This is a genomic window from Enterococcus innesii (assembly GCF_022846515.1).
GTDB classification, from domain to species: domain Bacteria; phylum Bacillota; class Bacilli; order Lactobacillales; family Enterococcaceae; genus Enterococcus_D; species Enterococcus_D innesii.
The window spans coordinates 2,992,501-3,050,171 of the sequence record NZ_AP025635.1; the positions used below are offsets into that span (position 1 = coordinate 2,992,501).

Annotated in this window: 55 protein-coding genes, 5 tRNA genes and 1 riboswitch (2 of these 61 only partly in view); of the genes, 49 read left to right on the plus strand and 11 right to left on the minus strand. The window is 43.2% G+C overall.

Annotated features, from left to right (window positions below; translation table 11 throughout):
* The 6 genes from ENLAB_RS13970 to ENLAB_RS13995 all read left to right on the plus strand — a co-directional run.
* Window positions 1-7: transfer RNA gene (locus tag ENLAB_RS13970), tRNA-Trp, on the plus strand; it begins 67 nt to the left of the window's first position.
* Between the two features lie 27 nt (window positions 8-34).
* Window positions 35-107: transfer RNA gene (locus ENLAB_RS13975), tRNA-His, on the plus strand.
* A gap of 10 nt (window positions 108-117) precedes the next feature.
* Window positions 118-189: transfer RNA gene (locus tag ENLAB_RS13980), tRNA-Gln, on the plus strand.
* Window positions 190-230: 41 nt separating this feature from the next.
* Window positions 231-301: transfer RNA gene (locus ENLAB_RS13985), tRNA-Cys, on the plus strand.
* A 27-nt stretch (window positions 302-328) separates the two neighbouring features.
* Window positions 329-413, plus strand: a tRNA-Leu gene (locus ENLAB_RS13990).
* A gap of 187 nt (window positions 414-600) precedes the next feature.
* On the plus strand, window positions 601-1,071 hold the full coding sequence (locus tag ENLAB_RS13995) for an HIT family protein (RefSeq protein WP_244351684.1): 471 nt from the start codon (window positions 601-603) through the stop codon (window positions 1,069-1,071).
* A 65-nt stretch (window positions 1,072-1,136) separates the two neighbouring features.
* Here the strand turns inward: ENLAB_RS13995 and ENLAB_RS14000 are convergent, their stop codons facing one another.
* Window positions 1,137-3,134, minus strand: a complete 1,998-nt coding sequence (locus ENLAB_RS14000) for a beta-galactosidase (protein WP_244351685.1) — start codon at window positions 3,132-3,134, stop codon at window positions 1,137-1,139.
* A 432-nt stretch (window positions 3,135-3,566) separates the two neighbouring features.
* Between ENLAB_RS14000 and arcA the strand changes: the two genes are divergently transcribed.
* The 10 genes from arcA (at window position 3,567) to ENLAB_RS14050 (ending at window position 13,698) form a co-directional block, all read left to right on the plus strand.
* Window positions 3,567-4,784 (plus strand): arginine deiminase, encoded by a 1,218-nt coding sequence (gene arcA, locus ENLAB_RS14005; protein WP_142962816.1) that lies wholly within the window; start codon window positions 3,567-3,569, stop codon window positions 4,782-4,784.
* 385 nt (window positions 4,785-5,169) lie between these two features.
* Window positions 5,170-5,481 carry a hypothetical protein gene (locus ENLAB_RS14010; RefSeq protein WP_081118806.1) on the plus strand — a complete coding sequence of 104 codons (312 nt, stop codon included), beginning with the start codon at window positions 5,170-5,172 and terminating at the stop codon, window positions 5,479-5,481.
* A complete protein-coding gene (locus ENLAB_RS14015; RefSeq protein WP_244351687.1) occupies window positions 5,482-7,473 on the plus strand; it encodes a V-type ATP synthase subunit I in 1,992 nt (663 codons plus the stop codon).
* Window positions 7,457-7,930, plus strand: a complete 474-nt coding sequence (locus ENLAB_RS14020) for a V-type ATP synthase subunit K (RefSeq protein WP_005237160.1) — start codon at window positions 7,457-7,459, stop codon at window positions 7,928-7,930. The genes ENLAB_RS14015 and ENLAB_RS14020 overlap by 17 nt, the downstream gene beginning before the upstream one ends.
* A 15-nt stretch (window positions 7,931-7,945) precedes the next feature.
* Complete coding sequence (locus tag ENLAB_RS14025; RefSeq protein WP_086292904.1) at window positions 7,946-8,536, plus strand: V-type ATP synthase subunit E; 591 nt, start codon at window positions 7,946-7,948, stop codon at window positions 8,534-8,536.
* Between the two features lie 14 nt (window positions 8,537-8,550).
* Window positions 8,551-9,552, plus strand: coding sequence for a V-type ATP synthase subunit C (locus tag ENLAB_RS14030; protein WP_086292902.1), 1,002 nt, complete (start codon window positions 8,551-8,553; stop codon window positions 9,550-9,552).
* A complete protein-coding gene (locus tag ENLAB_RS14035; protein WP_005229240.1) occupies window positions 9,545-9,859 on the plus strand; it encodes a V-type ATP synthase subunit F in 315 nt (104 codons plus the stop codon). Before ENLAB_RS14030 ends, ENLAB_RS14035 begins: the two co-directional genes overlap by 8 nt.
* Window positions 9,860-9,890: 31 nt before the next feature.
* Window positions 9,891-11,666: a V-type ATP synthase subunit A gene (locus tag ENLAB_RS14040; RefSeq protein WP_077452667.1), complete on the plus strand. Its 1,776-nt coding sequence runs from the start codon at window positions 9,891-9,893 to the stop codon at window positions 11,664-11,666.
* Window positions 11,666-13,054 (plus strand): V-type ATP synthase subunit B, encoded by a 1,389-nt coding sequence (locus ENLAB_RS14045; RefSeq protein WP_005237151.1) that lies wholly within the window; start codon window positions 11,666-11,668, stop codon window positions 13,052-13,054. The genes ENLAB_RS14040 and ENLAB_RS14045 overlap by 1 nt, the downstream gene beginning before the upstream one ends.
* Entirely contained in the window at window positions 13,054-13,698 is a 645-nt protein-coding gene (locus tag ENLAB_RS14050) for a V-type ATP synthase subunit D (protein WP_005229243.1), read from the plus strand. Before ENLAB_RS14045 ends, ENLAB_RS14050 begins: the two co-directional genes overlap by 1 nt.
* Before the next feature lie 76 nt (window positions 13,699-13,774).
* Here ENLAB_RS14050 and ENLAB_RS14055 read toward each other — a convergent pair whose 3' ends face one another.
* The 4 genes from ENLAB_RS14055 to ENLAB_RS14070 form a co-directional block, all read right to left on the minus strand.
* Window positions 13,775-14,581, minus strand: a complete 807-nt coding sequence (locus tag ENLAB_RS14055; RefSeq protein ID WP_005237149.1) for an ABC transporter ATP-binding protein — start codon at window positions 14,579-14,581, stop codon at window positions 13,775-13,777.
* Complete coding sequence (locus ENLAB_RS14060) at window positions 14,581-15,501, minus strand: ABC transporter permease (RefSeq protein WP_077452666.1); 921 nt, start codon at window positions 15,499-15,501, stop codon at window positions 14,581-14,583. The genes ENLAB_RS14055 and ENLAB_RS14060 overlap by 1 nt, the downstream gene beginning before the upstream one ends.
* Before the next feature lie 29 nt (window positions 15,502-15,530).
* The gene (locus ENLAB_RS14065; RefSeq protein ID WP_244351690.1) at window positions 15,531-16,508 is read right to left on the minus strand and encodes an ABC transporter substrate-binding protein; all 978 of its coding nucleotides are present in this window, start codon (window positions 16,506-16,508) and stop codon (window positions 15,531-15,533) included.
* A gap of 499 nt (window positions 16,509-17,007) precedes the next feature.
* Complete coding sequence (locus tag ENLAB_RS14070; RefSeq protein WP_077452663.1) at window positions 17,008-18,168, minus strand: hydroxymethylglutaryl-CoA synthase; 1,161 nt, start codon at window positions 18,166-18,168, stop codon at window positions 17,008-17,010.
* A 192-nt stretch (window positions 18,169-18,360) separates the two neighbouring features.
* On the opposite strand from ENLAB_RS14070, the gene ENLAB_RS14075 reads away from it, so the two are divergent.
* Window positions 18,361-20,835, plus strand: a complete 2,475-nt coding sequence (locus ENLAB_RS14075; protein WP_244351692.1) for a hydroxymethylglutaryl-CoA reductase, degradative — start codon at window positions 18,361-18,363, stop codon at window positions 20,833-20,835.
* Window positions 20,836-20,873: 38 nt separating this feature from the next.
* Here ENLAB_RS14075 and ENLAB_RS14080 read toward each other — a convergent pair whose 3' ends face one another.
* From ENLAB_RS14080 to ENLAB_RS14090, 3 genes are all read right to left on the minus strand, one after another.
* Window positions 20,874-21,584, minus strand: coding sequence for a hypothetical protein (locus ENLAB_RS14080; protein ID WP_077452661.1), 711 nt, complete (start codon window positions 21,582-21,584; stop codon window positions 20,874-20,876).
* Between the two features lie 114 nt (window positions 21,585-21,698).
* Window positions 21,699-21,980 (minus strand): hypothetical protein, encoded by a 282-nt coding sequence (locus tag ENLAB_RS14085; protein ID WP_081118798.1) that lies wholly within the window; start codon window positions 21,978-21,980, stop codon window positions 21,699-21,701.
* Between the two features lie 25 nt (window positions 21,981-22,005).
* Window positions 22,006-22,851: an aldo/keto reductase gene (locus ENLAB_RS14090; RefSeq protein WP_005229282.1), complete on the minus strand. Its 846-nt coding sequence runs from the start codon at window positions 22,849-22,851 to the stop codon at window positions 22,006-22,008.
* 162 nt (window positions 22,852-23,013) lie between these two features.
* Between ENLAB_RS14090 and ENLAB_RS14095 the strand changes: the two genes are divergently transcribed.
* Complete coding sequence (locus ENLAB_RS14095) at window positions 23,014-24,018, plus strand: nucleoid-associated protein (protein WP_077452659.1); 1,005 nt, start codon at window positions 23,014-23,016, stop codon at window positions 24,016-24,018.
* 125 nt (window positions 24,019-24,143) lie between these two features.
* Here the strand turns inward: ENLAB_RS14095 and ENLAB_RS14100 are convergent, their stop codons facing one another.
* Window positions 24,144-24,503 (minus strand): YxeA family protein, encoded by a 360-nt coding sequence (locus ENLAB_RS14100; RefSeq protein WP_223080202.1) that lies wholly within the window; start codon window positions 24,501-24,503, stop codon window positions 24,144-24,146.
* A 246-nt stretch (window positions 24,504-24,749) separates the two neighbouring features.
* Between ENLAB_RS14100 and tuf the strand changes: the two genes are divergently transcribed.
* The 14 genes from tuf (at window position 24,750) to ENLAB_RS14170 (ending at window position 38,834) form a co-directional block, all read left to right on the plus strand.
* Window positions 24,750-25,937: an elongation factor Tu gene (tuf, locus tag ENLAB_RS14105; RefSeq protein WP_005237121.1), complete on the plus strand. Its 1,188-nt coding sequence runs from the start codon at window positions 24,750-24,752 to the stop codon at window positions 25,935-25,937.
* Between the two features lie 214 nt (window positions 25,938-26,151).
* Entirely contained in the window at window positions 26,152-26,859 is a 708-nt protein-coding gene (locus ENLAB_RS14110) for a lysozyme family protein (RefSeq protein WP_244351695.1), read from the plus strand.
* 78 nt (window positions 26,860-26,937) lie between these two features.
* Window positions 26,938-28,773: a DNA primase gene (gene dnaG / locus ENLAB_RS14115; protein WP_077452657.1), complete on the plus strand. Its 1,836-nt coding sequence runs from the start codon at window positions 26,938-26,940 to the stop codon at window positions 28,771-28,773.
* 23 nt (window positions 28,774-28,796) lie between these two features.
* Entirely contained in the window at window positions 28,797-29,903 is a 1,107-nt protein-coding gene (gene rpoD, locus ENLAB_RS14120; RefSeq protein WP_005229298.1) for an RNA polymerase sigma factor RpoD, read from the plus strand.
* Window positions 29,904-30,212: 309 nt separating this feature from the next.
* Window positions 30,213-32,105: a cell division site-positioning protein MapZ family protein gene (locus tag ENLAB_RS14125; RefSeq protein ID WP_244351696.1), complete on the plus strand. Its 1,893-nt coding sequence runs from the start codon at window positions 30,213-30,215 to the stop codon at window positions 32,103-32,105.
* Window positions 32,106-32,224: 119 nt separating this feature from the next.
* On the plus strand, window positions 32,225-32,932 hold the full coding sequence (locus ENLAB_RS14130; RefSeq protein ID WP_081118793.1) for an AzlC family ABC transporter permease: 708 nt from the start codon (window positions 32,225-32,227) through the stop codon (window positions 32,930-32,932).
* Window positions 32,925-33,242, plus strand: a complete 318-nt coding sequence (locus tag ENLAB_RS14135) for an AzlD domain-containing protein (RefSeq protein ID WP_081118792.1) — start codon at window positions 32,925-32,927, stop codon at window positions 33,240-33,242. The genes ENLAB_RS14130 and ENLAB_RS14135 overlap by 8 nt, the downstream gene beginning before the upstream one ends.
* A 34-nt stretch (window positions 33,243-33,276) precedes the next feature.
* Window positions 33,277-34,140 (plus strand): CvfB family protein, encoded by an 864-nt coding sequence (locus ENLAB_RS14140; protein ID WP_077452652.1) that lies wholly within the window; start codon window positions 33,277-33,279, stop codon window positions 34,138-34,140.
* Window positions 34,141-34,249: 109 nt separating this feature from the next.
* Window positions 34,250-34,702: a ferric iron uptake transcriptional regulator gene (fur, locus tag ENLAB_RS14145; RefSeq protein ID WP_005237105.1), complete on the plus strand. Its 453-nt coding sequence runs from the start codon at window positions 34,250-34,252 to the stop codon at window positions 34,700-34,702.
* Between the two features lie 233 nt (window positions 34,703-34,935).
* Window positions 34,936-35,826: a site-specific tyrosine recombinase XerD gene (xerD, locus tag ENLAB_RS14150; RefSeq protein ID WP_005237104.1), complete on the plus strand. Its 891-nt coding sequence runs from the start codon at window positions 34,936-34,938 to the stop codon at window positions 35,824-35,826.
* Between the two features lie 14 nt (window positions 35,827-35,840).
* Window positions 35,841-36,590 carry a segregation/condensation protein A gene (locus tag ENLAB_RS14155; RefSeq protein WP_005237103.1) on the plus strand — a complete coding sequence of 250 codons (750 nt, stop codon included), beginning with the start codon at window positions 35,841-35,843 and terminating at the stop codon, window positions 36,588-36,590.
* Entirely contained in the window at window positions 36,583-37,167 is a 585-nt protein-coding gene (gene scpB / locus ENLAB_RS14160; protein WP_005229316.1) for an SMC-Scp complex subunit ScpB, read from the plus strand. Before ENLAB_RS14155 ends, scpB begins: the two co-directional genes overlap by 8 nt.
* 2 nt (window positions 37,168-37,169) lie before the next feature.
* Complete coding sequence (locus tag ENLAB_RS14165; RefSeq protein WP_077452651.1) at window positions 37,170-37,886, plus strand: pseudouridine synthase; 717 nt, start codon at window positions 37,170-37,172, stop codon at window positions 37,884-37,886.
* A gap of 79 nt (window positions 37,887-37,965) precedes the next feature.
* Window positions 37,966-38,090, plus strand: a riboswitch (FMN riboswitch).
* A 150-nt stretch (window positions 38,091-38,240) separates the two neighbouring features.
* Entirely contained in the window at window positions 38,241-38,834 is a 594-nt protein-coding gene (locus ENLAB_RS14170; protein WP_016613081.1) for an ECF transporter S component, read from the plus strand.
* Between the two features lie 57 nt (window positions 38,835-38,891).
* Here ENLAB_RS14170 and ENLAB_RS14175 read toward each other — a convergent pair whose 3' ends face one another.
* On the minus strand, window positions 38,892-39,107 hold the full coding sequence (locus tag ENLAB_RS14175; protein WP_077452650.1) for a ferredoxin: 216 nt from the start codon (window positions 39,105-39,107) through the stop codon (window positions 38,892-38,894).
* 26 nt (window positions 39,108-39,133) lie between these two features.
* On the opposite strand from ENLAB_RS14175, the gene ENLAB_RS14180 reads away from it, so the two are divergent.
* The 15 genes from ENLAB_RS14180 to ENLAB_RS14250 all read left to right on the plus strand — a co-directional run bounded on the left by ENLAB_RS14180 (window position 39,134) and on the right by ENLAB_RS14250 (window position 56,183).
* Complete coding sequence (locus ENLAB_RS14180) at window positions 39,134-40,129, plus strand: helix-turn-helix domain-containing protein (protein WP_077452649.1); 996 nt, start codon at window positions 39,134-39,136, stop codon at window positions 40,127-40,129.
* Window positions 40,123-41,505, plus strand: coding sequence for a RecQ family ATP-dependent DNA helicase (locus ENLAB_RS14185; RefSeq protein WP_244351698.1), 1,383 nt, complete (start codon window positions 40,123-40,125; stop codon window positions 41,503-41,505). Before ENLAB_RS14180 ends, ENLAB_RS14185 begins: the two co-directional genes overlap by 7 nt.
* A gap of 72 nt (window positions 41,506-41,577) precedes the next feature.
* Complete coding sequence (locus ENLAB_RS14190; RefSeq protein WP_142962829.1) at window positions 41,578-42,204, plus strand: SAG1386/EF1546 family surface-associated protein; 627 nt, start codon at window positions 41,578-41,580, stop codon at window positions 42,202-42,204.
* Between the two features lie 105 nt (window positions 42,205-42,309).
* The gene (gene cmk / locus ENLAB_RS14195) at window positions 42,310-42,981 is read left to right on the plus strand and encodes a (d)CMP kinase (RefSeq protein WP_142962830.1); all 672 of its coding nucleotides are present in this window, start codon (window positions 42,310-42,312) and stop codon (window positions 42,979-42,981) included.
* A 212-nt stretch (window positions 42,982-43,193) separates the two neighbouring features.
* Complete coding sequence (rpsA, locus tag ENLAB_RS14200) at window positions 43,194-44,408, plus strand: 30S ribosomal protein S1 (protein ID WP_220426223.1); 1,215 nt, start codon at window positions 43,194-43,196, stop codon at window positions 44,406-44,408.
* Between the two features lie 163 nt (window positions 44,409-44,571).
* Window positions 44,572-45,882, plus strand: a complete 1,311-nt coding sequence (gene der, locus ENLAB_RS14205) for a ribosome biogenesis GTPase Der (protein WP_005237082.1) — start codon at window positions 44,572-44,574, stop codon at window positions 45,880-45,882.
* A gap of 234 nt (window positions 45,883-46,116) precedes the next feature.
* Window positions 46,117-46,392, plus strand: a complete 276-nt coding sequence (gene hbs, locus ENLAB_RS14210; protein WP_003126821.1) for a non-specific DNA-binding protein Hbs — start codon at window positions 46,117-46,119, stop codon at window positions 46,390-46,392.
* 568 nt (window positions 46,393-46,960) lie between these two features.
* Window positions 46,961-48,649: a dihydroxy-acid dehydratase gene (gene ilvD, locus ENLAB_RS14215; protein WP_096742425.1), complete on the plus strand. Its 1,689-nt coding sequence runs from the start codon at window positions 46,961-46,963 to the stop codon at window positions 48,647-48,649.
* 2 nt (window positions 48,650-48,651) lie between these two features.
* Window positions 48,652-50,352 carry a biosynthetic-type acetolactate synthase large subunit gene (ilvB, locus tag ENLAB_RS14220; RefSeq protein WP_142962832.1) on the plus strand — a complete coding sequence of 567 codons (1,701 nt, stop codon included), beginning with the start codon at window positions 48,652-48,654 and terminating at the stop codon, window positions 50,350-50,352.
* A 4-nt stretch (window positions 50,353-50,356) separates the two neighbouring features.
* Window positions 50,357-50,833, plus strand: a complete 477-nt coding sequence (ilvN, locus tag ENLAB_RS14225; RefSeq protein WP_077452643.1) for an acetolactate synthase small subunit — start codon at window positions 50,357-50,359, stop codon at window positions 50,831-50,833.
* Window positions 50,834-50,883: 50 nt separating this feature from the next.
* Window positions 50,884-51,873 (plus strand): ketol-acid reductoisomerase, encoded by a 990-nt coding sequence (gene ilvC, locus ENLAB_RS14230; protein WP_077452642.1) that lies wholly within the window; start codon window positions 50,884-50,886, stop codon window positions 51,871-51,873.
* Window positions 51,874-51,884: 11 nt separating this feature from the next.
* Entirely contained in the window at window positions 51,885-53,138 is a 1,254-nt protein-coding gene (ilvA, locus tag ENLAB_RS14235; RefSeq protein WP_228078977.1) for a threonine ammonia-lyase IlvA, read from the plus strand.
* 168 nt (window positions 53,139-53,306) lie between these two features.
* Entirely contained in the window at window positions 53,307-54,356 is a 1,050-nt protein-coding gene (locus ENLAB_RS14240; protein WP_244351700.1) for a hypothetical protein, read from the plus strand.
* On the plus strand, window positions 54,357-55,616 hold the full coding sequence (locus tag ENLAB_RS14245; RefSeq protein ID WP_194195300.1) for a tetratricopeptide repeat protein: 1,260 nt from the start codon (window positions 54,357-54,359) through the stop codon (window positions 55,614-55,616).
* Between the two features lie 9 nt (window positions 55,617-55,625).
* Entirely contained in the window at window positions 55,626-56,183 is a 558-nt protein-coding gene (locus ENLAB_RS14250; protein ID WP_244351702.1) for a YpiB family protein, read from the plus strand.
* A gap of 45 nt (window positions 56,184-56,228) precedes the next feature.
* On the opposite strand, the gene ENLAB_RS14255 is transcribed toward ENLAB_RS14250, so the two are convergent.
* Window positions 56,229-57,134 carry a YitT family protein gene (locus ENLAB_RS14255; protein ID WP_244351703.1) on the minus strand — a complete coding sequence of 302 codons (906 nt, stop codon included), beginning with the start codon at window positions 57,132-57,134 and terminating at the stop codon, window positions 56,229-56,231.
* Window positions 57,135-57,270: 136 nt separating this feature from the next.
* On the opposite strand from ENLAB_RS14255, the gene ENLAB_RS14260 reads away from it, so the two are divergent.
* Window positions 57,271-57,621 (plus strand): nucleotide pyrophosphohydrolase, encoded by a 351-nt coding sequence (locus ENLAB_RS14260; RefSeq protein WP_016621021.1) that lies wholly within the window; start codon window positions 57,271-57,273, stop codon window positions 57,619-57,621.
* A protein-coding gene (locus ENLAB_RS14265; protein WP_244351705.1) for a CCA tRNA nucleotidyltransferase crosses the window boundary here: on the plus strand, window positions 57,608-57,671 show its start. 1,151 nt of this gene lie beyond the right edge of the window; 64 of the gene's 1,215 nt are visible here — the first part of the coding sequence; its start codon is at window positions 57,608-57,610; its stop codon lies off the right edge, out of view. Before ENLAB_RS14260 ends, ENLAB_RS14265 begins: the two co-directional genes overlap by 14 nt.

The window sequence follows — 57,671 nt, forward strand, 5'->3', positions numbered from 1 at the left end:
CCTGCCATTATATATTTAACAGTTTCTTATCACGGCGGGTGTGGCGAAGTGGTTAACGCACCGGATTGTGGCTCCGGCATTCGTGGGTTCGATTCCCATCACTCGCCCTTTCATTTTTGGGGTATAGCCAAGCGGTAAGGCAACGGACTTTGACTCCGTCATGCGTTGGTTCGAATCCAGCTACCCCAGTACAATCTTCACTTGATTGTAGATTGCAACAATAGTATAATGGCGGTATAGCCAAGTGGTAAGGCAGAGGTCTGCAAAACCTTCATCACCGGTTCAAATCCGGTTACCGCCTTAGTACTAAATACTAACCTTTCAACATGCCGGCGTGGCGGAATTGGCAGACGCGCTGGACTCAAAATCCAGTGCCCGTTGAGGGCGTGCCGGTTCGACCCCGGCCGCCGGTATCATTGATGTATCAGTCTTTTATAAGATTGATACATTTTTTTGTTTATAAAAGTCTACAAATACGATTTTGGAGGACAACTCATATAGCAAAGATTTTTTTTGTTTTGTTACTATTGAAAGCCTTCCCTTAATCTTTTATAGTTTTTACATGAATAGCTGCAAGGAACAGGAAAGAGGGTGATCAAATTGAAATGGTATGAGAATAGAATCAAATCAGCGATAGATGGGACAAATCCAATGGTGATCAAAGAATTGCCTGGCAGTTTTGCTGTTTATGGCGATGTCCAATTTCTTCCTGGATATAGTGTATTATTACCTAAAAGAGAGGTGGCTTCTTTAAATGATCTAGATTTAAATGAGCGACAGGTTTTCTTAAATGATATGACTCTTTTAGGAGATGCTATGATACAGGCTTGTTCTCCATTAAGAATCAATTATGAACTATTAGGAAATACCGATAACTTTCTTCATGCCCATCTTTTTCCGCGTTATGAATGGGAAACCGACGAAGCGAAAAAAATGCCTGTTTGGCTGTATGACAAATCCCATTGGAGTAATCCAGAGTATCACTATTCAGAAAAAAGAGATGGAAAGCTAAGACAAAAGATAGCCTCTTGTTTAGAAAATGCCTATCGTTTGTTTAATGAATCTTCTTGAATCTAGTAACGACTATAAAAAGAACCTCCATGAAGCGATCGCTTCATGGAGGTTCTTTCCTTAGATCAATCAATATACTTAAGAACTGCGACTTCTTTTGGTTTCAGAACTGCCAATTGTTTGGTTTCTTTGGTAAGAAGGTCTACTCCAGCGGCTTTCAGCTTCACTTTGGTTGTCTGCTCGGTATGGTTTAAGAGAAAGACGAGTGTATAGCCAGCACCTTTGCGACAGGTAACGGAGACTTCAGTAGGAGCAGCCAAGAAGTGCTGGGCATGAGTCGCTAATTTATGATTTTCCAGAATGGTCGCTAAAAATGTAGTTAGCCCTTCAAGAGACAATTCTGTTCCCACGTAATACGCATACCCATCGTCGATCTGATTCATAGTAATGGCTGGCTTATCAGACAAATAACCGGATTGGAAGGTTGCCAAAGCTTTCGCACCATTTAGATGAATGACTTCCTCCCATAGAGAATTGTCGTACCGACGACCTTGGAAGTCAATTTGGTGATGGATAGCTGCTTTCATTGGGTAAAACTCTTCTACAATGATCCCTAAGGTGTCCCTAAACAGTCCTGGATAGCCCCCAAGATAGACTTGGTCATATTCATTGACGATCCCACTAAAGAAATTCGTCAAGAAGATGCCACCTTGTCGCACGTAATCATTGATTTTCTTACCGAAGGCTTCTGGTGCTGAATAGAGATTTGGGGCGATCACTAAAGGATAGCCGTCTAGGGATTCGGAAGGATGGACAAAGTCTACGCTCAGATTTAACGCCCTTAGCGCGGCATACAGGCTGCGTAACTGATGAATGTACTTTAAGGTGCTTGGTTTGGCATCCAATTCCAGCGCCCACCAATTTTCCCAGTCGAAGACAACCGCGACATCAGCCAAGAAGCGCGTCCCAACGATTTCCGACAGTTGTGAAAATTCGTTGCCTAATTGTGCACATTCATGAAAGATACGGCTTGACTGAGGATCTCCGTGAGGCACCATCGCACTGTGAAATTTTTCCGCACCGCCACGAGACTGTCGCCATTGGAAGAACATGATACCATCAGCGCCATGAGCGAGCGCTTCATAACTCCAAAGACGCAACTGGTTGGGTGTTTTTGCCCCATTAATTTGCCGCCAATTAACGGCGCTGGTGGCTTGCTCCATGATCAAGAAAGGTTTTTTCTTCAAGCTGCGGGTTAAATCGTTAGCAAGAAATTGCGGGTAAGGAATTTTTTCAAAGGGATTCGGATACGAATTCCAGCTGACCACATCCATTTCAGGGGCCCATTTAAATCCATCCACGTATTTGTGTAAGCCCATAAGATTGGTCATATAAGGGATGCCTTGCGAATATTTTGCAATCGCCGCCTTTTCGAGTTGATAAAGTTCCAGATTCATGTCGGAAAGAAACCGACGATAGTCTAATTGCTGCGCAGGATTTTTGAAGGTTGGCATTGCCTCAGGTAAAAAAATTTCCTCCCAGCTGCCATAGGATTGACTCCAAAACTTCGTTGACCAAGCATCATTCAATCCAGCGATCGTCTGATATTTTTCTGTTAACCATGTCTGAAATCTTTTCCGACAATGATCGCAATAACACTCGTGGATGTGACAGGTATATTCATTATTGATATGCCACATGACCAGCCCTGGATGATTAGCATAACGGTTTGCGACTGCTTCAGACAAATCGGCGGCATATTGACGATAGATAGGGGAAGTCGGACAGTAGTGCTGGCGCGCCCCATGAACCAGTCGATTGCCATGAATGGTCATAGGCAGCATCTCAGGATGTTTTTGAACAAGCCAAGCGGGAGGCGAAGCTGTACCATTGGCTAGGTCGATCATGACATTGTTTTTATATAAAAGATCCATCAACCAGTCCAGAAAGTCAAAATCATAGGTGGATTCATCTGGTTGTAGATTGACCCAGCCAAAAATATTGATACTCACATAGTTCACACCTGCTTCTTTCATTAAACGCATATCTTCAAGAATGACTTCTTTAGACCATTGTTCAGGATTGTAGTCGGCACCATAGTAAAGATGACGTTGCGTTTTCATCAAATCGCTCCTTTATAGACGTTTCGCTAGTAACAAGCTACTTGAATCATATCAAACAATCATGCTTTTGATAGCGTTATCATTAAACAAACATGAAATGATCCAAAAAAACAAAGATAGTTCAATCCTTTTTCAGAGCAGCGTCTATCGGCATACAGTTCTTTTGTCTTGCTGTTTTTTTAACAAAAATATACAATTGAAAAAGGCGGTAAATTAAAACATCTAAACTTTATCTCTCTAATTAGTTGTTTTTTTATTGATCGTTTCTTTATAAAAAAATGCATGTTTATAACCAACAGATCCAAAAAACTTTTAAACATTAGCAGAAGAACACTATGAGACAAAGAAATGAATAATTATGTGATGAGAAGTCATGAAAAAGGAATGACATAAGTTATTCTACAAAAAATGCGAAAAAGGAGAGACACGTCCATGAACCAGCCAATACAAATCTTTTCTGAGATTGCCCCTTTAAAACGGGTGCTGCTGCATCGTCCAGGCGCAGAATTGGAAAACTTGATGCCGGATTATCTTGATCGCTTGTTGTTCGATGATATTCCTTTTCTAGACCAAGCGCAAAAAGAGCATGATTTTTTTGCCGAGACGTTAAGAAACAGAGGAGTGGAAGTTCTTTATTTGGAGGATCTAGCTGCTGAAACATTGACAACAACTGGTGCCAAAGAGGCCTTTTTAGAAGACTATTTAAATGAAACTACGATCCTTGATGAAGAGATTCGCAACGAAGTACGCAATTTTTTCCTTTCGATCGAAGATAATCGCGCCTTTATCGATCATACGATGGCGGGCTTGAAAAAAAGTGAGGTAGAAATTTCAAAAGCCAGTAACTTAACGGCAATCGTTGAAACAGAATATCCTTTCTTGATTGATCCAATGCCTAACTTGTACTTCACACGAGATCCTTTTGCAACGATTGGTCATAGTGTTTCCTTGAATCGAATGTATTCTGCAACGAGAAGACGGGAAACCCTCTACGGAAAACAAATTTTCACGCACCACCCGATGTTTGCCCGCAATGAGACGAACTTTTTGTATCATCGGGACGAAACGACGCGGATGGAAGGCGGCGATCAGCTGATTTTATCTGATAAAATCGTGGCGATCGGGATTTCTCAACGAACCGAAGTTGCCTCAATCGAAAAAATTGCCGAAACGATTTTTGCCACAGAACCGAGTTTTGAACATATCTTGGCCTTTAATATCGGCGAGGAACGAAAATTTATGCACTTAGATACGGTCTTTACGATGGTGGATCATGATAAGTTCACGATCCATCCAGAAATCGAGGGAGAACTTTCGCTGTATTCCATCACTAAACACAAGGACAGTGTTCGGGTATTTGAGGAAAAAGATACATTGGAAAATATTCTTTGTCGTTATTTAGATCTGCCTGAAGTGCTCCTGATCCGCTGTGGTGGCGACGATTTGGCAGCAGCAGCTAGAGAGCAATGGAATGATGGCTCCAATACACTGGCGATCGCCCCAGGGGAGGTCGTGGTCTATGACCGCAACACCATTACCAACCGGCTGTTAAAAGAGGCTGGCGTTAAGTTGAATGAGATCTCCGGCAGCGAATTGGTTCGCGGACGTGGGGGTCCCCGCTGTATGAGTATGCCGTTTATTCGTGAGTAGGACAGTTCTTTGTTATTTAAAAATACGGCAACTTGCTTTGAAATTATGAAAGTTAAGAAATGGAAGAGAAAAAAATAAAAGGAAGATTTGAAACGGAATTCTGTTTCTAATCTTCCTTTTTTGTCCTCATTTAACCCACTTTAAATTGAAAAGGATTTCTTTTTGTGAAAATGTGTAATTTTTGTGACTTTTGTATGTAAAGACTATAAAAAAACGCTAGGAACCTTGTTCTATCGCTAGATTTATGTTACGGTTATATTAGAAAACGGAAATAGGTGAAGGTATTTGCCACTTATTGATTTTTGACACCCTACGATCAGCGAATGCCATATGCTTGATTTGTAGTGGTTTTTTTTGCGGAAAAAAAGTGAAAGCAGGTGAGAAAATGACAGTAGATGCCATTCGATTATTACAAGAAGCAGAGCAATTTGCGGAAAATAAAAATAAAGAAGCAGAAGCAGAAAAAAAACAATTGGCACAAGCACGCGAAGAACGGTTGAAGGCGTTTAAAAAAGAGTTGGCAGAAAAAGAGGCCCAACAAAAAGAAGCAATCAATCAAAAAATCGCAGCTGAGTTGGTACAATCAAAAGAACCGCTCATGGCTAAAACGAAAGCAGAAGTAGAAACACTAAGAACGATCCCTAATGAGTTAAAAGAAGAAGCATTAGCAATAATAATAAATAAGGTTGTGACATAAATGGCAATTGCAAAAATGCAAAAGTTCAGTCTGTTGACCTTTTACGATCAGAAAGAAGCTGTTTTAGAGCAGCTGCAAGACTTTCAAGGCGTAGAACTGCTTTCTTCGGAAAAATATTATGATTCTGAAGAAACGACGGGTGTTTTGGCACCGGTTCGCGAGGAACAGTCTGAAGAAGAAATGGAGAACCAGTTTGGTCAAGTCAACTGGAGCTTAAATTTTTTAGAAGAATATGTACCCAAAAAAGGAATGCTGGCACAACTGCGGCAACCAATCAAAAAATATACCCTTCAAGAATTGGCTGAAACAGCCCACACCTATCCTTGGCAAGAATTATGCCAAACCCTTCGTAAACAAGACAAACGTCTTCGCTTGATTGATCAAGAAAAACGCGATGTATTAGCACAAGAAGCAGAGCTGTCGATCTGGAAGTACTTCAAAGAACGGCCGGCTGTTTTAAAAGAATTAAAAAAATCAGGTGGCATGTTAGGATCGATTCCTACTTCTGAAATGGCTGACTTTACGACCAACAGTGAAAAGCTGCCGCTTGTCTATGTCGAAACCATTTATCAATCGCAAACGACAACTTACTTGTTGGTGCTTTTCCATAAAGATGTAAAAGAAAAAGTAACTACTCTTCTAAAGAAAGCAGCCTTTGAGCAATACATCTACCCTTATGAGGGCATTCCAGAAGAAGATCTGCAAACGATGAAAGAAAAATCCCAACGTCTAATTGATGAAGAAAAAGAGATCAAAGTCGCTCTTCGCGCAATGACAAACGAGCAAGAAATGTTGCGGATCGTTGCCGAGTATTTAGATGGAGCGATCACCCGCTTAAAAAGCAATAAAATGCTTTTACGTTCAACTCATGTGGTCTCGATTTCTGGCTGGGTTCCTGTTGATGGGGCGACCGAATTAGAAAAACGTATCAAAAAAGGAACCACAGGTAACTATTACCTCGAATACCAAGAAGTGACGGAAAAAGAGATCGCTGATGTGCCGATTTTATTAGAAAACGCACGTTGGATCAAACCTTTTGAAGGACTTGTTCGGATGTACAGCTTGCCGCAATATGATGAGTTAGATCCGACACCATTTATGGCGCCTTTTTATATGGTGGCATTCGGGATGATGGTTGCCGATTTTGGCTATGGGTTGCTCTTGTTTCTGGCGACATTCCTGGGGAAAAAACTGTTTCACCTCAGCAAAGGGCTGGAACAAAATTTGACCCTCTTTCAGTTGTGCTCGATCCCTACGATTATCTGGGGCTTGATCTATGGCAACTTCTTCGGATTTGAATTCTCATTCCAACTGTTGTCTGCCCAGGATGATGTCAATCAGATCTTAGTCTTATCCGTGATCTTTGGGTACATTCAGATCATGTTTGGATTGGCGCTGAAATTTTATATTTTATGGAAGAAAAAAGACCAGAAACTGGCTGCGATGTTCCAAGCCGGTTCGTGGATCGTCTTTTTGATCAGTGTGGTTTTTGTTGCCGCAGGAATGCTGCTTTTCCCTGATACACCGTTGCAAACGATTGGGATCGTGATGATCGCTGCCAGTCTTTTAGCAGTGGCGATCGGAGGCAGTTTAGAAGGAAAGACCTTAGCTGGAAAAATCGGTTCTGGATTGTACGGATTGATGGATGTGACCAATTATGTTGGTGACTTGATCAGTTACACCCGTCTGATGGCGTTAGGGGTTGCCGGCGGAAGTATCGCCTCAGCCTTCAATTTGATCATCAGCTACCTACCGCCGGCAGCCCGGTTTACCGTTGGTATCTTATTATTTGTGGGATTGCATGGCCTAAATATTTTCTTAAGTTACCTTAGTGCGTATGTTCATGGTATCCGTTTGCAGTATTTAGAGTATTTTGGAAAATTCTTTACGGGGGGCGGACGTGCTTTTGCCCCCTTCAAATCAAATGAAAAATATGTAGAGATCATCTCAGAAGAGAAGTTACAGGAGGACAATAATGGAAAATTGGATTAGTTTCTTTTACGAAAATGGTGGAATTGTTTTTGCAGCTTTAGGTGTGGCGACCGCAACGATTTGCGGCGGTATCGGATCAACGATCGGTGTTGGGATGACCAGTGAAGCAGCGTCAGGCTTGATCTCTGAGCAGCCAGAGAAATTTGGGCAAGCGTTGATCTTGGAATTGCTGTCTAGTACTCAGGGATTATACGGGTTCGTAATTTCCTTTATGATCTTTGGTCAGATCAGCGGTTCGCTCTCATTCGATCGCGGATTGTACTTGTTTATTGCTTCATTGCCAATCGCATTAACAGCAATCGTAGCCGGAAAATGGCAAGGACGTGCCGCAAGTGCAGCGATGCAGATTTTAGCCAAAAAACCAGAACATGTGACCAAAGGAATTATCTTAGTAGCGATGATGGAAACATATTGTATTTTAGGGTTCGTAATTTCCTTCTTGCTTGTCTTGAATTAAGAGGAGGGAAAGTGAATGTCTGATATTACACGTTTAACTGACAAAATAACCGCTGATGCGGAAAAGAAATACCAGTTGCAAATCAAAGAAGCAAAAAAAGAAAGTGAAAATCAAGAAAACTTAAAGCGAACGCAATTAGAAAAAGAGCTGAACGAACGACTAGCTTTCTACGAAAAAGAAAAACGTGCGGCGATGTATTTGGAAATCTCAGATGTGCATATCCAATCAAGAAACAAGGTCTTGGCAGCAAAGCAGTCTGTCTTAGATGAGCTGTTTTCTGAGGCTCTGACTCGATTAAATACAATGGATCAAGCAGCATTTTATGCGTTTATCGCTAAAGGCTTGGCGAATGCACGGTTAACTGGTGAGGTTGAGTTGCTTTTAGGTGAGAAGACCCGCCATTTAGTAGATGAGGAGCTCCTTACTAAGTTGCAAGCATCGGTTCCAGAGGTTCAGCTGAAACTGGTAAATAAAACGATCCCTCGTAAGGGCGGCTTTTTGTTGCGACAAGAAGCGATTGAGTTGAATTTTACTTTTGATGCGCTGCTAGAAGCCAACAAAGAAGAGTTAAGCAATACGTTACTGCAATTGATTTTTGAACAGTAAGCAGGTGCAAACAGATGAATGACATCAAATACAATACCTTAAATACGAGAATTCGGACGTATGAATCGCAATTATTCGATCGCAGCCGCTATGAGCGGATGCTCTCGGCTGCTAGCGCAGAGGAAATCTACAGTATGTTGCAAGAAACGGTTTATGGTGACTTCATCAACGAGGATGATCGTGTACACGACTTTGAAGATGTGTTGATGGCGGAGTTGAAACGGGTATACGACACGATGTATCAGCTGACACCGGAAAAAGCGATCGTTGATTTCTTTGCTTTGAAATATGACTATCAAAATCTGAAAGTCTTGGTAAAAGCGGCGTATATGCAGGAAGATTTTTCTGAATACCTTGTCCCAATCGGCACCCAGCCGCTTTCCGTCCTTAAGGATCTAGTCAAGACCAGAAAAAGCAATCTTGTTGCCAAAGAGATGGTTGATTGTGTGGAAGAAGTCTTCTCTTATATTGAGAACTACCATGAGGTCCAATCGATCGATATCATCTTTGATAACCATTATTGGGAGCAATTGTGGACGATCGGCAAAGAATACGACGACGATTTGCTGCAAAGCTTGATTCGTCGACAGATCGATATCTTCAACATTTCAACAACGTTGCGCAGTTACGCGATGAAACGCAAGCGCGGCTTTATCAGCGCAGTTTTAGCCGATCATGGGAACCTACCTGCAAAAGAACTGTTAGCTGAGATCACAACTTCCCTTGAGGCATTTGTGGCATATTTGCAAGGAACTCCTTATAAAGAACTGATCAATCACAGCTATGAAGAGTTGGTAGAGAAGAAGACCTTGAATACCTTTGATATACGCAAAGACAATTTTCTGATGGCGAAGCTCAAAGAACATAAAATTGTTCCTTTTGGCCCTTCAGCATTGGCAGGGTACTTGTACGCCAAGGAAATTGAAAGCAAGAACTTGCGAATTCTCTTGATTGGGAAAATCAATAAGGTGCCGGAAGAGATTTTAAGAAGTCGGGTGCGTGATAGTTATGCATAAAAAAATAGCAATGATGGGTGGTAAGAACTCGATCTTGCCTTTCAAAGGGCTGGGGATCGACATCTTTCCAGTCAGCGATTTGGATGAAGCCGCCCAACAACTAGAAGAAATGGCTGAAGCCTATGGGGTGATCTTTTTGACTGAGCGACTGATCGAACAATTAGAACCGATCGTTCGCCGCTATGAAGAAGTACCGACACCAGCAATCATTCCGATCCCAAGTAGTACAGGTAGTCTAGGAATCGGTATGGCACGCATTCAGCAAAATGTGGAAAAAGCGGTAGGAATGAATATTTTAGATTCATAACAGACAAGTCAGCCAGCTAGGAGGAATAAATGTGGCATTTGGCACAATTGAAAAAGTATCGGGACCACTGGTCACCGCCTCAGGATTGAGTGGCGCAAAAATCCATGAAATCTGCAAAGTCAGTGACAAGGGCCTTATCGGTGAGATCATTGAGATCAAAAAAGGGCTGGTTTCGATCCAAGTATACGAAGAAACAGCGGGAATCGGACCAGGCGAACCCGTGGAAACGACAGGCGCACCATTGTCTGTCGAACTAGCACCAGGTTTGTTGACTCAGATGTTTGATGGGATCCAACGACCATTAGATACGTTTATGTCGCAAACAGAAAGTGATTTTTTGGAACGAGGGGTCACCATCGATCCACTGAATCGCCAAAAGAAATGGACCTTTGTCCCTCAAGTACAAGTCGGTGATACCGTACAAGGCGGCGACATTTTGGGTTCAGTACAAGAAACGTCGGTGATCGAGCATAAAATCATGGTTCCACCAAACTATGAAGGAACCGTCAAAGAAATCATGGTAGGGAATTTTGCGATTACTGAAGTGATCTGTGTTTTAGAAACCATTGAGGGTGAAAAAAACTTGACGATGGTTCAGAAATGGCCAGTTCGTCAACCACGTCCCGTTACTGCTAAATTAAATCCAGGCGAACCGCTGGTCACTGGACAGCGAGTCATCGACACCTATTTTCCAGTAGCAAAAGGCGGCTCAGCTGCCGTTCCCGGACCATTTGGTGCCGGAAAAACAGTTGTTCAGCACCAGATTGCTAAATGGTCAGATGTGGATATCGTTGTCTATGTCGGCTGCGGCGAGCGAGGCAATGAAATGCGGGATGTTATGAATGAATTTCCTGAACTGATCGACCCAAATACCGGCAAGTCGATCATGGAACGAACGGTCTTGATCGCCAATACGTCGAATATGCCAGTTGCTGCTCGGGAAGCCTCAATCTATACAGGAATCACGATTGCAGAATATTACCGTGACATGGGCTATAGTGTGGCCATCATGGCAGACTCAACATCACGTTGGGCAGAAGCGCTGCGGGAAATGAGTGGACGATTGCAAGAGATTCCCGGAGATGAAGGTTATCCGGCTTATCTTGGAAGTCGAATTGCGGAATACTATGAGCGAGCAGGGCGTTTCCATTCATTAGGCACGCAGCCTCGGGAAGGAAGCATTACCGCAATTGGCGCGGTTTCACCAGCTGGTGGAGACATCTCAGAACCAGTCACCCAAAATACCTTACGAATCGTGAAAGTTTTCTGGGCATTGGATAGCATGCTGGCGCAAAAACGGCATTTTCCCTCCATCAACTGGATGAATTCCTATTCCCTTTATGAAGATCAAATCAATTCTTATTTAGATCAATTATTAGGCGATCGCTGGTCGGAGCTAGTCAATGAATCAATGGCGATTCTCCAAGAAGAAAGCCGTTTAGAAGAGATCGTTCAATTGGTAGGGATGGATTCTCTTTCTCAAAGAGACCGTTTGACGATGATGACAGCCCGTTCTTTGAGACAAGATTACTTGCAGCAAAACGCCTTTGATGACGTTGACACGTATACATCTCGTAATAAGCAGTTCAAAATGTTAGAGAATATTCTTTACTTTAATGAACAAGCGCAACGTGCACTGCAGCTAGGTGCTTACTTAGATGAGATCACCAAAGGAACGGTTGATCTGCGTGAGCGCATCGCTCGCAGCAAATACATTCCTGAAGAAGAATTGACCCGCTTGGATACGATCAAGCATGACATCAAAGAAATGTTACAACGAATCATTGAAACTGGAGGTGTTCATTGATGTTAAAAGAATATCGTACAGTTTCCGAAATCGCCGGCCCCTTAATGGTGGTTGAGAACGTCAGAGGCGTTAAATTTGATGAACTCGTCGAAGTCCGCATGGACACGGGTGAGATCCGTCAAGGACAAGTACTGGAAGTCAGTGATGACAATGCCGTTGTCCAAGTTTTTGAAGGTACTAGCAACTTGAGTGCCGAAGAAAGTAAAGCAAGATTTCTAGGAACTGGTTTGACTTTGGGGGTTTCTCTAGATATGATGGGTCGAGTTTTTGATGGTTTAGGAAAACCCAAAGATAATGGCCCTAGAATTTTGCCAGAAAAACGCATCGATGTAAATGGTGAAGCTATCAATCCAATGGCACGGGACTTCCCGGATGAATTTATCCAAACGGGAATCTCAACTATCGATCATTTAAATACCCTAGTTCGTGGACAAAAACTACCAATCTTTTCCGCCTCCGGTTTGCCTCATAAAGAGATCGCTGCTCAAATTGCGCGACAAGCAACCGTACCCAGCCAAGAAGGTAATTTCGCGATCGTCTTTGCAGCTATCGGAATTCCATTTGAAGAAGCAGAATTTTTCGTAGATGAATTTCGTAAAACCGGTGCGTTAGACCGTTCTGTTTTGTTTATGAACCTTGCCAATGACCCGGCAATCGAACGGATCGCTACCCCTAAGATGGCATTGACCGCAGCAGAATATCTGGCTTTTGAAAAAGGCATGCACGTTTTAGTGATCATGACCGATATGACGAACTATTGCGAAGCATTGCGAGAAATCTCCGCTGCTCGCCGAGAAGTTCCAGGACGTCGTGGCTACCCAGGGTATCTGTACACCAATTTAGCGACGCTGTATGAACGGGCAGGACGTTTGATGGGCAAAGAAGGCTCGGTCACACAGATTCCAATCTTAACGATGCCTGATGGCGATAAAACCCACCCAATTCCTGATTTGACCGGCTATATCACGGAAGGACAAATCATTTTGTCGCGGGACCTTTACAAACGCAATATCAACCCGCCAGTGGATATTTTGCCAAGTCTTTCCCGGTTGAAGGACAAAGGAACGGGAGAAGGTAAGACCCGTGCCGATCATGCGGCAACGATGAATCAAATTTATGCCGCCTATTCCGATGGGAAAGCTGCCAAAGAGTTATCGATCGTTTTAGGAGAGTCTGCCTTGTCTGATCTTGATAAAAAGTACGCGCGTTTTGCTGATCTTTTCGAAAAAGAGTATGTCAACCAGGGATTTGAAACCAACCGGACGATTGAAGAAACGTTAGATTTAGGCTGGAAGCTATTAGCTACCTTGCCAAAACAAGAGTTGAGCCGTATCAAAGAAGAATTTATCGACGCCTATTACCCAACGGACGAGGATGTGAGTTCTTAATGGCGATCTTAAATGTCAATCCAACTCGGATGGAACTAAGTCGTTTGAAAAAACGGCTGACGACGGCAACCCGTGGTCACAAATTATTGAAAGACAAGCAAGATGAGCTGGTGCGCCAATTCATTCAGCTAGTAAAGAAAAACCAGGAACTTCGTAAAAAAATGGAAACTGCGCTGCAAGCAGGGATGGAAGAGTATGTGCTGGCTTCTAGTAGTATTCCCGATGTCGTTTTGCAAGAAGCATTTATGATCCCTTTAAATAAAGTGACCCTAGATGTACAAAGTCGGACCATCATGAATATGGATGTGCCAGTGTTAAATCCTGTTTACGAAGAAGAAAGCTCTGATGATGACTTTTCCTATGGTTTTGTAAGTACCACCAGTGAGCTGGACCTCTCATTGTCTCATCTCGACCAAATGCTGCCAGTAATGCTGCAATTGGCAGAGATCGAGAAAACCTGTCAACTGATGGCCAATGAGATCGAGCGGACGAGACGAAGAGTCAATGCGTTAGAGTATATGACGATTCCCAAACTGACGGAAACCATTCAATACATCGAAAGCAATCTGGCAGAAGACGAACGAGCAACATTGACCCGCTTGATGAAGGTCACAGATATCATTGCGGAAAATGAAGCAAAGTGAGGCTTTTGCAAATCACTTGGAAAAATCAAAAAAAGACACGTAGAAGGGGATTCCTTTCTACGTGTCTTTTTGTTTGTTAAGAGCGTAGGAGCAGTTGGTCATCTTTTAATTCAGCACCGCTATTTTGATGGAACATTTCCATCAATTCAGGGACGGTTAAATGTTGCTTTTGCTCACCGGCAATGTCCACAACGATCTTGCCTTGATGAAGCATGATCAGGCGATTGCCATAGCGAATGGCATCTTCCATATCATGAGTAACCATGAAGGCCGTCAACTGTTGTGAACGAATCAATTGATCGGTCAATGCCATGACAGTCAACGAGGTTTTTGGATCTAGGGCAGCGGTATGTTCATCTAATAAAATCAATTTAGGTTGTTGCAATGTCGCCATCAAGAGGGTGATCGCTTGACGCTGTCCGCCTGATAGCAAACCGATCTCAGCAGAAAGGCGATTTTCTAAGCCTAAGTTTAAGCTGGCTAACTTCTCTTGGAAAAACGCGCGGTTTTTCGCTTTGACGCCTGTCGCAAATCCGCGGACTTGGCCGCGCTTGTAAGCCAATGCTAAATTTTCTTCAACGGTCAAACGAACCGCGGTCCCCATACGTGGATCTTGAAAGACCCGACTAATATCTTTTGACCGTTTCGTAACGGATAAACGGGTGATGTCTTTCCCATCTAAGGTGATTTTTCCTTGTTCTGTTGGGATCGTTCCTGCGATACTGTTTAAGAGGGTCGATTTTCCAGCACCATTCCCACCGATGATCGTAATAAAATCACCGGCATTCATCGTCAGGTCAATGCCTCGCAAGACATGGTTTTCATTGATCGTTCCTTTTTCAAAGGTTTGGTGTAGATTCTCGATTGTTAAGACTGAAGTCATTAGGATTGGCCTCCTTTGGTTTTTGGCAGCATCTTTTTAAGTCCTAGTTTTGAACGAAGCTGCGGTAAGGAGAGGCAGATGACTAAGACGATTGCAGATGCCAATTTGATATCGTTGGCCTCGACATTGAATTCGAATACGACAGCCAAGATAAAGCGATAAACGATCGCTCCGATCACGATGGTGATCAACCGTAACAGCAAAGATTTATTGGCAAATAAAACTTCTGCAATAATGATCGATGCCAAGCCGATGACGATCGTACCGATTCCGGAGTTTAGGTCAGCAAAACCGTTGTTTTGGGCTAAAAGAGCACCTGAGAGGGCAATGCAGCCGTTAGAGATCATGTAACCGATGATCTTCATGTTATCGGTGTTGATACCGTTGGCTTCACTCATAGCTAAATTGTCGCCCGTCGCTCGCAACGCTAAGCCGATCTCTGTACGGAAAAAGAGGAACAAGCACAAAATGACGACAGCTGCGAAGAGAAAGCCCGCAAGAATCACGGCATTGTTTTTAGTTAGACCCATTGCTTGAAATTGGGTGAAGACCGTGTCTTGTCCTAATAGGGCAATGTTGGGAGCACCCATTACACGATTCGTGATGGAATAAAGCCCAGTCATCGTGATGATCCCGGCCAACAAGGCTGGGATCTTTAGTTTTGTATGCAGTAGTCCGGATACCAAGCCAGCTAACATGCCGCCGCCAAAGCCCATCAAGCTGGCTAATATGGGGGAGACGCCATTCGTAATACTGATTGCTGCGATCCCTGCACCCAAGGGAAAACTTCCTTCTGCAGTTAAATCAGCAATATCCAGAATACGGAAGGTCAAAAATACCCCGATCGCCAGCAATGCCCAAAGGATCCCTTGAGAGGTGGCAGATTGTAGTAATAGCAAGAACGTGTCGACTAAATTCATATGTTTTCCTCAAATCTAAATTAGTATGGTTATTCTGGAGCAGTGATGCTGGCAGGGTCAATTCCTAAAGCAGCAGCCATTTCTTCATTGACGACTAACTCTAAATTTTCTGCTGTTTCAACAGGCGTGGTTGCTGGTTGTGCCTCACCATCCAAAATTTTCGCTGCTAGTTTCCCTGTTTGAATACCAAGTGATTTATAGTCAATACCATAAGTTGCTAGGGCGCCATCGTCTACTTGTTCCACGGAACCTGCGACGATCGGTGTTTTGGTCTCTTTGGCCACTTCACCAACGATTGCTGAAGCAGAGGCAAAAGTATTGTCTGTTGGGACATAAATGCCATCGACGTCTTTTGCCAGGCTAGTGGTCACTTGCTGCACGTCATTGGTCGTATTGGCTGTCAATACTTTAACATCAACCCCAGCAGCTCTTAAGGCTTCTTCTGCCAAGTCTGCTTGGATTTTTGAATTAGCTTCTCCTGCGTTATACATGATGCCAATCGTTTTGGCGTCAGGGACGATACTTAACAGCAAATTGATCTGCTGCTCGATAGGCACCATGTCTGAAGTACCTGTGATGTTGCGACCGGGTTCTTCATTTGACTCTGCTAATTTTGCTCCAACTAAGTCAGTAACTGCAGTAACCACGATTGGGATATCCGTAGTTTCATTTGCCAGTGAAACAGCAGCAGGGGTAGCGATGCCTAATAGAAGATCAGGATCGGCATTCACTAAGCGTTCACTCATACTTTTTAAATTATCTTGGCTGTTTTGCGCATTTTGGTATTCGATCGTCAGGTTTTCACCTTCTGTGTAGCCCGCTTCTGCTAAGCCTTCTTTGAACCCTTCATAGGCGGCATTCAAGGAGCCGTGTTCCACGAGTTGTAAAACACCGACTGTTTTTGTTCCATCGTTTTCCTCCGAAGCATTGTTTGATTCGCCACAAGCTGCTAATGCCAGCAAGGAAGCCGTAAGTAACCCAGTTGTGATCCATTTTTTCATTTTCATTGTAACTCCTCCTATAAACGTTTCTTTTTTAATTGGGGTTTACCTGAACAAAAAAATCCATTCAGACAATCGTCTAAATGGATTCGATCCTATACTAAGCGTGAACGTATATTGGCAACCATTTAGAAGATTTTCTACATGGCTGCAAGTTCAAGTTAAAATGCTTTAGCCATCATAGATACAAACAAAACTTGTTTTGGGGTTTGCATCCATAATGTGATATGAATACAAACTATCTAAAGTAGCTAAAGTAAAAGATATTCAGTTGTGGGGATACGGTCGTTTTTAACATAAATGTTCCTCCAAACTTGAATTGATTTTAGTATAGACAAAAAAAAACAGACTGTCAAATGTTTTTCCTGAATTATCTGAAAATATTTGAATAACAATCTGAAAAAAGATTGAAAATGCAGATTTGTTTCAATTTTATTGAACAAAAGAAAAAACTTTGTTCTATCAAGCTTTTTTTGCTTGAAAATAAACAAAGTTTTTCTTAGGATCACTCGTTTTCTTCTTTATAATAACGAATGGTATTTTTGATTTCACGAATACTGTAAAGCAGATCATCCTCAAAGGATTGATCTTGATCAATATCGATGGTCTCATTGAACATTGCTTCGTATTCAGCGATCGTTAGTTTTTGCCGGGCATCAAGTAACGTTTGGTGAGCAGCTTGTGCTAACTGTTTTTCATAGCCAGGTACCAATATGCCGCTGAAAAATTCAGCAACCGCTCCTGAGCCGTAACTAAACAGTCCTATCCGATCATTGGCTTGCAAGCTGGAGGAATTTTCCAATAAAGAGATCAAGCCTAGGTACAATGAACCCGTATACAAGTTGCCGGTACGACGGCTGTAAACGATCGATTCTTCATAGCGAGCCATCAGGCGTTCTTGTTGCGTTTCTTCTTCTTCAGCAAAAACAGCCAACAAGGCTTTTTTACCCATTTTTGTATAAGGAATATGGAAGCTCAATGCAGCGTAATCTTTTGCTGTGCGTTGATTTTTTTCGCAATGGGCTTGCCAAACTTGTTTGAAGGAATCGATATAAACGGCATTTGACAAGTGGCCATCTACCATTGGATATTGATGGCCAACGGGACGCCAAAAATCATAAATGTCTTGTGTTAACATCAAGTTATCGTTATCAAGCTGCAAAATCGCTGGATCTGCAGAGATCAACATGGCAACTGCACCTACGCCTTGAGTTGGCTCTCCACCGGAGGCTAAGCCATAACGGGCGATGTCTGAAGCCACCACCAACACTTTGCTTTTTGGATTGGCTTGTACGTGGGCTTTAGCAAACTGCAAGCCTGCTGTTGCGCCATAACACGCTTCTTTGATTTCAAAGGAGCGGGCAAATGGTTGGATACCTAATAGGCGATGCAAAACCACTGCCGAAGCTTTTGATTCATCGATGCCGGATTCTGTGCCGACGATCACCATATCAATTGCTTGTAAATCTTCTTTTGTGAGGATATCTTTTGCCGCATGCATGGCAAAGGTGACGATATCTTGTGTTTTTTTATTGACCGCCATTTGATCTTGACCGATCCCGATCGTAAATTTATTTGGGTCGACCTCTCGGGCGTGAGCTAGATCAACCATATCTATAAAATAGGGGGGGACATAAAAATTTATTTTATCAATACCAACGTTCATTCCGTCGCTCCTTTATGTTCTACGTACTTAGTAGGCTACACGTTCTAAGGTATCATATTTTTTGAAAAAAATGAAAAAGAATTGATTAGAATTTAAACTTTATTAAAGAAAGTAGAAAAGGGCGCAGCAAGCTGATGTGGGGTATTCTTTTTTGGAGGATTTAATGATATATTTCAAGAGGAGGTGACGTACGTGGAAGAAGTTGTCATTATCGACGCACTAAGAACGCCAATTGGCAAATACCATGGGTCATTAAAAGAATATTCAGCAGTAGAATTAGGAACAGTTGCTGCAAAAGCCTTGTTGGCAAGAAACCAACAAGCAAAAGAACATATCGCACAAGTGATTATCGGAAATGTCCTACAAGCAGGCAGTGGTCAAAATCCAAGCCGTCAAGTTTCCCTGCAAAGTGGACTTTCTTCAGATATCCCAGCCTCAACGATCAACGAAGTTTGCGGTTCGGGAATGAAAGCGATTCTAATGGGCATGGAGCAAATTCAGTTAAACAAGGCATCTGTCGTTTTGACTGGTGGGATTGAAAGTATGACGAATGCGCCGCTTTTCAGTTATTATAACAAGGCAGAAGATCAGTATTCAGCCCCAATATCAACAATGATGCATGATGGCTTAACGGATGCTTTTAGCAGCAAACCGATGGGCTTAACGGCTGAAACTGTTGCAGAAAGATACGGCATCACGCGACAAGAACAAGATGAATTTGCCTACCACTCCCAAATGAAAGCTGCCAAGGCACAAGCAGAAAAGAAATTTGAGCAAGAGATCGTACCTTTGACTGAAAAGTCAGGGACCGTTTTACAGGATGAAGGCATTCGCGCCGCTACGACGGTCGAAAAATTAGCTGAACTTAAAACGGTTTTCAAAAAGGACGGTACGGTGACTGCTGGGAATGCCTCAACCATCAATGATGGGGCTGCCATGGTCTTGATCGCCTCAAAAAGCTACTGTGAGGAGCATCAGATTCCTTATCTGGCAGTGATCAAAGAGATCGTTGAAGTTGGCTTTGCTCCAGAGATCATGGGAATCTCACCAATCAAAGCAATCGATACTTTGCTGAAAAAGCAAGCACTGTCGATTGAAGAGATCGGTATTTTTGAAATCAATGAAGCCTTTGCAGCTTCCTCAATTGTAGTAGAACGTGAACTTGGTTTGGATCCCAAGAAAGTCAACCGTTACGGCGGGGGCATCTCTCTTGGCCATGCGATTGGCGCGACTGGTGCTCGGATCGCAACGACGGTCGCTTATCAGCTAAAAGACACCCAAGAGCGCTACGGGATCGCCTCTTTATGTGTCGGTGGTGGGTTAGGGCTAGCGATGCTGTTAGAAAACCCTTTGGTCGCAGCAAGTCAAACTGATTTTCATGAGGAGTCAGCATCAGAAAAAACAGAAAAAAAAAAGTTCTACGCCCTTACGCCTAACGAACGGCTAGCCTTTCTCGAAGCACAAGGGGCGATCGCGGCAACCGAATCCTTGGTTTTTCAAGAAATGGCATTAGACAAGGAAACCGCCAATCACTTGATCGAAAACCAGATCAGTGAAGTGGAAATCCCCTTAGGCGTGGGGGTGAATCTGCAGGTGAATGGCAAGTTATACAATGTCCCGTTAGCCACAGAAGAACCCTCTGTGGTTGCAGCGATGAGCAACGGTGCCAAAATGGCTGGTCCCATTACAACAACTAGCCAAGAACGTTTGCTTCGAGGACAGATCGTCTTTATGGCTGTTCAAGACCCAGATGCCCTTTTGGCAAAAGTCAATACAGAGCAAGCAACGATTTTTGCAGTGGCGAACGAGGCATATCCCTCGATCGTAAAACGCGGCGGAGGACTGCGACGAGTGATTGGTCGGAACTTCTCCCCAGCAGAATCTGAATTAGCAACAGCCTATGTCTCAATCGATTTGTTGGTTGATGTCAAAGATGCCATGGGCGCCAACATCGTTAATTCGATTTTAGAAGGAGTAGCCGACCTCTTTCGGAAGTGGTTCCCAGAAGAAGAAATTCTCTTTAGTATTTTAAGCAATCTTGCTACGGAATCGTTAGTGACAGCCACTTGCTCCGTACCTTTTGATAAACTGAGCAAGACCGGAAATGGCAGACAAGTCGCAACAAAAATCGTTCATGCAGCTGATTTCGCTAAGATTGATCCGTATCGAGCGACTACCCATAACAAAGGGATCATGAATGGTGTCGAAGCACTGATTTTGGCTACCGGCAATGATACCCGCGCACTTTCCGCTGCTTGTCATGGGTATGCCGCACGTAACGGTCGGGTGCAAGGCTTAACTTCTTGGAAAATCGCTGAAGACCGACTGATCGGCAGTATTACACTGCCGTTGGCGATCGCCACGGTCGGGGGGGCGACGAAAGTATTGCCGAAAGCCCAAGCGGCGTTGGCACTGACTGGTGTTGAAACGGCGAGTGAGTTAGCTTCGCTGGCGGCAAGTGTCGGGTTGGTTCAGAATCTGGCAGCTTTGCGGGCATTGGTTTCAGAAGGGATTCAGCAAGGCCATATGAGCATGCAAGCCCGTTCATTAGCTATTTCAGTTGGGGCAAAAGGAAATGAGATCGAGCAGCTGGCAGCTAAGCTGCGAGCGGCGAGTCAAATGAATCAAGAGCAAGCCCGTAAATTTTTAACAGAAATACGCAACTAAAAAAGGTTCTCTAGGGAAATTCCTAGAGAACCTTTTGTTTATCGTTTAGAAATCGCCGTGTGGGCATACGCCTCGATCAATGGAATGACTTCTAATTTTACTTTGTATTTGCGTTCTAGCGCGGTTTCGATAGTAAAAGTATCACTTTCTGTTTCAGAAATTGTTGCTAGAACACGATCTTCTTTCGGGGAAGCTTCGATTACGATCGTTTCTTCTGAAGATTGTTTGGCAGAAAATTTAGGGAATGCTGCGATTTTTTCGGCAAATGCTGAAAAAGTCATGGCTTCGTCAGAATCATCAGCCATTGATTCCGCTGATTTTTCTACTTCTTTAGTTGGTGCAGCCGTTTCGGTTGGTGTTGATTCTTCCTTCACTTCTGCTGTTTCTGTGACAGGAGCGGAAGCAGGCGTCGCACTTACTTGTGTATTGGTCGGCAACCAGTAGGCGGCGATTTCATCGACTAAGTTATCGCTGAAACGATCAAGTAAGCCAGCTTCTAAGCGTTGGATTCGTTTCACGACGATTTTGAAGTTCTCATCTAAAGGAACAGCGATTTTTTGTTCTTTTGGTGTTTCCTTCAACAATTCAATCAATAATTCCTCGTGATTTTTAGGATTGATATAAACAGTTGTCGGAAGGTCGAACTTATCTGCTGTTTTGCGCTCGATCGCTGTAAACAACTGTTGTCGAGCTGTTTCATAAGACGGGCGGAATTGTTGTTTCAATTTTGCTAATTGTTTCTTTTTCATAATCTTCTCCTCTCGATCACTATCGATTATAAGGAAAATTTGCAGAAAAGAACAGTGATTCTCATGAAAAAATACAAAAAAAATTATATACTTCCTGAAAAAACGCCAGCGCTGCTAAAGAAGCGGCGCTGGCGTTTCTACTAGATCATTGATTTGATGGTACTTAGGCATCAGGATCAAAAGCTCCTTGTCTCCAGTGGCGACTAAGTAGTTTTCCCAAAGAAAAAAGCGTATCTCTCCAGTGAGTTTCTCAGCCAGCATCTGCTGATAGTCGCTGGTTGACCATTGACGCGCCGGAAAATGTTGGACTTTGTCTGGCCATACAAGAAAAACAAAATCAGCATGTAAGGCTTTTTGAACAGCAGGGGAGAGGTGAATCAAATCAGTTGTCTTCATAGGCTTCTCCTTATAGAGAGTAAAATTAAAACCCTGTCGTATCTGGATTGGTCGCTTTCCCAACGACGCCATCTAATTGATCGATCGTTTTCATGTCTTCTTCAGATAGCTCAAAATCAAAGACATGGATGTTTTCTTCGATCCGACTTGGTGTGACTGATTTTGGTAATGGCAAGAAACCATGTTGTAAAGACCAGCGTAATGCAACTTGAGCGATTGATTTTTGATGTTTTTCAGCTAATGCTTTCATTTCTGGTACATCAAATATCTTCCCGGTACCTAATGGGCTATATGCTTCAAGCAATACATCGTGTTCTTGGCAATAGGTCACGACTTCTTCTTGTAACTCGCCAGGTGCAAGGAAAATCTGATTGACCATTGGGAAGATGGTCGCTGTTTTTTTCAATTCTTCAAAATGATGTGGTAAGAAGTTGCTGACGCCGATCGCTTTGATTTTGCCTGCTTGATACAATTCTTCAAAAGCGCGCCATGTTTCTGCATTCGCTGTTTGCCAGTTGTCACGAAAGGCTACTGGGTTTGGCCAATGGATTAAGAAAAGATCGATATAGTCTGTTTGTAGTTTTTCTAAGGACTCTTCAAAAGAAGACATCACAAGATCATAGGAATGGTTTGCATTCCACAATTTTGTAGTCAAGAAAAGCTCTTCGCGGGGAATGCCGCTTTCTTTGATCGCTTGACCAACACTGGCTTCATTTTTATAGCCTTGTGCTGTATCAATATGGCGGTAACCTACTTCCAGTGCTTTTTTGACTGATGCTACGGCAACGTCGCCGTCTGGTGTTTGCCATGTGCCAAAGCCTAGCTCAGGGATGGTCACATTGTTTGATAACGTATAGCTGTTCATGTTCATTCCTCCGTTTTCTGTGATACCTTTAGTTTAGCAGACGAAGACGGATTTTCCAATGAATGCATCTTTCAAAAAGGAAGTGTCCAACAAGAAAAATGACGTTTGACTCTTGTCAGTTCGCCTATTTTTTTTGTACACTAGACAAATGGATAAGGAGCGTAACCAATGGATATTTATTTGAAACATGCGATTTTACACATTATTGACCGTCAAACAGGCGATCCGGTTTTTTCACAAGTTGAACTTGATTTAACAACGGAATACATTCGTGATTATTTGACGAAAAAAATACAGAAACTTGCAACACCGCAAACCAAAACAGGGCGTTTACTCGAAACATCAACGATCGCTCAACTGGTCAAACAAGCACCGGATGATTTTGTCGCAGCCAGTGAAGCGATCGTCCAACGGTGGTATGAAGCCTACAAGGAAAGTGAAGATGCACCAAGTGCGGATGCCTTTGTCGTCTTGTATGAATTTGATACAAGAATGCAGTTGGCATTTTTGAAGGTCAACTATCAAGACGGCTATACACATTTTATTGATAATGGGGAAGCTGGGATCGAAAACAATTTGATTTTGCATCGTGCCTTACTAGCAGGTAAAACCCAAAAGGCCGATGAAGGGATCACAATTGATGTGGAGAGCTTAGACTTTGAACTGATTGAAAAGAAATATAGCTTTTCAGGGGAAAAATATGCTTACTTTTCAACGAAAGTCATTGATGCCGAACCGATTCCTTCGTTAGAAGAAAACGTCAAAGTCATCAAAAAAGTGGCGGAAAAAATTGGGCAGAAGTTTGAAACACCTACCTATAACGTTGTTGCCGATTTAAAAGAAGCGGTCTACGACACGATCGAAGAATCTGGTCATATCGATGTCAGCGAAGTAGCGCAAAAAGTCTTTAAAGACAATATTACCGCTCAGCTTTCTTTTCAAGAAGAAGTGGCTGAAAAAGGATTCGTCAATCAGGCGCCAATGATGCGGGATGTCCGTGAGATTTCGGAGAAAAAATTTGGGAAACAAAAACTGAAATTATCTAACGGGATCGAATTGATCGTTCCTTTAGATGTCTACCGAGATCCAAATTTGATTGAATTTATCAATAACCCAGACGGAACGATTTCTGTAACGATCAAAAATGTAGAAGAAGTAATTAATCGGATGTAGGAAAAGGGGCTTCTGTGGGGATGATACGGAGCTAACAACATAGAACAACAAAAAAAGCAGAGATTCCTCTTTAAGAAATGAGGAGTCTCTGCTTTTTTCTGGATATCTTTGATCAATATCAGCAATTATTGAGCGGTCAGTTTCTCAAGGGCGGCTTTAGGAACGTCTTCTTCAGAAACTTCTTCCCAGCTCAGAACACCTTTATTAGGATTGACCAATAATTTTAAATAGGCACCTTCTCTTAAAGGAGCGGAACGGTGCTCATTCATTTTGACCCTTTTGACTTCTCCAGAGGAACTGTAAGCGTCTTGTGTGTAACGGTAGACATCTTCGGCAACCCCGTTATCACTAATTTCTGTATCGTGCTCGCCGGCATTCGTGATGACTGTATAGTAGTCATTTCCACCATAGTAATAATGATAAGTAGCAAAACAGCCCCCAAGGAAAATTGCTGTAAAAACCAGCGCTGCCATGATTTTCTTCACATCTCTCACCTCATCTTCTATTATTCATAAAAATTGCCCTACGTCCAATAGATCGCTAAAAAGCAAAGAAATTCTTAGGGATTGGGAGCTGAGACCTCTGACTTGACTTTGACTAATTTTGACCTATAATAAGAGTAGATTTAAACTTACAAAAAATAAGTTGAGGCTTATGAATTTGGAAGCGTAAATCGCAAAAATATGATTCGAGTCAAACAGCGACTCAACTTTCTCTAGGAGGGAAACAATATGGCAAAACAACATTATGATCGTAGCAAACCCCATGTCAACATCGGAACAATTGGACACGTTGACCATGGCAAAACAACCTTGACTGCTGCTATTACCACAGTTCTTGGGAAAAAAGGGCTTGCCAATCCGCAAGATTACGCAAGTATCGACGCGGCTCCTGAGGAACGCGAACGTGGTATCACTATCAATACTGCCCATGTAGAATATGAAACAGAAAAACGGCACTATGCCCATATCGATGCACCAGGACATGCGGACTATGTGAAAAATATGATTACAGGGGCTGCCCAAATGGACGGCGCAATCTTGGTCGTATCAGCGACAGATGGCCCAATGCCACAAACACGGGAACATATTTTGCTTTCTCGTCAAGTAGGTGTGAAACATTTGATCGTCTTTTTGAATAAAACGGACCTTGTCGATGATGATGAGTTGATCGATTTAGTTGAAATGGAAGTCAGAGAATTGCTGACTGAATATGATTTTCCAGGTGATGACATTCCTGTGATCAAGGGTTCTGCTTTAAAAGCCTTGGAAGGTGATCCAGAAGCAGAAGCAGCGATCTTAACGCTGATGGATACGGTAGATGAATATATCCCAACACCTGAACGAGATACTGACAAACCATTATTGTTGCCGATCGAAGATGTCTTTTCAATTACTGGACGGGGAACCGTTGCTTCTGGTCGGATCGATCGCGGAACAGTAAAAGTCGGTGATGAAGTAGAAATCGTCGGAATCAAACCTGAAACACAAAAAGCAGTCGTGACAGGAGTAGAAATGTTCCGTAAAACGATGGACTTTGGCGAAGCTGGTGATAATGTAGGGGTATTATTACGGGGAATCACCCGTGATGAAATTGAACGGGGACAAGTGTTAGCAAAACCAGGTTCCATCACACCACATACGAAATTCCAAGCAGAAGTCTATGTGTTGACAAAGGAAGAAGGCGGTCGCCATACCCCATTCTTTAATAACTATCGCCCACAATTTTACTTCCGTACAACGGACGTAACTGGGAATATCGTTTTACCAGAAGGAACGGAAATGGTTATGCCTGGTGACAACGTAACGATCGATGTGGAATTGATCCATCCAATCGCTGTGGAAAATGGAACGACCTTCTCCATTCGTGAAGGTGGACGAACAGTTGGTTCTGGTATCGTGACCACGATCGAAAAATAAAAATCAGTGAAACAGTGCTTCCTTTATCTGAAGGAGCACTGTTTCCTTTTCATGTCAAAGTATCAACAATCCCTCCATCAGCTTAGGATTGCTTGTTTTTTTCTAAATAATCTTGTGATTTTATTAAGGATTTTTTAGGAGAGAAAAAATTCTAGTCAGCCTGTTCATTTCATAGTACGATAGATTCTGACTTAGAAAAGATGGGATGTATTTGATGAGAAAAATTCGACGTTTCCTAGGATTTGTACTGAAGCTTGCACTCTTGCTGCTGCTGATCGGAGCAGGGGTTTGGGGCTATCGAAATTACACGGCATTGAAAGCTGTCTATGCGTATGAAGAGGAAATCGCACAGCAGACACAAGCCCACGACATCTCTGAATATCAGTCTTTAGCAATGAGTATCATGCTGACGGAGTCAAAAGGACAAGGCAATGACCCGATGCAAAGTTCTGAAAGTGTATATGGAAAACAAAATCAATTTGATACGCCAGAACAAAGCATCGAACAAGGGGTTTCTTATTTAGCTGAGTTGATCGAAAAAGCAGAGCAAATGAATTGTGATCTTTGGACCGCAGTCCAGGCTTATAATTTTGGGACAGATTATATTGATTATGTCGCTGAACGGGGTGGCGTGAACACCTTAGAATTAGCAGAAACATACTCCAGAGAGGTTTTATCCCCGTTGTTAGGCAATGATACAGAACAAACCTATCGTTATTGGGGCATTCAATCGGTCTTTTATAATGGCGGTCATTTGTATCACAATGGCGGCAATATGTTCTATGCGGATCTAATAAAAATGAACCGGTGGAAAATCGACGTTACGGCGCGGTTTTTTCTTGATCGTCAAGAAACAACGCAAGCAAAAAAGCTTGAAATACAAATAGAATATGGTAAAATCATTATGAGTGATTCTGTCTAATTATTCTTCGCACTGATACCTATTAGTGCGTTTTTTTACCTAGTAAACGATGAATACTTACCAAATGGAGGTGAGTGGATGGCACGAATTCCTCAAACGATCATTGACGATATTCGCGAACGCAGCAATATTGTTGATATCGTGGGACAGTATGTCCAGTTAAAGAAATCCGGAAAGAATTATTTTGGTTTGTGTCCCTTTCATAATGAAAAATCACCTTCTTTTTCCGTTGCAGAAGACAAACAAATTTTTCATTGTTTTGGTTGTGGTCGTGGGGGAAATGTTTACGGTTTTTTACAAGAGCTTGAAGGCATCAGTTTTCCTGAAGCAGTCGTCAAAGTAGCAGAAATGAACGATATTCCTCTTGATCCGCAATATCAACAGTCAGAAGGTATCAATGAGGCGACCTCACAAACGAGTCAACTGATTGCGCTGCATGAAAAAGCCGCCGAGGTCTATCATCACATGTTGGTGAATACGGCTGCTGGACAAGAAGCGCTTGATTATTTGTTGGATCGCGGATTGACGATGGCATTGATTGAAGAATTCAATATTGGTTTTGCGCCGAACGAACGCTCGTTTTTGGAGAAAGTCTTTTTGAATGAACAAGCCAAAGCTGAATTTTTTCCTGATACAGGGCTCTTTGTTCAACGAAACGATGGTTCATTGGCGGATCGCTTTTACCAACGAATCATGTTTCCGATTCGTAATCCTCAAGGAAAAACGATTGGTTTTTCTGGTCGTTGGCTGGCAAGCGAAAAAGTTGGTGATCAAGACCAGCCGAAATATTTAAATAGTCCTGAAACGATCCTTTTCAACAAGCGCGAGGTTCTCTTCAACTTTGACAAAGCACGCCGTGCGATGCGCAAAGATGGCCAAGTGTATTTATTTGAAGGATTTATGGACGTGATCGCCGCTTGGCAGGCAGGAATCGAAAATGGGATCGCCTCAATGGGAACCAGCTTAACCAATCAGCAGATTGCCCATATCGAACGAGTGGCACAAGAAGTGATTCTTTGTTACGATGGAGATAGTGCAGGGGTTGAAGCAACGAACCGTGGGATCGATCTTTTGCAAAACAATAGCCGTTTGAAACTATCGGTGGTTCGAGTACCGGAACGGATGGACCCAGATGAGTATTTGCGCAAATATGGGACAGAAGCTTTTTATAAATTAGCTGTCCACGGCAAAGAAACGGTTTTTGCATTCAAAATGGATTATCATCGGACGAATCGCAATTTAGCCAATGAGAAAGAACAATTGGACTATGTCCAAGTTGTATTAAATGAATTGCAGCGTGTGGATTCTTTGTTGGAGCAAGACCGTTATTTGACCCAGCTGTCTACAGAGTTCAATTTGAGTCGTGAAACCCTGCAGCAGCAACTCAAGCAAAACCGGCAAGAACAGCGGCCGATGCAAGATGCAGCGCCACCACCGCCAGCAGATAATCCTGTTGTCTTTACGCCGCCAACGCGGCAGCAGCCCAAAACACAGGTAGAAAAAGCACAAGAATTATTATTGTACCGTTTGTTTCATGACAGTACATTAAATCATCGCTTTCGAGCGAGTGGTATATCCTTTATCCACGATCGTTATCAACAGCTGTATCTGCTGTTTGATGCGTATATGGAAACAGAAGAACACTTTGTTTTAGCAAAGTTCTTAGATTTTTTAAAAGAAGATTCAATGAAAAAAATGGTGATCGATATTGCAGATCTTAAAGCTTCTGAGGAAGGGACTGAACAAGAATTTCAGGACATTCTGCAGGTCTTTCAAAAGTCGGGCATTGCTGAAGAAATCAATCAAAAACGAATCCAGCAGCAAGAAGCAAGACAAAAAGGAAACCAGCAATTAGAACTTGAACTAGCGATCGAAATCATTGATTTGACCAAACGGTTGAAACAAGCTAAATAGCGAACTGAAAGGGGCTTTCTTTCATGGCAGAAGAAACAAAAAAAACGTATGACAAAGCAGTTGCCGAATACATCCGAGAAAACAAAACAAAGGGGCAAGTTGTTTACGATGACATTACGAATCGTTTAGCAACGCCGTATACTTTGGATGCTGATGCAATGGACAAACTAATTCAAAAACTGGAGGATTCAGGCATCAGTGTCGTGGATGAAAATGGAGAGCCTTCAGTCCATAGTTTAAAGAGTAATGAAAAACGACAAGAAACCCAACCTCAAGAAGATCTGTCTGCACCGACTGGTGTGAAAATCAATGATCCCGTTCGGATGTACTTGAAAGAAATCGGTCGGGTGCCACTATTGACCGCAGAAGAAGAAGTGGCTCTTGCACTGAAAATCGAAGAAGGCGACCAAGAAGCAAAACAGCGTTTGGCAGAAGCCAACCTACGTTTGGTCGTTAGTATTGCCAAACGTTATGTAGGTCGAGGAATGCAATTCCTTGATTTGATCCAAGAAGGAAACATGGGTTTGATGAAAGCCGTTGAGAAATTCGACTACCGCAAAGGGTTCAAATTCTCGACGTATGCGACCTGGTGGATCCGTCAAGCAATCACCCGTGCCATCGCTGACCAAGCCCGCACCATTCGGATCCCAGTGCATATGGTAGAAACCATCAACAAATTGATTCGTATCCAACGGCAATTATTGCAAGACTTAGGACGCGAACCGACACCGGAAGAAATTGGTGCAGAAATGGATCTGCCGACGGAAAAAGTTCGTGAAATCTTGAAGATCGCTCAAGAACCTGTTTCATTAGAAACACCGATCGGTGAAGAAGATGATTCTCATCTAGGTGATTTTATTGAAGACCAAGATGCCACAAGTCCAGCAGAGCATGCGGCTTATGAGCTTTTGAAAGAACAATTAGAAGATGTACTGGATACCTTGACTGACCGTGAAGAAAACGTGCTACGCTTGCGTTTCGGAATCGATGATGGTCGTACTCGGACATTAGAAGAAGTCGGCAAAGTCTTTGGGGTAACGAGAGAACGGATTCGTCAGATCGAAGCAAAAGCGTTACGGAAACTACGCCATCCATCTCGTTCAAAACAATTGAAAGATTTCTTAGAATAATCAAGGTTTATCGACTTTCCAAAGGTCCTCTTTGGAAAGTCTTTTTTGTTCTCGTTCTGTCATCTCTTCACAGGATCAGTAAAGAACTTAATAAAAACGTAACCAAGCAAGTGTTGGCTAATTGCTTAGAATGTGATAAATTTAATTTTGTGCATCTGCATAATTGAGTAATTAAAAAGAAATGCGAAAAAGACCTATTATTTGTCGGTCTTTGAAATAGGGAGCAGTGGGCGCATCAAGCGTTTGATCTGGTAGGTTACTGCTCCATAAAAAGGAATTGCAAAAAACAAAAGGAGTCAGTTTGAATCAATGAAGAAGACATGTCCTGAATGTGGATTTCAAGCAATAGAAGAAACATCCGTTTGTCCCAATTGCGGGTTTCAATGGAAGGAAGCAAAGGAGAACCAACAGGAACCAGCATCTGACTCTTCCGTTACGCCAGAAGAGCTACAAAATAAAAACGATGATATTCGCTGGTCTGACTTTAAAAATGTTCCGATCGGAAAAATGGAGGAGCATTTAGGTGATCGGCCGTCCTCGAATGAAGAAACGATCGACCTTGCGCAGCAGGAGGCCCTTCCCGATGAGCAAAAAGTAGCACTTGAATCAGAGTCCAAAAAAGAACCAGAAACGGCGGAAAACTCTGGGTCTAAAGAAGACCAAACAACATCAGCCAGCGAAGAAGTAAATGAGACCGATGCATTAAATACGGATGATCAGCATGACTCTGAGATTTTGGCTGCTTATATCCGGCAGCACAAACTTGATGAAGAAGCCAAGGCAGCTGCAGCTTTGGAAGCAGAAGAAGCCGCTGTTGATCTATCCTCTGCTGAAGCAGAAAGTCAGGTGCAAGCCAGTGAGGAATCTCTGCCGGCAAGTGAAGAGGAAGCAGTGATGGAGCCAGTTCCAGTTATTGAAGAAGCTGGGAAGCAGCCAGAGCCAGTCATCGATCCAATTCCTGAACCAATCACCGTAGCGGAGGAAACACCGCAAAAGGCGACTGCTGAAGAAAAAACACCTGTTTCTACCGAAAACAAGAAGAGCCCTCGTAAAGCACTCTACATTACAGCGGCTTGTCTATTAGTGGCAGCAGGTGGTGGTTGGGCGTATTACTATCAACAACAGCAACAAGAAACTGCCCGACAAACGCAACTGGCGCAAGAGAACCGCACGTTAGATCAGATCGAAAATGAGCTGAATGATTTTTATACAGATGATGAGCGTGTGTTCATTAAAAGCGACAAAACAGCAGAACAGTTGGCGGCTGTGACGAATCAGTTGGCAGATTTTCAAGACCACGAACGATACGATGCCTTGTCACAAGAAGCAGAGACGATCGCTGACAAACTAGCGGCTTTAACAGAGATCAACAGCTATTTCAGCAGTCCTGCCGTTGTGGGGGATCAGTTGGAAGAAGTCCCCTTGAAAGAAGCTGCTGCTGTCACAATGGCGAAGCGTGAGAACGGGGATGCCTTTGATGAGTTGATCAATCAAGCCATCGACATGGGACAAAAAGAGTTCAGCGCGATCGAGGAAGTTCAAAATGCAGTGAAGAGCATGGTGGCTTTAAGTGGTGATGGGGAAGCTCCGGCAAGTGTCACCCGCGAGAATTACAATGCTTTAATGAAAAAAGTCCAAGCATTGTCAATCGATTCATTGGTGGAAAGTCTTACGACTGAACTGCGTAAAGTCGATACTGCCTTGACGGAGCGTGAAACAGCTACCCAACAAGCAGCGGCGCAACAACAAGCCGAACAAGCAGCACAAGCAGCGGCTTCTGAGAACAATTCTTCAGCTTCGAGCGGTGGTTCTTCAAGCGCTGCGGCACCAGCGCAAAGTACTTCTGAAGAAGAGTATGTCCTTTCGCCAAATACGCCAACAAATACTAACAATCAACCAATCATTCCAGCTCGTCAAAGTGATTTGGATGATGTGAACAATAGTGCTTGGGTGTGGGCGGATGGCGTCCAAGAAAAAATCATCGCCACAGCGATTGCCCGTGGTTATGTGGTGGAAGGCGGCTATACTTTTGAACGTGTGCGAATCGTCAATGGTGAAGGCTATTACAATTTTTATGCGACAAATGCCCAAGGTAGCTTGCTCAAAGGAACGGATGATTCAGCCTTCCCGCTATACTTATTTACGGTAAACGCCAAAACCGGCTATTTCAGAGGCAATGGGAACGATCACACCGTTCGCTAAATCCCCTGAGTCACTAGCAAACTTTCAAAGTAATTACATGCACATGTGAAAAACTCTTGTTTCCCCTCCCTGTTTTCGATATGATGAAAGATAATCGTTCAAACAAGGAGGGGTTTTTTGTGCAGAAAATGGAAAGATATGATCGGTTTGAAGATGGAGTCATTGCTTGTGTACCAACGATTCTTGGGTATCTGGGCATTGGTTTTGCGATGGGGGTTGTGGGAAAAGGCGTTGGGTTGTCTATTTTAGAAATTATTTTAATGTCTATTATTGTCTATGCTGGCAGTGCCCAATTTATCATTTGCGCGTTACTAGCGATTCAAGCACCCTTCATGACGATCGTCGCAACAGTTTTTTTAGTGAATTTACGACACTTTTTGATGAGCTTGTCAGTAGCTTCCTATTTTAAAAAGACACCTTTGCTTTCTGCTATTGGGATTGGGACGCTTTTGACCGATGAATCTTATGGTGTTTTGACGACAGCACTGCAACAAGACAAACCAATCACAGCGAAATGGACCCACGGGTTGAACGTGATGGCTTATTTGAGTTGGATCTTCGCAACCTTCTTAGGCGGATTATTAGGCTCGTTTATTCCAGATCCGGAAGCGTTAGGCTTAGATTTTGCCTTGGTAGCCATGTTTGTTGGTCTTTTTTTATTTCAAGTAGAGCGACCGCTTAAGAAGAAAACCCAGCAAACCCTCTTAGTACTAGGGGCAGTTGTGGGGACATTGATTTTATTTATGCGTTTTTCGACCGCTGAGATTGCGGTAATTGCGGCGACCTTGGCAGGTTGTTTGGTTGGGACGGTGACACATCATGACTAATTTTGTTATACTAATGCTAGCATGTGGGTTGGTTACATGGATTCCGCGGATCGTTCCTTTTTTATTTTCTAAAAAGCTGGTCTTTCCGAAGTCCTTCACCATCTTTTTGAGTTATTTACCTTTGTGTATTTTGGCGGCATTGTTGGTGCAAAATTTGTTGATCTTTCGTGAAGGGCAATTTCCCCTCTTGAAAGTCAAAGAAGCTGTTGCCTGTATCCCAGCATTGTTGGTGGGGTATTATACCAAAGATTTGATGAAGATCGTTATTACAGGCGTTATTGCTATGGCACTGCTGCGTTTCTTTGTATAGCAACTGGCAGTTTTTATGAAGAAGGAGAGAATAGATGAAAGACTTATTAGCATCCGTATTTAGCGGATTGATCATTGATGAAAATGAACAAAATTATTTTGTTCAAAAAGGCGGGGTTACCTTCCGACTAGCCAAGGAAGAAGGCGAGCATCATTTAGGTGAAGCAGTCGAAGGGTTTGGCTATCAAAATCAAAAGCAAGAAAATGTGCTCACTACGAACATTCCGAAAAGCCGCAAAGGGCATTATGCCTTTGGTACAGTCACAGGAAGCCGTCGCGACTTAGGCGTTTTCGTCGATATCGGTTTAAAAGACAAAGATATGGTGGTTTCATTAGATGAATTGCCAACGATGCGGGAACTTTGGCCTAAAAAAGGGGACCGCTTGATGGTCAGCTTGCGGGTCGATGACAAAGAGCGTATTTGGGCTTCATTAGCAGATGAGAAAATTTTTAAGGCATTGAGCAAAAATGGTACGGAGCAAATGAAGAATCAAGATGTTACAGGTACCGTGTACCGTTTGAAGTTAGCGGGTACTTACTTGCTGACGGATGATTTTTATATTGGCTTCGTCCATCCATCAGAACGGTATCAAGAGCCGCGCCTTGGGGAAGTGGTCAAAGGGCGAGTGATTGGGATTCGTCCAGATGGTGTCTTGAACCTTTCATTGAAACCAAGAGCCCACGAAGCGATCTCAAATGATGCCGCCATGGTTCTAACCTTTTTAGAACGAGCACCTGAGAACAAAATTCCTTTCACCGACAAATCAGCACCGGAAGAGATTTTACAAACATTTGGTATTAGTAAGGGCCAATTTAAACGGGCATTAGGAACCTTAATGAAACAGCGTTTGATTGAGCAAAAAGACGGCTTTACGATTCTTATCAAAAAACCTAATTGAGAATACTTGTTTCTTTTATCGTTCTAATTTATAATGATTACAATGTTTGTCTTGAGTGATTCTCACTCAGATTAGAATCGTTATAAATTAACGGCATACGGAGGCAACTATGAACACAACAGCAGCGTTAAAAAAGACCAAGAAACAATTGCACGAGTCGGGGTTTAAATTAACTCCTCAGCGAGAAGCGACGTTATTGGTCTTATTAGAAAATGAGAAAGACCATTTATCCGCCGAAGAGATTTTCTTTTTTGTGCGAAAAAAAAATTCTGAGATTGGCTTGGCAACCGTCTATCGAACGTTGGAGATCTTAACGGATTTGAAAATCGTCGATAAAGTCAGCTTTAATGACGGTGTCGCTCGCTATGATCTACGCAAAGAAGGTGCCAAACACTTTCATCATCACTTGTTGTGTTTGGAATGCGGCAATATTGAAGAGGTTGAAGAGGATTTGCTGGGCAGTGTCGAAGAGATCGTTGAACAAAAGTACCATTTTTTAGTAAAGGATCATCGGTTGACATTTCATGGTGTCTGTCAAAAATGCCAAAGCAAAGCCGAGTAATTGTACTTTGGCAATTTTAAATAAACGTTTGTTATCACCCGAATGATAGTCAGATGGTTTCCAATAGGAAGAGCGCTATTTTTTCCAATTTGAAAGAAACCGAAAAATCTGCTATGATTCGGGTGTTTCCTTGGGCAAACGATATGGGTAGGTGCCTCTTTTTTATTGGCAAGCTACTATCTTAACGAGCCAGAATTTGATATGATAAAAAAGCTGAAAGTAGAGGGAGCCCCATGAACGAACAAATCATTGATTATCTTCATTATTTGACCATTGAGCGCGGGCTATCCCAAAATACCCGTGCCAGCTACCAACGAGATCTGCAACAGTATCTTGCGTTTTTACAAAAAAAACAAGTCACTCAGTGGCAGCAGATCGACCGAGTGATCGTTTTGTCTTTTTTGCAAAGTCTGCAAGAAGCGGGAAAATCCTCGGCGACCGTGATTCGGATGGTCTCTAGTTTGCGAAGATTCCATCAATTTTTGCGTCAAGAACGGTTTACCGATCATGATCCAATGCAGCATATTGATTCCCCGAAAAAACAGCAGAAGCTGCCTGATACCTTGAGTTTACAAGAAGTGGAGCGGTTGATCGAAACACCGGATACGCGAGCGGTGTTGGGCATCCGTGACCGAGCGATTTTGGAAGTGATGTATGCAACGGGCTTACGTGTCAGCGAGTTGATCGGTTTGAAATTAAACGATTTGCATTTAAGTATGGGGTTGCTGCAAACAACCGGGAAAGGCGACAAAGAACGGATCGTTCCATTAGGGGATCTAGCGATTCAATGGATCGAAACCTATCTCAGCGATGCGCGTCCGTATTTGACGAGAAAAACGCCAGATGAAAGCCATCTGTTTGTGAACAACCACGGCACGCAACTGTCTCGTCAAGGAATCTGGAAAAATTTAAAGGCCTTGGTTCGACAAGCTGGGATCACCAAGAATGTGACTCCCCATACGTTGCGCCATAGTTTTGCGACCCATCTATTAGAAAACGGGGCAGATCTGCGAACGGTTCAAGAGTTGTTAGGACACGCAGATATCTCGACCACTCAGATTTACACGCATATAACGAAGAAACGGATGACGGAAGTGTACAAGCAGCACTTTCCGCGCGCCTAGAAATCGAGGATGGAATGGAAGAAATCAAAATAAAATTGGCTGTCTTTGAAGGACCGCTGGATTTGCTGCTTCATTTGATCAAAAAACTGGAGATCGATGTTTATGATATTCCAGTTGCTACCATCACCGAACAATACATGCAGTACATCCATGCCATGAAAATTTTAGAATTAGAAGTCGCTGGAGAATATTTAGTTATGGCGGCGACTTTGATGGCGATCAAAAGCCAGATGCTATTGCCTAAACAAGAATTGATTGCTGAAGTCGAAGAGTACGAAGAAGATCCGCGGGATATGCTGGTGGCACAACTGCTAGAATACCGGAAATTTAAGTACGCAGCCGAACAGCTTTCAGAAAAAGCGGAAGAGCGCAGTTTGTATTACACGAAAGATCCAATGGATGTCGATGAATACAAAGAGGAAGAAGATCAATTAAGAGCCAATCAATTCAACACGATCGATCTCTTTTTGGCTTTTCAAAAAATGGTCGAGAAAAAGAAAAATCGCCAAGTACTAGAAACCAAGATTTCTCCTGATGAAAGCACCATCGATGAAAAGATGGCGGCGATTCAGTTGGAGATGCAGCATGTCAGTGCCAAAAAAGGCCGCAGCTTCGATTCGTTTTTTACCTCTTACAATAAAACAGAAGTTGTGGTAACCTTTATGGCACTATTAGAATTAATGAAAAAAGGAACGATTCGAGTAGAGCAAACAGACAATTATGCGTCGATTCTGCTCTATCCAACAGGTAAAGAAGATGAGTAAATATAGTGAATTAGAAGCGATCTTATTCGTCGTCGGTGATGAGGGGATCGGACTTGAAGAACTAAGTTATTTAGTCAAAAGTAATACTGCCAGTGTCTATCAGCATTTGCAGGAATTAAATCAGCAATATGAAGAAAATGAACATACTGCGTTGCATATTCTAGAAGTCGGCAATCATTTTATCTTAACCACTAAGAAACAATTTGCCCCTTTATTGAAGAAATATGCCGAATCACCGATGGGCAGTTCATTGTCGCAAGCGGCTTTGGAAACTTTGTCAATCATTGCTTACAAGCAACCGATCACTCGGATGGAAGTAGAAGAGATTCGCGGCGTCCAATCCAGCGGCTCGGTTCAAAAACTGGTGGCAAAACGGCTGATTGAAGAAAAAGGCCGCGTGGACGGACCAGGACGAGCGATCTTATACGGTACGACGGAATACTTTATGGATTATTTTGGCTTAAAAAGTTTGGCTGAATTGCCTGACATCCAATCAATGGAAGATGAACTTGAAGAAGATGCACCGTTTGATCTTTTTTACGACCGCTACAAACAAGCAGAAACAGAAGGAGAATGAAGATGGAACGTTTGCAAAAAGTGATTGCCCATGCCGGCATCACCTCAAGAAGAAAAGCTGAAGGATTGATAACCGAAGGCCGAGTGCGAGTTAATGGACAAGTAATCAAAGAATTAGGGGTCCAAGTCAGTTCAAAAGACGTCGTTGAAGTCGATGGCATACCGATCGAACAAGAACAACACGTCTATTATTTGTTCTACAAACCTCGTGGCGTGATCTCAGCTGTTACGGATGATAAAAAGCGCAAAGTCGTTTTGGATTATTTTGCTGAAGTGCCTGAACGAGTGTATCCAGTCGGACGCTTGGACTATGATACCTCCGGTTTACTGCTCCTGACAAATGATGGGGAATTATCACAGACACTGATGCATCCAAAACACGAAGTCGACAAAGTGTATGTTGCCAAGGTCAAAGGCATTGCGGATAAAAAGCAGCTGCTCCCATTGACAAAAGGGATTCGGATCGAAGGCCGTAAGACGGCACCTGCTCGCTTTGAAATCTTATCGACAGACCAAACAGCGCAATCTAGTATTGTGCAATTGACGATCCACGAAGGTCGCAACCATCAAGTCAAAAACATGCTAAAAGCAGTTGGTTTGCCTGTGCAAAAACTAAAACGGGAAAACTATGGTCCGTTAGATCTGAAAGGACTTCGTCCAGGGGAATACCGAGAATTGTCGAAGAAAGAAGTCAGCCAGCTGAAAAATAGTGCAAAATAGTTGAAAAGTATCTGAAAACGTAACTATTGTTAATTTTTAGATTTTGTGTATAATAGAACATGTAATAAATAGAATAAAGGTTCGTCTTCAGGGGCAGGGTGCAATTCCCGACCGGTGGTTATAGTCCACGACCTATTTCTTCGGAAATAGCTGAATCGGTGAAATTCCGATACCGACAGTACAGTCTGGATAAAGAAGATAGAGCGTATTTGATTTGCTTATGGCTATTTCGAATGCCCTCTTTTTTCCCTGTGGAAAAAAGAGGGCATTTTTTGTCTGGCGCCGACAAGAAAGCCGAGGAAATTTAATAGGTTCGTTTGAAGAGGAATCCTGAACTTAGGAGGATTTATACTGATGAACAACAAAACAAGAAAAATGGTGACAATCGCCATGTGTGCTGCTATGGGAACAATTTTGCAATTTATCGCTTTTCCAATTTTTCCGGCATTCAGCTTTCTAAAGATCGATTTTAGTGATATTCCCGTGATGATCATGATGTTTTTATTTGGTCCTTGGAGTGGGGTAGTGACTGCCTTCATTCGTTCGGTCCTACATTTGTTCTTATCTGGTTTTTCACCTGCTGATATGGTGGGGGATACGGCAAGCTTTTTAGCATCATGTGCCTTTACTTTACCAATGTACTACTTTTTCCGCAAAGGTATCCACACCAAAAACAAAATGGTTGGTGTCATCAGCGGTATCTTGTCGGTAACGATTTTTATGAGTGTGGCGAACCTATTTGTGATCACACCGCTTTACCTACGCTTTTTCGGGGTCACAGCCGATCAATTTTTAGGAATGTCTTTGCCGCAATATGTGGCGATCGGGATCTTACCTTTCAATTTGGTTAAAGGCGCAATCGTCAGTGCCGTCTTTTTAGCACTACATGCCAAACTGCTGCCATGGTTGGCTCGTAAGCAGCCCCATCATTCTGCTATAGGAAAATAAAAAATGAGCCGACTTGCTGTTGCAGACGAAAGGTCTGTCAATGGCAGGTCGGCTTTTTTATTTTTCCATGATAATCGCACGGGTAGGGCATTTGCGATAAGCAGTTTTGACTTTTTCTTGTTGTTCTTCTATGATAAACTGTTGCCGAGCACTCGGTTCTTGGGCAAATAAAACGATCCCATCTTCATCATAATCGAAGATCTCGGGGGCATAGATCGCACATAGGCCACAAGCAATGCAGCGCTCAGGAACAATTTTACAGCGTTGTGACATTTTTTAGTCCTTTCTGGAGGGAAGATATGGATTCTTTTATTTTAGCGCTGTTTTCTGATACTGACAAGCTACGCCCATCGACACTTTATCAAATTCTCATTGGAAAGCGTACTAGCTCTGTTTTGAGTTATGCCTTTTTTTATGATCGCTTAGGTCTTTTTCAAGCGATGCCACAGTTGAATGAGAGGGAGTATCAACAGACGATCGCTGACTTGATCCAACAAGGGATGTTAAGTCGGGATTCAGATGGTCTGCTGCTCAAAAGGACCGTTGCAAATTATGAGCAGTCCAGAGAAATGTTGTTGCATCAGATGGATTATTTTCGGTATGGACGAACGACGGAGGAGGCTTGGCGTTTTGTCCGACTGCTGGTTCAAGCAGCTGCATATCAAGGGGTGACCAATCAGTATATTCCTGTTGAGAACACGCCCTTATATACAGAACCTGTGCGTCGACTGATCCATCAATACCCTGAAATCAAAAAGATCACTCATCGAGAACTTTCGGCAGTTTTTGACCAGCTTCCCGCAGAAGTTGCAGATTTTTTAGCGGGCACCTTATCTGGTCCTGATCTTCTTGGGCAGGCGTTTTTCCAACTTTTGCCAGAATCTGTACAAGGTAAGCCTTGGGACAATCTTTATGTAGGAGCTGCGATCCATCAATTTTTAGCCCTGGTCGAAAAAGAGCCGCAGATGGTACTGTTTCAAGGATTATCGCCTTTTCTAAATAGGAATCTGAATCAAAGTATGCTGGAAAGTCGTGCATTATTCTTGCAAGGAGCTTCTGTTGAGCAGATCATGGAAAAAAGAAGGATCAAACGAGGAACCGTTAATGATCATTTGATTGAATGGGCACTGCTTGATCCGACATTTCCGTATCAGCGCTTTGATACAGCGTTGCTGAATAAGCTGCCAGCAACTTCTTGGAAAAACAGCTATCAAGAATTACAGGAACTTCTGGCGACAGATTTTTTGACGATCCGTTTGTTACAGATTGCTCAGAAACGGGGGATTCGATGTTAGAAAACGCACTGAATCAGTACTTTGGCTTCAAAACATTTCGTCAAGGACAAAAAGAAGTCATCGAAAGTGTTTTAGCGCAGCAAGATACGTTAGCGATTCTGCCTACCGGGAATGGCAAAAGTCTCTGTTATCAGCTACCAGGGTACCTCATAGATGGCATCGTGATCATTATCTCACCGCTTGTTTCTTTAATGGAAGATCAAGTCTATGGCTTACAAAAGCAAGGGGAAAAACGCGCGATTGCATTTAATAGTCAACTGGACCTTGCCGATCGTCACTATGTGATGCAGCACTTGCAGAAGTACAAATTTTTGTTTTTAAGTCCAGAAATGATCGTGCAAGAAGCCATTTTGCAACAACTCGAACAAGCAAAGATCGCTATGCTCGTGGTGGATGAAGCTCATTGTGTTTCCCAATGGGGCATTGATTTTCGACCAGAGTACTTGCAGCTTGGTGAAGTAAAAAAACGCTTGAAGACACCCGTCACATTAGCTTTGACGGCTACTGCTACGGCACAAGTCGAAGCAGATATTCGACAGGTGTTGTTAGCAAAGAACGCCAATGTCTATCGTTATTCGATGAACCGCAGCAATATCGGCTTGTTCGTAGAGCAAACAACAGACAAAGATGCGGCATTAGCAGACTATCTCAGCCGCTTAGGCGGGGCTGGGATCATTTACTGTTCCACAAGAAGCAAAGTCGAAGAAGTCTATAATAAACTGCGTCAGCGCTATTCGGTAGGTTATTATCATGGTGGTTTAGCGAGTGATCAAAGAAAAACGTTGCAGCAGCAGTTTTCTCAGAATAAATTAAAATTGCTCGTCGCAACCAATGCGTTTGGGATGGGGATCAATAAAGAAGATATTCGTTTTGTGATCCATTATGACTTGCCTGATTCGCTGGAAAACTACAGTCAGGAAATCGGTCGAGCAGGCCGCGATGGCAAACAAAGCAGTGCGATCTTGCTTTATCAGGAACACGATGAGCAGATCCACTACTTCTTTCAGCGAGAAAACAAAGAAGAACGCCGTGCTTTAGAACGAATGGTTCAGGAAAAGAGGAAAGAACCCTTGACACCGCTGCAAGAAAAATGGCAGCAGAAGATGAAGGAGTTGGGGGCTGCGTTTTGGCTGGAAACGCTAAAACAAAACGAACAGCAAAAGCAAGAACAATTACAAAAAATGTTGGCTTATATTCATTTTACCGGTTGCCGCCGTCAGTTTTTATTGGCGCATTTTGGAGAAGAAGTGCAACAGAATCCTTATTGTTGCGACAATGACGGGATCGAATTGGCAGTAGAAGAAGAGCTTTTAGAAAAAAAAGTCATCCTTCATTGGCAAGAACGTTTAATAAAAATTTTTAAAGATATAAATTGAATCGTATTTTGCAGGACAGTTTTTATTTACCTATGGTATAATACATCGGAAGGAAACTAGGAGGGAATACGAGTGAGCAAGAAAGACAATGACTACAATTCAGAAAATCAAGAACCGTGGGAACAACCAATCTATGATACAGAATACGATGATTCTGCATCAAGATCCCAACAAAGAAAACAAAAGCGTGGGAATTCACTCTTTTTGACGATCGTTTTAGTTTTGCTTTTCTTGATCGTGGCAATTCCGGTTGGTGCCGGTATTTGGGTATTGAATCATAACAGTGATGCCCCGACCGCAGCAAGTTCGAGCAGTACAGTAGAAAGTACGACAGAATCTTCGACAACCGAGTCATCAACAACGGAATCATCCACTACTGAATCGACAAGTGAGACAAGTTCGTCAACAAGTGAATCAAGTTCTTCATCAAGCAGTAGCAGTTCTGCACCAGCTTCAACGACGCCATCAAGTAGTAGTGAGCCGACTCAACAAGAAAATAATGCAGGGCAAGACACTACGCAAAATAATCAAGGGCAAGGAGCGACTGGTACCGAGGAATATACGACGGTGCAAGCAGGTGAAGGTCCTGAACAAGTGGCAGCCCGTACAGGCATCTCAGTTGAAACCCTATATCAATTAAATGGGATTGATCCAAACAACTACATGCTATACCCTGGCGACACATTACGAATTAAATAAAAAACCGCTTTGGCGGTTTTTTTTCTTGGTAGGAAGAAGCCAAGGTGAACGATAAGCAGAAACGATGAAGGAATACACATCGTTGGGAAACGAGGAGTAAGAAAAATGAAAAAAATCAACATCGCTATTGATGGTCCTGCGTCATCGGGAAAAAGCACAGTGGCAAAAATCATCGCCAATGATTTAGGGTTTATTTATACAGATACCGGTGCCATGTATCGCAGCATCACGTATTTGGCCTTAAAAAGCGGCTGTTCACTAGAGGATGAAGCGGCGATCGCTGCTTTGATCGATCAATACCCCATCACTTTTGAACCAACTGAACATGGTCAAGAGGTCTTTGCAGGAGGAGAGCAAGTCACAGAAGCGATCCGTCAGCCAGAAGTAACCAACGCAGTTTCGAAGGTGTCGGCATACCCTGCGATCCGCGAAAAACTCGTCCAACAACAGCAGATGATCGCTAAAGATGGCGGTGTCGTGATGGATGGCCGCGATATTGGTACGGCGGTTTTACCACAAGCAGAAGTCAAGATTTTTCTGGTAGCAAGTGTGGAAGAACGGGCGCAGCGCCGTTTCAAAGAAAATCAGCAAAAAGGGATCGGTACCGATTATGAAACCTTGAAAGAAGAGATCCAGCAAAGAGATTATTTGGATTCCCATCGGGAAGTCTCGCCTCTGAAACAAGCAACAGATGCCGTTCGAATCGACACCTCCGGTTTAACGATCGAGCAAGTCGTAGAAGCAATCAAAAAAACGATCCAAGAAAAGATCAACTAACGAAAACAGTGGGTGTTCCCCATTGTTTTTTTATTTTTCCTACGAAAAAGATGAAAGCAAGCAAGAAAACAGACGTGAAAAGACTTTTTCAACGAAAAAACCGTAGTTTTTTAGGAAAATAAGAGAAATCGCTTTATTTTTTTTTCATTCTATTTTAAACTAAAAGATGTAGTGCAATTATTGCAGAATTGTTGGTTAGGAGGACATGAGAGATGACAGAATTTGAAAATAATCAGGTTGAGAGTGGAAATGAATCAATGGAAGCCGCTTTAGACAATTTCCAAGAAGTAAAAGTTGGAGATATCGTTAAAGGCGAGGTATTGGCCATTGAGGATAAACAAGCGATCGTAGGGATCGAAGGCGCCGGCGTTGAAGGCGTTGTTCCTGCAAAAGAATTATCGACTTTACCTGTTGAAGACATCAACGAAGCAGTCAAAGTAGGGGATGTCTTAGAATTAGTTGTGATTTCAGCAATTGGTAAAGACAAAGAAAACGGCAGCTATCTCCTTTCTAAACGTCGCTTAGATGCGAAAAAAGTTTGGGAAGATATCGAAAAAGATTTCCAAGAAGGAAAAATCATCGAAGCACCAGTCACCAACGTCGTTAAAGGCGGGTTAGTGGTTGATGTAGGTGTTCGTGGTTTTGTTCCGGCATCAATGGTCGAAGATCATTTTGTTGCGGATTTTGAAGATTATAAAGGGAAAACATTGACCTTTAAAATCGTTGAGATCGAGCCTTCTGAAAACCGCTTGATCCTTTCTCATAAAGCTGTTGTTGAAGCAGAAAAAGCAAAACAAAAAGAAGCGTTATTAGCTGATTTATATGAAGGACAAGAAGTAGAAGGAAAAGTAGCTCGTTTGACTGATTTTGGTGCCTTCGTAGACCTAGGCGGCATCGATGGACTTGTCCATGTCTCTGAAATTTCACATGGGCATGTGGGCAAACCGAGTGACGTTTTGTCTGTTGGCGATACCGTCAACGTCCGTATCTTATCTGTTGATGCAGACAAAGAACGTGTGTCTCTTTCAATCAAAGACACATTGCCTGGACCTTGGACCAATATCGAAGAACAAGCGGCTGTTGGCAGTGTCTTAACTGGGACTGTTAAACGTTTGACAAGCTTCGGTGCGTTTGTGGAAGTCTTCCCAGGTGTTGAAGGGCTGATCCATATTTCACAAATCTCCCATAAACACATTGCGACACCACATGAAGTCTTACAAGAAGGCGATGTAGTGCAAGTGAAAGTGCTCGAAGTGAACCCTTCAGAACACCGAATCGCATTAAGTATCAAAGCATTAGAAAAAGCCGAAAACACCAATGAAACACAAGAAGTTTCAGAGGATGATTATCAATTGCCAGAAGAATCAACCGGGTTTACCATGGGTGATATCTTAGGCGATGCCTTAAAAGACAGCGACGAAGAGTAATTGTATGCCATCAGCTTATAACGATTCGATGTTTGAATTTGTTATAAGCTGATTTTTTGTTTGCTGGGAAAGCTTGCAACTTTCCATGGCTTTAGGTAAACTAAGTAAGATTGAATACAAGAAGCAGCGTACAAGGACTGCTTTTTTAAATGGAGGGTAAAAAATGTCAAATCCAACAATAGCGATCGTTGGACGTCCGAATGTGGGGAAATCGACCATTTTCAACCGGATAGCTGGAGAACGAATTTCGATCGTTGAGGATACTCCAGGAGTGACCAGAGATCGTATTTATGCCACTGGTGAATGGCTAGGCCGTGAGTTTAGCGTAATCGATACAGGTGGGATCGATTTAAGTGATGAGCCGTTTATGGATCAAATCAAGCATCAAGCAGAAATCGCCATCGATGAAGCAGATGTCATTGTTTTTATTACGAGTGCTCGTGAAGGAGTAACAGATGCGGACGAGCTTGTGGCTCGTTTGTTATACAAAAGCAACAAACCCGTGATTTTAGCGGTCAACAAAGTTGATAATCCCGAGATGCGTAACGATATCTATGAATTCTATGGTTTAGGTCTGGGCGATCCATACCCGATCTCAGGAAGTCATGGATTAGGGATCGGTGATGTTCTTGATGAAGCAGTCAAACACTTCACCAATGAAGCGGAAGAAGAAGACGATTCCATCATCAAGTTTAGTTTGATCGGTCGACCAAACGTCGGGAAATCGTCTTTGATCAATGCGATTCTTGGAGAAGAGCGAGTGATCGTTTCAGATATCGAAGGAACGACTCGTGATGCGATCGATACCCATTTTACTAGCGAAAGCGGTCAAGAATTTACCATGATCGATACCGCCGGCATGCGTAAAAAAGGGAAGGTCTACGAATCTACTGAAAAATACAGTGTCATGCGAGCAATGCGGGCCATTGAACGCTCAGACGTCGTCTTGATGGTCTTGAACGCCGAAGAAGGAATTCGCGAGCAAGACAAACGGATCGCTGGCTATGCCCATGAGGCAGGCCGTGGAATCATTATTGTTGTCAATAAATGGGATACATTGAAAAAAGAAACGAATACGATGCGTGATTTTGAAGAAGAGATCAGAGATGAGTTCCAATATTTGGATTACGCACCAATCATTTTCGTTTCCGCAGTGACGAAACAGCGCTTGAACAAGTTGCCACAATTGATCGAAGAAGTCAGCATGAATCAAAATATGCGTATTCCATCTGCGTTGTTGAATGACGTCATTATGGATGCGGTGGCGATCAACCCAACACCAACAGACAAAGGCAAACGTTTGAAGATTTTTTATGCGACGCAAGTGGCTGTCAAACCGCCAACTTTTGTTATTTTTGTCAACGAAGAAGAACTGATGCATTTCTCTTATGCGCGTTTCTTAGAAAATCAAATCCGCAAGGCATTCACTTTTGAAGGAACGCCGATTCGGATCATTCCACGCAGAAGAAAATAGAGATTTTATCATACTTTGTTTCTTTTTACAAAGAAATCTGTCCTTTTCTAGCAAAATGGGAAAAAACCAAAAAAAAACCCCCTAAAAACGTTAAAATCCTTGATATTACAAGGTTCTTATGATAACGTTATATCAGAATATTGATGGTAATCAATATTTGACAAAAACCTTGGACCACTCAAGATTTTTGTTGATGCATGACATCAAAAAAAATATCAGGAGGTGAAACCATCCATGGCAAATAAAGCAGAATTAATCGAAAAAGTTGCAGCAGCTACTGACTTAACTAAGAAAGACGCAACTGCAGCAGTAGACGCTGTATTCTCAACAATTCAAGACGCTTTAGCTAACGGTGAAAAAGTTCAATTGATCGGCTTTGGTAACTTTGAAGTTCGTTCTCGTGCAGAACGCAAAGGACGCAACCCACAAACTGGTGAAGAAATCAAGATCCCTGCTAGCAAAGTACCTGCATTCAAACCAGGTAAAGCTCTTAAAGACGCAGTGAAATAATTGAGTCTTGTAGAAACCCTTGAGTAATCAAGGGTTTTTTCTTTTACTTAAATATTGGTTGTTCCCATGCGGTTGTCATCTGGAAAGCAAGCAATCACATCTTATTGTCAGAAAATTCAAAATAATAGTTTGTTTTTCTTTTGATCTAAAAAAAACACTTAGCGCCAATGCTTACTCACATTTGGATATAATCACCCTTGATACAAAAGAGATCTTAACAAAAACGGGAAACCGATTAAATGACATCCAATGTTAGAATGGGCTTGATAGAATTGTCATTATTGAAAAAAAATTCAGAAAATTCGTTGACAAGTGTTTTTGCAAAGGGTATATTGGTAAACAATTACAAGAACGTTACTATTTCTAATGAAGGAGCCATTTTCTATGCGTAATTTTAATCAATATTTATTAGTCATTATTATTGATACCAGGACTTAGAACACGGAAGCAAAAATTATCCGTTTGTTTGAGTCCTATTTGCGTAAGTAAAATGGGATTCTGGCAAAGCATCCCAGTTTTTTATAACCGGGATGCTTTTTTTTATTCCAAAATGCAGGAGATGATGAGTGTGAGAAGTGATCAAATTAAAAAAGGGATCGATGCAGCGCCAGCTAGGAGTCTGCTCTATGCCACAGGACAAGTTAAAAATATCCATGATATGAACAAACCATTTATCGCGATATGTAATTCCTATATCGATATCGTACCCGGACATGTGCATTTACGGGAGTTAGCAGATATCGCTAAAGAAGCGATTCGTGAAGCTGGCGGCATCCCTTTTGAGTTCAATACGATCGGCGTGGATGATGGCATTGCGATGGGACATATTGGCATGCGTTATTCGCTACCTAGCCGAGAATTGATCGCTGATTCTGCAGAAACCGTCATCAATGCCCACTGGTTTGACGGCGTATTTTATATCCCAAATTGTGACAAGATCACTCCTGGCATGATTTTAGCAGCGATGCGGACCAACGTACCAGGAATCTTTTGTTCCGGCGGTCCGATGAAAGCCGGCATTGATCCTCGGGGACATCAAATAACCTTATCTTCCATGTTTGAAGCCGTTGGGACGTACAAGACGGGTAATATGACAAAAGAAGATTTTGAGTTTATGGAACAAAATGCCTGTCCGACTTGCGGCTCCTGCGCAGGGATGTTTACTGCCAACTCGATGAATTGCCTCTTAGAAATCTTAGGATTGGCAATGCCAGGCAATGGCACGATCCTCGCTGTGTCTCAAGAGCGACGAGAACTAGTTAGACAAGCCGCCTTTAAGTTGATGGATCTTGTTGAAAAACAAGTCAAGCCTCGCGACATCGTGACCAAAGAAGCTATTGATGATGCCTTCGCTTTAGACATGGCGATGGGGGGTTCCACCAACACAGTGCTGCATACCTTAGCGATCGCCAATGAAGCAGAGATTGACTATGACTTAAGACGGGTCAATGAAATCGCTAAAAGAGTGCCTTATCTCTCAAAAATCGCGCCATCATCAGCCTATTCGATGCACGATGTCCATGAAGCTGGCGGCGTTTCGGCAATCATAAGGGAGCTTTGTGATATCGAGGGAGCGATTCATCCCGATCGACCGACTGTTACCGGTAAGACGTTACGAGAAAATGTCGCTGAAGCGAAGATCCACAACGAAGAAGTCATTCATCCCAAAGAAAACCCGTATAGTCCTGTGGGGGGGCTATCGATCTTGTACGGCAATATCGCCCCAGAAGGCAGTGTCATCAAGGTCGGTGGGGTCGATCCAAGTGTCCAAGTATTCAAAGGGAAAGCGATCTGTTTTGATTCTCATGATGAAGCAGTTGCTGCCATCGACAACCATACCGTACAAAAAGGACATGTTGTAGTGATCCGCTATGAGGGTCCGAAAGGGGGACCAGGTATGCCAGAAATGCTGGCGCCTACCTCAAGTATCGTTGGTCGTGGGTTAGGCAAAGATGTCGCCTTGATCACAGATGGCCGCTTTTCAGGAGCGACCCGAGGAATCGCGGTTGGCCATATTTCGCCAGAAGCTGCAGCTGGGGGCCCACTAGGGCTAGTCAACGACGGTGATGAAATCATAATTGATTTGCCAAATCGGACGCTAAATCTGCAAGTTTCAGAAGAAGAACTTGCCACGCGTGCGCAAGAACGACCAAAATTTCGTTCGAAAGTGAAGAAAGGCTGGCTTGCACGTTATACCGCTTTAGTGACCTCTGCGAATACGGGCGGGATTATGCGAGTACCTGATGAGGAGGAGTAGCAATGGAAAATATCGAGTATCAAGCATCGCATCTAAGGACTGGCGCGCAAGTGTTAGTGGACAGCCTGCAAGAGCAAGGCGTCGAGATGATCTTTGGCTATCCGGGTGGCGCCGTCTTACCGTTATATGACCAATTATATGATGCCGCGATTCCAAATATTTTGACGCGTCACGAGCAAGGGGCGATTCACGCCGCTGAAGGCTATGCCAAAGCTACTGGCAATGTGGGGGTCGTTTTAGTGACTAGCGGACCAGGTGCTACGAATGTCGTCACTGGTATTGCTGATGCCATGAGTGATTCCGTACCGTTGGTGGTTATCACGGGGCAAGTGGCGGTACCAGGAATTGGCAAAGACGCTTTTCAAGAAGCGGATATTCTAGGTATCACGTTGCCGATCACGAAACACAACTACCAAGTCCGCTGTGTCGATGAGTTGCCGAAAGTGATCGCTGAAGCCTTTCACATCGCTTCAACTGGTCGTAAGGGACCAGTTGTCATCGACCTTCCGAAAGATATTACCCTACAAGAAACCGCCGAAACCTGCTCGTTGCCGATCACAAGGAAAAGCTATCAACCGACTGCAGAGCCATCTCGTCTGCAAATCGAAAAATTGATGCAAGTTCTAGAAAAAGCACAGCGACCAGTGGTACTGGCGGGTGCAGGCGTGATCGCTGCCGAAGCTGCGGCTGAACTAAATGCATTTATTGCCAAGTACAAGTTGCCGACAGTCACAACGTTGCTCGGCTTAGGCTTGCTGCCAAGTGATCATCAATTTTTCTTGGGCATGGGCGGTATGCATGGCACCTATGCGGCGAACATGGCTTTATCGGAAGCCGATTTGATTATCAATATCGGCTCTCGCTTCGATGATCGTTTAGCAACGGCCGGCAGTCAGTTCGGCAAGCAGGCGATCGTTGCTCATATCGATATCGACCCAGTAGAGATCGGCAAGATCGTAGAAACTAAGATCCCAATCGTTGGCGATGCCAAGGCTGCTTTGCAACAAATGCTGCGCTATAAGCCAACAAGAGGAACATGGTCTGACTGGTTGGATCTATGCCAAAAACGGAAAAAGGAAAAACCTTATCGCTATGATCGCACTCAGACACAAGAAATCAAACCGCAAAAGGTCATCGAAGAAGTAGGACGTTTGACCAAAGGAGAGGCTTACGTCATTACCGATGTTGGGCAGCATCAAATGTGGGTCGCGCAGTATTATCCGTTTCGCTTTCCTAAACAATTGATTACCAGTGGCGGACTGGGCACGATGGGCTATGGGATCCCTGCGGGAATTGGTGTCCAATTTGCTCATCCAGAAAAAATGGTCGTGGTGTTTGTTGGCGATGGTGGATTTCAAATGACGAACCAAGAATTTGCGATTTTGAATGAGTATGGCTTGAATGTCAAATTTGTTTTGTTGAACAATCGTTCGTTAGGAATGGTCCGTCAATGGCAAGAAACCTTTCATGGCAAACGACGCTCTGCCTCTGTTTTTGCACAACAACCTGATTTTGTTAAACTGGCACAAGCTTACGGCATCGAAGGCTGTCGGATCGATGCCCCAGAGCAACTGGCAGATCAATTGGCAGCAGCTTTTTCTCAATCAGGACCGCAGCTGATCGAAGTAATGGTCTCGCCCTCAGAGCACGTGCTGCCGATGATTCCACCGGGGAAAGCCAATCATGAAATGATGGGAGTCTAAGGAGATGAAACGGGTATTAGCAGCAATCGTTCATAATGAAGCAGGTGTTTTGAGCCGCATTACGAGTGTCTTAAACCGCCGACAGGTCAATATCGAGAGTATCTCTGTCGGCACAACGGAACGGCCAGAATTTTCACGAATGACGATCATTGTCAACGTGAACGATTTGGCAGAAACAGAACAAGTGACTAAGCATCTGAACAAACAGATCGATGTCTTGAAGGTTTCTGATATCACAGAAATTCCTCATATCGAACGGGAGCTGGTGCTGATCAAAGTCAATGCACCAACTACCAGCCGCTCGGAGATCCAAGCAGTGATCGATCCGTTTCGAGCGCACATTGTCGATGTCGCACTGAAAACGATCGTTGTGCAAGTTGCCGGCGATACAAAAAAGGTAGAAGCATGCATCGAAGTTTTGCGTCCCTACGGGATCAAACAGTTGGCACGAACAGGGGTCACGGGTTTTACAAGAGGGTAAGTGCAATTTTGAATTGCTTAAAATAAAGAAAGAATTCGGAGGAAACAAGTATGGTAAAAGTATATTACAACGAGGAAGTTACAGATAATCTAGGAGACAAGAAGATTGCGATCATCGGCTATGGCTCTCAAGGGCACGCCCATGCGCAAAATTTACGGGACACAGGCCATGAAGTCTTTATCGGCATTCGTGAAGGAAAGTCAGCAGAAGCTGCAAGAAACGACGGGTTCGAGGTCTTTCCAGTAGCCGAAGCCACTCAAAAAGCGGACGTAGTCATGATCTTGGCACCCGATGAGATCCAAGGATCGTTGTATAAAAATGAGATCGAACCGAATCTTTCTGCCGGCAATGCATTGGCATTTGCGCATGGTTTCAATATTCATTTTGATGTGATCGCGCCGCCAAAAGAGGTGGATGTGTTTCTAGTTGCGCCTAAAGGACCGGGCCACTTGGTGCGCCGAACCTTTACCGAAGGGTTTGCGGTGCCAGCCTTGTTTGCAGTCTATCAAGATGCAACTGGCAACGCACAAGCGACAGCTTTATCTTATGCAAAAGGCATTGGTGCCACACGGGTCGGTGTTTTGGAAACCACCTTTAAAGAAGAGACCGAAACCGATCTCTTTGGGGAACAAGCCGTGCTTTGTGGCGGTTTGACCAGTATGATCGAAGCTGGCTTTGAAACATTGGTAGAAGCCGGGTACCAACCGGAATTGGCGTATTTTGAAGTTTGTCATGAATTGAAACTGATCGTTGACTTGATTTATGAAGGAGGCTTCAAAAAAATGCGCCATTCGATCTCAAATACGGCAGAGTATGGCGATTACGTTTCCGGTGCACGGGTGATCACCGCGCAAGCCAAAGAGAACATGAAAGCCGTATTGACAGATATCCAAAATGGTCAATTCGCGAAAGGATTCATTGAGGATAATCAAAATGGCTTCCCTGAATTCCATAAAATGCGTGAAGAAAACGGCAACCATCAAATTGAAAAAGTCGGTAGCGAATTACGGAAAATGATGCCGTTTGTTGCGAAAGATTAGAGGTGGCGCATTTGTTGGTGACAGTTTCTGCAATCGAACAAGCCTACGAGCGACTGCGGGGAGCAGTTAGTCATACACCGCTGCAATATGATCGCTTTTTATCTGAAAAATACCAAGCGACGGTTTTATTGAAACGAGAGGACTTGCAAAAAGTCCGCTCCTTCAAATTACGAGGTGCCTACTATGCGATCACCCAGGCAGATCCTGAACTAACTCGTCGTGGGGTCGTCTGTGCCAGTGCTGGGAATCATGCCCAAGGCGTTGCTTATACCTGTCAAGAACAGCAGATCCATGCGGTCATTTTCATGCCGACAACGACCCCGCAACAAAAAATCGCGCAAGTGCTCTTTTTCGGCGGTGACTACGTCAAGATCGAATTGGTGGGAGATACCTTTGATGCGGCGGCGCAGGCTGCCAAACAATTTGCCAAAGAAGAACAAATGGCTTTCATTGCTCCTTTTGATGATCCCAATATTATCGCAGGACAAGGAACAGTAGCTGTGGAAATGTTGGCTGATGCTGAAAAGAAACAAGTAACGATCGATTTGGTGGTGGCTGCCATTGGCGGTGGTGGCTTGATCAGCGGAACCGCAGCCTATTTGAAAGAAAAGCAACCGAAGATAAAAGTTGTTGGAGCAGAACCTGTAGGAGCGGCCTCGATGCAAGCAGCCTTTGATCACCAAGGACCGGTGGCTTTAGAGCATATTGAAACCTTTGTGGATGGTGCGGCAGTCAAACAAGTCGGAGCTCAAACCTATGCTCATGCCAAACGCTACGTAGATCAATTGGTAACGGTGGAAGAAGGTGCAATCTGCCAAACGATTTTAGAATTATACAGCAAACAAGCGATCGTCGCTGAACCAGCTGGTGCCTTGAGTGTGGCAGCTTTGGATCTGATCAAAGAGCAAATCAAAGGCAAAACAGTCGTCTGTATTGTGAGTGGCGGCAACAATGATAGTTCCCGCATGGCTGAGATCGAAGAGAAATCACTGATTTATCAAGGATTGAAACATTATTTTATCGTCAACTTCCCGCAACGTCCCGGTGCGTTGAAGGAATTTGTTAGCCATGTATTAGGGCCTGATGATGATATCACGAGGTTTGAATATACGAAAAAAATCAATCGTGGAACAGGACCAGTAATGCTGGGAATCTTGTTGAAACACAAAAAAGATCTACCCGCATTACTGTCACGAATTGAACAGTTTGACCAAAACTATATCAACCTTCAGCAAAATCAATCACTTTACTCGCTTTTGGTTTAGAAAAAAACATGGTTTCCTTTGTAATAACAGGAAATCATGTTTTTTGTTTTTTGGCATAGAAACATGGGACAAATCGGCGAAAAATACTTCCTAATGGTTAGCGATTTAGTAGGTGTTTCAGCGGCTTCTTGCTATAATAGTAAGTAGTAGCAACAAAGGAGTGAGCCGATGGAAGCTGTTTTTTACAGAAATGAGCAAGAAACTCAGATTTCTTACGGTGAAACACTGGCATCGGTCATGAAAGAACAGTCGATCGAGCCGCAACAGGTGATCATTTTGACGAATCAGCGTTATTATGACCGCTTTTCAGAAAAAGTAACACGCCTGTTTTTGCCGCGCGAGGTCAATTGGTATATTTGTACCAACCAAATGTATTGCAACAACTTTAGCGAATTTAAGGCCGCAATGGATTTCTTCGGTCGCTTTTCTAAGCAAGAGTCCTTGTTGATCGTCGGATTTGGGAATGAAGGTGTATTGGCACTGAGCAGTTTTATCCATGCGACTTCGGTTCTAACGACAAAGCTTTGGCTGATTCCCGTCTCCTTGCGGGCTTTAGCTAAAAGTGTCAAAGAAACAGCGATCGTTGTGAAAAAGCCAGATATCCCGATGTTGCAAAACCCTAACACACCACAATTTGTTATTTTCGATCAGACGATTGCCGAAAAGCAGATCGATGGGAAACTGGTGGACTTTTTGACCCTGATCCGTGGTGGCGTGCTTGCCGATAGCGATTTTTTAAAAGAGCTTTATCGAACGTATCCCAGTCATCAGGCGTTGATGAGACACTCATTGGCAGCATATACCAATCAGCTGATCCAATTGTATCAGCAGTCGGGCGGCGAATTGGAGGAGTTTGGGCAACTCTTTACCGATGCTGCTTATCGAACGGAAAATGGTCACTTGCTGTCTGATGCGATGAAATTGTTCTTTGGCTTTTTGTTTCATTTTATTTGGACAGTCCAGCAGCAGCAATTGACTGTCGATCTGCCGGTGTTTTGCCAATGGCTTGCCCGATTAGGCTTTCCTATCGAATTGCCCGAATCTTTTTCCTTAAGCGAGTATTTCAGCCATGTACTAGAATTGCAGCAAAAAGAAAAAAAACTGTTATTTTTGGCAAAAGTTGGTACAATAGGGGGCAGAACAGAAATCGAGGAAAAAGATCTTGTCCAGACGATGGAGACTTATCACCGATTAATCAATGAGATTCGAGGGGTCTAGATGGAAACTTATAGTGAAAAAATGTTAAAAGCACTAGCCGCAGAAGAGTTGGCTGAAGCACAATTGAATTTTACCGAAGCACTGCAAAAAGATGATGATGAAACACTCGGCGCTTTGGGCGATGAATTATTGCAGATCGGTTTTTTAGAAGAGGCAAAAACGTTATTTGAAACCCTGCAGCAGCGGCACCCTGAAAATGAAGCTTTGCTGCTTCCTTTAGCAGAAATTGCGATGGAAGAAGATCAGATCGAAACGGCCTTTGCCTATATCGATCAAATTCCGCCAACGAGTGAAGCGTATCTGCAAGCCTTGTTATTGAGTGCGGATCTCTATCAACTGATCGGTATCCCGGAAGTCAGTGAAGCCAAATTAAAAGAAGCGCAAAGCCTTGTGCCAGAGGAACCCTTGATTCGCTTTGCCTTAGCTGAGTTAGCTTTTTCAACGGATCGCTATCAAGAAGCTGTTGACCTTTATCAAGGATTGTTGGAAGAAGAAATTACGGATATTTCAGGGATCTCAATCGTTGAACGGACTGGGACTTCATTGAGTATGGCAGGTAAGTTTGAAGAGGCATTAGAATACTTTGAAGCAAGCTTAGAAGACGAACAGACGGATGAGCGTCTCTTTCAAACAGCTTTAGTCTATTTGCAGCTGAAGGAAAATGAACAAGCGATACGCTACTTGCAGCAGTTGCGGGTCATGAATCCCCAATACCGGGCCTTGTATCTCTATTTGGCTGAAGCATTGCAAGAAGAAGAGCAGCTGGAAGAAGCGCAACGTGTGATCGAGGAAGGAATTCATGAAGATCCATATCAAGTAGATTTCTATCATTTTGCTGCCGAGAATGCTTATCGACTTCATGACAGTGAAGCAGCCGAATCATTTTTACTTAAAGCACTGGAAACTGGTGAAAAAGAAGAGGATACCTTGCTGACCTTAAGTAATTTATACTTGAATGAAGAGCGTTGGCAAGAAGCGATCTTGGCGATCGAGCGAATGGAGGACAATGAACAGCCTCACGCTCTATGGAATCTGGCGCAAGCCTTCAATGCGTTAGAAGATTTTGACAAAGCAGCAAAATATTACGAAGCAGCCAATGCTGATTTGCATCATGAACCAGCGTTTATGAAGGAATACGGCATTTTCTTACGTGAAGAAGGACGTTTGTCTGAAGCACTTCATTTGCTGCAACATTATTTGGCACACGAGCCAGGTGATTTAGAAGTACAGTCGATCGTGGAGGACTTATTAGAAAGATAGGTGAGAGAAATGAACGTCAATGTACAAGAAAAGAAAAAGTTTCTTAATTGGTTAGTTTCGACCGTTTCCTTCAGTCGTCGTGAAGTCTCTTGGGTGTTGAACTATCTGGCGAATCATGAAGCGATCTTGACCAATGTTCATTTTGTAGAAGGGGCCGCTGCAGCCAAACGAGGGTTAAGTGTCCACAGTACGGAAATTGGAGGCGAACCCTTTGTCTTGAGTATCGAGGGACAGACCTTTTATGACATTGATCAGATTTTTCATGAGATTCGCATGAATTGGAAACAACCGTTGTATCTTGAATGTCTCTTCCCAGATTCTTGGTCGCAATCCCTATATTTAGCTGTTCTGGAAGACAATCCCTATGAACGGTGGAACGACCACTTGGATCAAGAAATGACCCAACATGTTACCCAGTACCTTGAAAAAGAAGAAGCAAAAACCAAAATCGATACCTTGTATCGGCAGATCGATCGAGCATTGGAAAACGGGGATCGTGATGCCTTCTTAGAACTTTCCGATGAAGTAAATCGGCACTTGCTCCAGCAAAAAGAAGAAAGCCGGTAACAAGCAAAAAGCAGTCCTTTAATCGGGGCTGCTTTTTTTATGTCATTATTTTGTTTTAGAAACAGCGGTTTTGCGCTGTAAGAACCGCGACTTAGGCCTTAAGTAGGTAAAGCCTTCGCCTTCGACTTCATGGACATTGATGACCGAAACAAACGCTTGCGGATCAAAGTCATGAACGATGCGCTTGACTTCAGAAATCTCCCGTCCACTGACCACCATATATATGATTTGTTTCGATACTCTTGAGTAAGCCCCTTCGCCCTGTAAAAACGTGACACCGCGTTCTAATTCATCCATTAAAACAGGAGCCATCTCTTCGCTGTGATTGCTGATCACTAAGATCCCTTTCGCTGAATAGCCGCCGTCTAGGATCGAATCGATCACACGCGTGAAGACATAAGAAAAAATCAACGTATACATCATGCGGTTCAAATCTATATAGGTCAAAGAAAGCAACAGGACGAATACATCGAAGATCAAAAGCGACCGCCCGATCGTCACCCCAAAGTTTTTCTCTAAAATACGTGCCAATACATCGACGCCACCTGTTGTTCCACCAACTTTGTAGACGATCCCACTACCGATTCCTGCAATCAAACCGGCTAAGAGTGCGACGATCAGTAGATCGTGCTGTAGATCGATCAACAGGGGAACACTCTGCCAAAAGGCCAACCAAAAAGACAAACCAAGGGTTCCTAAAATCGTATACACTAATGAGCGTCGACCAAGAATTTTGCCACCGATCAAAATGATCGGAATATTTAAGATCAACGTACTAATGGCAGGATTGATTCCCCATAAGGCTCGCAGGATCAAGGTAATCCCTGTCACACCGCCTTCTGCTAAATCATTTGGGATATTTAGATAGACTAGACCGAAGCCATAAATACTCGTACCGAAAATAATCAAAACAATGTCGCGAATCGTTCGCCATGAAAAAAATGCCCGCATCCTGTTTCCTCCGTTATTCAACTTCCACAAGTATCAATGTAGCACGAAATCATTGAATGTACAACAAATCCTGAGGGGGCTCTATCTAGGCAGGCAGCCATTCTTTTGGTAAGATAAACGAGAAAGGGTGAAGAAGATGACAGAAAAACGTTCTTTGGCATCGATGCAAGAAGAAGTCGATGCCTATATTCAACAATTTAAAACTGGCTATTTCAGCCCCCTCGCCCAAATGGCTCGTTTGACCGAAGAAGTTGGCGAATTGGCGCGAGAAGTGAATCACTATTACGGGGAAAAAAATAAAAAAAGCGATGAAGTTGAAAAGACCGTGGCAGAAGAACTCGGTGATGTACTCTTTGTGACGATGATCATGGCTAATTCACTAGACATCGACCTGACTGAAGTGTTTGAGGAAAATATGGCAAAATTCAATCAGCGGGATGCGTATCGTTTTGAAAGAAAAGATGGGAAAGTACATGAAGCTGACTAAACTACCAAAAGAATTTGCAGAAGCTGCACCACTCCTAAAAAAAATCGAAG

Coding starts and splice junctions, on each gene's coding strand:
- ENLAB_RS14025 (WP_086292904.1), top strand. CDS start 7,946: ATGTCTGATATTACACGTTTAACTGACAAAATAACCGCTGATGCGGAA.
- ENLAB_RS14085 (WP_081118798.1), bottom strand. CDS start 21,980: ATGAAGACAACTGATTTGATTCACCTCTCCCCTGCTGTTCAAAAAGCC.
- rpsA (WP_220426223.1), top strand. CDS start 43,194: ATGACAGAATTTGAAAATAATCAGGTTGAGAGTGGAAATGAATCAATG.
- der (WP_005237082.1), top strand. CDS start 44,572: ATGTCAAATCCAACAATAGCGATCGTTGGACGTCCGAATGTGGGGAAA.
- hbs (WP_003126821.1), top strand. CDS start 46,117: ATGGCAAATAAAGCAGAATTAATCGAAAAAGTTGCAGCAGCTACTGAC.
- rpoD (WP_005229298.1), top strand. CDS start 28,797: ATGGCAGAAGAAACAAAAAAAACGTATGACAAAGCAGTTGCCGAATAC.
- ENLAB_RS14020 (WP_005237160.1), top strand. CDS start 7,457: ATGGAAAATTGGATTAGTTTCTTTTACGAAAATGGTGGAATTGTTTTT.
- ENLAB_RS14080 (WP_077452661.1), bottom strand. CDS start 21,584: ATGAAAAAGAAACAATTAGCAAAATTGAAACAACAATTCCGCCCGTCT.
- ENLAB_RS14245 (WP_194195300.1), top strand. CDS start 54,357: ATGGAAACTTATAGTGAAAAAATGTTAAAAGCACTAGCCGCAGAAGAG.
- ENLAB_RS14095 (WP_077452659.1), top strand. CDS start 23,014: ATGGATATTTATTTGAAACATGCGATTTTACACATTATTGACCGTCAA.
- ENLAB_RS14055 (WP_005237149.1), bottom strand. CDS start 14,581: ATGACTTCAGTCTTAACAATCGAGAATCTACACCAAACCTTTGAAAAA.
- ENLAB_RS14070 (WP_077452663.1), bottom strand. CDS start 18,168: ATGAACGTTGGTATTGATAAAATAAATTTTTATGTCCCCCCCTATTTT.
- cmk (WP_142962830.1), top strand. CDS start 42,310: ATGAAAAAAATCAACATCGCTATTGATGGTCCTGCGTCATCGGGAAAA.
- ENLAB_RS14240 (WP_244351700.1), top strand. CDS start 53,307: ATGGAAGCTGTTTTTTACAGAAATGAGCAAGAAACTCAGATTTCTTAC.
- ENLAB_RS14000 (WP_244351685.1), bottom strand. CDS start 3,134: ATGAAAACGCAACGTCATCTTTACTATGGTGCCGACTACAATCCTGAA.
- ENLAB_RS14180 (WP_077452649.1), top strand. CDS start 39,134: ATGGATTCTTTTATTTTAGCGCTGTTTTCTGATACTGACAAGCTACGC.
- scpB (WP_005229316.1), top strand. CDS start 36,583: ATGAGTAAATATAGTGAATTAGAAGCGATCTTATTCGTCGTCGGTGAT.
- ilvB (WP_142962832.1), top strand. CDS start 48,652: ATGGAAAATATCGAGTATCAAGCATCGCATCTAAGGACTGGCGCGCAA.
- ENLAB_RS14030 (WP_086292902.1), top strand. CDS start 8,551: ATGAATGACATCAAATACAATACCTTAAATACGAGAATTCGGACGTAT.
- ilvN (WP_077452643.1), top strand. CDS start 50,357: ATGAAACGGGTATTAGCAGCAATCGTTCATAATGAAGCAGGTGTTTTG.
- ENLAB_RS14060 (WP_077452666.1), bottom strand. CDS start 15,501: ATGAATTTAGTCGACACGTTCTTGCTATTACTACAATCTGCCACCTCT.
- ENLAB_RS14140 (WP_077452652.1), top strand. CDS start 33,277: ATGAAAGACTTATTAGCATCCGTATTTAGCGGATTGATCATTGATGAA.
- ENLAB_RS14135 (WP_081118792.1), top strand. CDS start 32,925: ATGACTAATTTTGTTATACTAATGCTAGCATGTGGGTTGGTTACATGG.
- xerD (WP_005237104.1), top strand. CDS start 34,936: ATGAACGAACAAATCATTGATTATCTTCATTATTTGACCATTGAGCGC.
- ENLAB_RS14110 (WP_244351695.1), top strand. CDS start 26,152: ATGAGAAAAATTCGACGTTTCCTAGGATTTGTACTGAAGCTTGCACTC.
- ENLAB_RS14155 (WP_005237103.1), top strand. CDS start 35,841: ATGGAAGAAATCAAAATAAAATTGGCTGTCTTTGAAGGACCGCTGGAT.
- fur (WP_005237105.1), top strand. CDS start 34,250: ATGAACACAACAGCAGCGTTAAAAAAGACCAAGAAACAATTGCACGAG.
- ENLAB_RS14045 (WP_005237151.1), top strand. CDS start 11,666: ATGTTAAAAGAATATCGTACAGTTTCCGAAATCGCCGGCCCCTTAATG.
- ENLAB_RS14010 (WP_081118806.1), top strand. CDS start 5,170: ATGACAGTAGATGCCATTCGATTATTACAAGAAGCAGAGCAATTTGCG.
- ENLAB_RS14255 (WP_244351703.1), bottom strand. CDS start 57,134: ATGCGGGCATTTTTTTCATGGCGAACGATTCGCGACATTGTTTTGATT.
- ENLAB_RS14250 (WP_244351702.1), top strand. CDS start 55,626: ATGAACGTCAATGTACAAGAAAAGAAAAAGTTTCTTAATTGGTTAGTT.
- ENLAB_RS14260 (WP_016621021.1), top strand. CDS start 57,271: ATGACAGAAAAACGTTCTTTGGCATCGATGCAAGAAGAAGTCGATGCC.
- ENLAB_RS14065 (WP_244351690.1), bottom strand. CDS start 16,508: ATGAAAATGAAAAAATGGATCACAACTGGGTTACTTACGGCTTCCTTG.
- ENLAB_RS14165 (WP_077452651.1), top strand. CDS start 37,170: ATGGAACGTTTGCAAAAAGTGATTGCCCATGCCGGCATCACCTCAAGA.
- arcA (WP_142962816.1), top strand. CDS start 3,567: ATGAACCAGCCAATACAAATCTTTTCTGAGATTGCCCCTTTAAAACGG.
- ilvC (WP_077452642.1), top strand. CDS start 50,884: ATGGTAAAAGTATATTACAACGAGGAAGTTACAGATAATCTAGGAGAC.
- tuf (WP_005237121.1), top strand. CDS start 24,750: ATGGCAAAACAACATTATGATCGTAGCAAACCCCATGTCAACATCGGA.
- ENLAB_RS14035 (WP_005229240.1), top strand. CDS start 9,545: ATGCATAAAAAAATAGCAATGATGGGTGGTAAGAACTCGATCTTGCCT.
- ENLAB_RS14015 (WP_244351687.1), top strand. CDS start 5,482: ATGGCAATTGCAAAAATGCAAAAGTTCAGTCTGTTGACCTTTTACGAT.
- dnaG (WP_077452657.1), top strand. CDS start 26,938: ATGGCACGAATTCCTCAAACGATCATTGACGATATTCGCGAACGCAGC.
- ENLAB_RS14175 (WP_077452650.1), bottom strand. CDS start 39,107: ATGTCACAACGCTGTAAAATTGTTCCTGAGCGCTGCATTGCTTGTGGC.
- ENLAB_RS14090 (WP_005229282.1), bottom strand. CDS start 22,851: ATGAACATGAACAGCTATACGTTATCAAACAATGTGACCATCCCTGAG.
- ENLAB_RS14170 (WP_016613081.1), top strand. CDS start 38,241: ATGAACAACAAAACAAGAAAAATGGTGACAATCGCCATGTGTGCTGCT.
- ENLAB_RS14125 (WP_244351696.1), top strand. CDS start 30,213: ATGAAGAAGACATGTCCTGAATGTGGATTTCAAGCAATAGAAGAAACA.
- ENLAB_RS14050 (WP_005229243.1), top strand. CDS start 13,054: ATGGCGATCTTAAATGTCAATCCAACTCGGATGGAACTAAGTCGTTTG.
- ENLAB_RS14185 (WP_244351698.1), top strand. CDS start 40,123: ATGTTAGAAAACGCACTGAATCAGTACTTTGGCTTCAAAACATTTCGT.